Raw genomic sequence first — 57,671 nt, forward strand, 5'->3', positions numbered from 1 at the left:
CTTCCCGTGTAGATTTGGATTGCGCTTTTTTAAATACTCAACCTGTGCCTTCAAATAAGCATTTTCTTCTTCTAGACTATTAAAATTCTTTCGATTCCAGACACCACGTTGATCATCAAAGGACTCCCCTTGTTGCGCACGTTTTACCCACTCAATAATCTGGGCATCGCTCTTCACACCGAGTTGTTCACGAATTTCTCGCAATGATTTTCTCTCTTCTAATCGAAGACGAACTGCTTCTCGCTTTAGTTCTTCTGTATATTTTTGAAATGATTGTCCTTTTCTTGCCATAAAAAAATCCCCTCCAGATAAAACAGTATTGAGTCCATCATATCAGATGGACTCTTTTTTTACTGTCTACCTATAGGGGATAATACCACATCGGCTCTTTTTTTATTTTCCTTCATTCTTCTCTAACACGTATAAATCTTCTTCGATATTCGTTAATTTCTCACTTACAAGCTTTCTTGCATCTCCAATTGCTTGATTGTATGCAAATGGTCCAACTAATTTAATCATTTCTTCTATTAAACGCTCTGCTTGGAAACGTCCAATTTCATCTAAATCTTCTTCCATGAAAAATTGCTGAATTTGCGCTACAAGCTCTTCTTTTTTATCATTTGGTATTTTTATATTTATCATCCTTGTTACTCCTCTATATTAAAGATAATATCTTCCTTAACTCTACCATAGAAAAATGATTACCAGGACAGCTTTTTGTAACTCCTTCTAACTCCCTATGACCTAGTATATTTTCTTTCTTTATAGCAAATTGCTTCATAAACATTTTACATAAAGAATATAATGCATTCACTTGTGCAGGAGTTGGATCGTATTTATCAAAATTTCCCGTCATACATATTCCAATTGTATGACGGTTATGGTCTTTCGCGTGCGCTCCAATATGTAAACCTCGCCCTTCCACTACAGTTCCATCCTTTTCGATAAAATAGTTGTAACCAATTCCGCTCCATCCTCTTACAGTTTGATGAAATTCATGCGTTTTATACACGTCCCATCCATCTTCAGCTGTATGGTGAATAATCAGTTTGTTTACTTTTTCTAAAGGAACTAATTCATCTTGAAATGTTAGATTGACACGTTTAATTTCCATTTGAACTGCCTCCTCTTAAAAATCAATCATAATAATCGTTTTATCATCTGGCCTTATTCTCTTTTCCGCTTCTAGCTCTTTAATGATTGCTACATATTCGTTTATACTATTCTTTCTTATATATGCAACAGTTTGTTCTAATGACCAATCTGGGTGGAATAATCCGTCTGAACAAATAAAAATTCCACTCACTTCATCTATATGTAATTCACCATGTTGTAAATAATGTATCGCTTCTTTCATTCCATTTGCAACTGAATAACCATTTGGCATATTTGCAAGATAACGATTGTATTTTAACTGTTGTCGCACATCTTGAAAAACATGTTCTTCTGGTACAGATAACCCTTTTTTACGATCTTCTTCCCTCTTCTTTTTTGCTCGTTTACTAATTCCTTCAACTGTGTCTTTCGTTAATACTTGCATCGTTCCATTTTGAAAAGTTGCGACAATCATACAGTCCCCAAGCTGCGCATATTCAATTTTCTCACCAACTATTTGAACTGCCGCGATACATGTGCACCACAAATGCTCTTTTTTTCCCATGTCTACTTCATATTCTAACATTTTGCTTTGCAATGCTTCATTTGCTTTGGCAACTGCAAATTGTAAACTATGATTCTCTCGTAATGCAGTAAAATAACTTGCAAATAAATGCGAAGCGATGTATGCTCCATTATGTCCATTTTCATCACGAAACGGGACAAGTGGTGTTGCACCGTCACATACACCATAAATCTTTTTTTCTTTATTACAAAAATAAGAATCCTCACATTCTTGCTTCAACGGGCTTTTCTGTTGATATGTTTTTATCTTCACAACTGTATCCCCTTTCAAATAATAAAATACTCAAATTCTTTTGATTAATCTAATTTACCGAAATAAACTGTTTTTACCCAAAACTTTCAATATCATATATAATCTTGAAATAATATGAATTTTTCAGTGAAGGACGGGAAAGAAATGGTCAGATTCCTTGGTGTTATTATCGGTTCTATTATTATTGCGGTTGCCTTTAATCTTTTCCTTATCCCCCACAAAATTTTAAGTAGTGGAATTGGCGGAATTGCTATTATTTTAGGGATTGTAACCCCTGTAAACACAGGCATTATTAACTTTGTATTAAACTTACCTATCCTTATTTTAGGGTACATAGGTCTTGGAAAAAAAGTAATTTTTAACACAGTTGTCTCTGTAGTTGTATTATCTGTTGCATTATACTACGTTCCAGTAAAAGTCGTAGCAACAGATCCATTGTTATCTTCTATCTTCGGAGGTGTCATCGCCGGAGCTGGTATTGGTCTTGTTTTTAACTGTAATGGATCCACTGGTGGATTTGATATTATCGGTATGCTTTTATCCCGCAAGCGAGACATTAAACTTGGCGGATTCCTTATTATTTTAAATGCAGTCGTTGTAATAATCGCAGGATTCTTCTTCACCTGGGATGTTGCACTTACAAGCTTACTTTCAATTTATGTAACCGGTAAAGTAATTGATGCTGTTCATACAAAACATCGTAAAGTTACACTTATGATTGTAACAAATGAAGCAGAAAAAATGAAAAAACAACTTCTTTCAACTGTTGTACGTGGAATAACGTTACTTGATGGCGAAGGTGCTTATTCAAGCGAGAAAAAGCGTGTACTTATGACCGTCGTTTCTCGTGAAGAATTAGCAAGTATGAAACTAACAATTTCTGAAATCGACCCGAATGCATTCGTTAATATTACAGAAACTGTAGAAGTGTTAGGACTTTTCAGAAGAAGTTAAAGACTAGGTGGGAATCCACCTAGTCTTTATTTTGCATAAATTCAATTCGGTTTCCAAATGGATCTGACACGTAAAATCGAATTACATCTGGCCGTGCATAATCATCAATCACTTTAACACCTTGCTCTATAAGTGTTTGCTTAAATTCATTAATTTCATTCACATAAAAAGCTGGATGAGCCTTTTTAGCTGGTGTAAAGTTCCGCTCGACACCAATATGAATTTCTTGATTTCCGCATTTAAACCAACATCCGCCTCGTTTTTTCAACTCTTCTGGCTTTGGAATTTCTTCCATACCAATCATATTCCCATAAAAATCACGCGCCTCTTCTTCACACCCTACAGGTGCAGCTACTTGCACGTGATTAATCCCTTGAATATAATTTTTCATTTCCTCTCCCCTCCTCTACCCTAATGTTATATGGAAAACAGCCGTCTGTAACTTACAAAAGGTTTATAAAACAATATAAGCTCCCCTTATTACCACCCTGCATTCACCTTACAAAAAATAAAAAAAACAAAATTTATTCTATAACTTCCATTTTTTATAGAAATACACATTACATCTATATTATAGTTATGAATAGACAAATCTTTTTAGATGCTATTTGTACGGAGGAACTATTATGAGTCGTAAAAAATATTCACCAACTCAAAAAAAACGTCATCCGAACATTTCTAGACGTTTGCGAAACCATATACAAGATCGTTCATTAACAGAAATGTACGCATCTCTGTTCGAACACAATCCTGATAGTATTATTTCATTAAATTTAGAAGGAGTTATTCTACATATAAATCCTTCTGCCGAAAGAATATTAGGTTACACTTCTTTAGAATTAGAACAGAAAAATATTACCTCTATTTTAGAAGCCCATATTTCTGAGCAAGTATTACAAAATATAAAGAATACTGAAGCGGATAATCAACAAGAGTATATCTTATCTATTTATCATAAAAATGGATTCTTATTAGATGTTGTGACAAAACTAGTTCCTATTTTTGTTCAAAATCGTCTTACTGGCGTATATGCTATTATGAAGCCGCTTGAAAAATCAGAAAGAATTGAGAATATGCTAAAAGAAAGTGAGAAGAGATTACGTACATTAGTAAACTCCATGCCTGCCTTTGTTATATTTAAAGATCATGAAGGGCGCTGGCTTGAGGCAAATGACTACGCACTTTCTTGCTTCAATTTCCATCATGTACCTTACCATGGGAAAAAAGATAGCGAACTCATTCAATATAATGAAGCATACCGAGAAGCTTTTTTACATTGTGAAGAAATTGATGAACTAGCATGGCAACAAAGACAAATTCTTCATGGCGAGGAATTTATTATACATAGAGATGATTTCGATCTAATCTTAAGTATATCAAAAGTCCCGCTTTATCATCCTGACGGTTCTCGCAAAGGTCTTATCGTGATGGGGAGAGATGTTACTGAGCTAAAAGAAACTGAAAAGTTATTACGAAAATCTGAGAAGCTCGCAGTAGTCGGACAACTGACAGCTGGAATTGCCCATGAAATTCGAAATCCACTCACTTCTCTAAAAGGTTTTCTAACGTTGCTCCTCCCTGAAATAAATGAGGAGCAAAAATGGTATATCGATGTTATGTTAAGTGAGATTTCACAAATGGAATCCATCACGAGTCAATTTATGGCGATGTCTAAGCCACAAGTATTATCTATCCAAACTTGTAACATACAAACTTTAATTGAAGAGGTAGTTACATTTATTTTACCGACTGCAATTATGCATAGCGTTCATATCATCATGGATCATTTTGATTACGTATATGATATTCAATGTGACGGTAACCAATTAAAACAAGTTTTTATAAACATATTAAAAAATGCGATAGAAGCGATGCCCAATGGCGGAAATATTTTCATCCAAACAAAACCATTAGAGGATAATTTCATCTTAATACGAATTATCGATGAAGGTTGTGGCATTCCAGAAGATCGTATCTCCCGTCTAGGCGAACCTTTTTATAGTTTAAAAGAAAAAGGCACAGGACTAGGATTAATGATGTGTTACAAAATAATTGAAGAACATCATGGTAAATTACACATTTCAAGCGAATTAAATAAAGGTACAATTGTTGATATTAAGCTACCACTTTCTTCATCTCATCTTGCAATCCAGTCTTAAATAAAAAAGAAGCATCTGCTAATCATTAGCAGATGCTTCTTTTTTAAAATGCTTTGTCATACCACTCTTTTGCTTTTTCTACTTCACCCATCGTTAATTGATGCCCTCGATTTTCCCAATGCATTGTTACATTCGCGTTTGCATTTTCTAATAGTACCTTCAATTCCTCTGACTCTGCTGATGAACAAATTGGGTCATTTGTCCCAGCAGCAATAAATACAGATTTCCCTGCTAAATTTGCTAATTGCATTCCTCTTCTTGGTACCATTGGGTGATGAAGCACAGCACCTTTCAATGCATTTTCGTAATGAAATAATAAGCTTGCTGCGATATTTGCCCCATTCGAATAACCGATAGCTACAATGTTATTTCTATCGAATTTATATTCTTTAGCCGCTTCATCTAAAAATTCATTTAATTCCTTCGTACGGAAAATTAAATCCTCTTCATCAAAAATGCCTTCTGCTAATCGGCGGAAGAAACGCGGCATCCCATTCTCTAACACATTTCCCCTAACGCTTAATACCGACGCTTCCGGATCAACTATTTCTGCAAGTGGTAGTAAATCTAATTCATTACCACCTGTGCCATGAAGTAATAACAACACTGGTTTTGACGTATCTTTTCCTTTTTGAAAAACATGTTTCATCATAATCCTTTTCCCCCTTCAATCACTTTAATCTAAATTTCTCACTTCAAATGGTAAAAGCGTTTGTTCAATCTGTTTTCTATGTTGTTCATATTGTTCCGGTAACTTTAATTCCTCACCCATCGTCTCTAACGATTCATCATGAGCGAAACCAGGAGGATCTGTTGCAATTTCAAATAAGATTTCACCATGTTCTCTAAAATAAATCGCGTTAAAATAATTTCGATCTTGTACAGGAGTTACGTGATATCCAAAACGCGACACATGCTCTTTCCAGTCTAGCTGATCAGCATCGTCACTCGCTCTCCAGGCAATATGATGAACTGTGCCAACGCCCATTTGGCCACGACCGATTGTTGATAATTTCAAATCAATAATATTTCCAATGTCAGCAGAAGAACGGAATCGAACAAATTCACCCTCTTCTCCAATTTTCTCAAGACCCATAATATGTTCTAATAATTCAGCTGTTTTTTGAGGCTGTGTAGATAAAAGAACAGCACCTCCAAACCCTTTAATTGCTACTTCTGGTGTAACTTCTCCAAAACTCCAATTATTTAATTCGCCTTCTTCTCTTTCAACTAATTCTATATGCAAACCATGCGGATCATCGAATTCTAAATACCGCTCTCCAAAACGATTCATTTTTGTATACGAAACATCGAATTTTTCTAATCTATTTTCCCAAAACTCCATTGCACCTTTTGGTACAACGTAAGACGTAATTCCTACTTGACCATCTCCAATAATACCTTGACGAGCACCTGTCCATGGGAAAAACGTAATAATTGTTCCAGGCTTTCCTCCTTCATTTCCAAAATAAAGATGGTACGTACCTGGATCATCAAAATTCACTGTTTGTTTCACTAAACGTAACCCCAATACACCAGCATAAAAGTCTACATTTTCTTGTGGATGCCCTACAATCGCTGTAATATGATGGATTCCCATTGTTTTCTTTTCCATTTCTTCCACCCCTTTTTTATTTCATTATAAAAATTCTTTTACATTTAAATTCATTATTCATTTTGTCCATGCTACAAAGTAAAATCCGTCATTATAATTTTATCTCGAATTCGAGATATTAATTACAAGATTACGTATCGGTGTCTAACCTATTGAATTATCTCGAATTCAAGATAATTCACAAAAAATATTTGTTCGATTTATAACCATAATAAATTTTCATTATGAACATTTATTATCTCGAACTCAAGATTTATTATAAGTTACTTATTTTTTATTGTCAATAAGTCCTTACTTTCATTTTACATGTAAAAAGAGTAAACGCTATTCACCGTTTACTCTTTTTGCAAATCATTTCTTTTCTTCTTCCAATACTGCTTCCATCTCATTAAATTCACGATGTATCGCTTTAACTGGTTCTTTCGTTAATAAACTTACAATAATAACAGCTAATAAGCTACAGAAGAATCCAGGTACCATTTCATACATAGTCGCTTTTAAACTTGGAATTTGTACCCAAGTAATAACAACTAATGCCCCGACAATCATCCCAGCAAGAACGCCCCATTTGTTCGTTCTCTTCCAATATAAACTTAATAAAATTGCTGGTCCAAATGCTGATCCAAATCCTGCCCAAGCATATCCAACAAGCGTTAAAATTGTATCACTCGGATGATACGCTAAAACAACTGCAATCATCGCTACAACTAATACTGACAGCCTACCGATAAATACAAGTTCTTTATCACTTGCATTACGACGGAAAAATGTTTTATAGAAATCTTCCGTTACGGCACTTGAAATAACAAGTAATTGTGAGGAAATACTACTCATAATCGAAGCCAAAATAGCTGATAATAAAAATCCTGTAATGTACGGATGGAATAAAATATTTGAGAATGTTACAAAGACCATTTCTGGGTCTTGTAATGTCGCATTATTTTTAGCATAATAAGCGATACCAATTAGACCAGTAAGCATTGCACCTATAATTGAAATCGTCATCCAACCGATACCAATTCTACGAGAAGTTTTTAAATCTTTAATAGAGGTAATTGCCATAAAGCGGACAATAATATGTGGTTGACCAAAATACCCAAGACCCCATGCTAAAAATGAAATAATACCAAGCATTGTAGTCCCTTTAAACATATCTAAATGTGATGCATCAACTTGCTTAATCGTATTGAATGTTTCTGTTACACCACCGACATCCGTAAAAGCAACAATTGGCACTAGTACAAGTGCAATAAACATAATACAACCTTGCACAAAGTCCGTCCAACTTACAGCTAGAAAACCACCAAATAGTGTATACGCAACAACGACACCCACTGTTACAAATAAACCAATTTTATAATCAAGGTTAAAAGAATTTTCAAACAAACGTCCACCTGAAACTAAACCAGCCGACGCATAAAATGTGAAAAATACTAAAATGACGATAGCGGAGACAAAACGAAGTATTTTCGTACGATCTTTAAACCGATTTTCTAAAAAGTCTGGAATCGTAATTGAATCATTTGCCACTTCTGTATACGTTCGTAAACGCGGGGCAATGATTAAATAGTTTGCATAAGCACCTATTAATAAACCTATCGCAATCCATACACTTGATAATCCTGTTGCATACATCGCACCAGGTAATCCCATTAGCATCCAACCACTCATGTCAGAAGCACCAGCTGATAAAGCTGTAACTGCTGGACCGAGTCCCCTTCCGCCTAACATATAATCTGATAAATTGGATGTCTTCTTATAAGACCAATATCCGATATACAACATACCTGCCATATAAATAGCAAGCGAAACCATAATTTCAATCTTCACCAAATCTCTCCCTTAGTCCATAAGCCATTCAAAATTTCGAAAAATGACTTTTTCTATTTTCTTGTTTTCGCTTATGGTTCCCTACCTTAACAAACATTTTTTGTTCTTTCAAGTGAACGAGCACTTTTCATTACATGTGAAAACCTTTATAAACGCCTTTATCCCAGTGGATTACAATGATTTTTCAAGAAGTTAAAGTAAAAATATTCAGAAAATTAAACAGTGTTTTTTCACACCTTATTTTCATCTGTTTACCCGATAAATTTTAAAAGAAAAAGCCACACAAATGTATGACTTTTAGCTTATTGACGTCTCAATTTTCTCTTTCTCTACATATACTTTACGAAATTTCATATAGCATCCAATACACCAAGGTACTATATAACAAACCGCAAGAGTGTAGAAAAGAATACCGATTGACTTTGGATCTAACCCTTGTAAACGTCTTCTAAAATAAGCACGTAAAAGAACGATAACTAAAAATGTAGCAATAAAAGCGATACTTTTTTTTGCATAAATTTGACCATCTTCTCTGACTTCATACCCACTTAAAATAATAAGTGGAATTGACAATAACAATCCGATCCCAGCAGCTATACCAATTTTCCAATCAGCAAGTTGTATCGGTGCTGCATATAAAGAAAAACCTGGTAATAAGAAAAATAATGGCAATAGTAGTCGTCTTCCTTTATTATTAATTGGTCGATTCGTAGAGCGCATGCGTCTAAATATAACGAGCCCTATGACGAGTAAAAAAATTGTAATACTGTAAGAACCTTGCTGCAAGTGAATCTCTCCCTAAAAATAGTCATTTTAAAAAACACTTCCCTATTATACTCCTAATTTTCCCCAAAATATGAGTATTCCTCTAAAAAATCTTACATATCAAATATACTTTTAGGTTTGATTTACTATAGGAAACAACTCCGAAAGAGGAATTACTCTCCCCACCTCGTCTTTAAACACAATATGCTCTCTAGTTAAATAGCGCGGGCTCTTCACTCCCGCCGCTGCCGCTAATGAAAATAAACTATATCTCATACTAATAATATAATTCATGACTCGCCACTTCTTCTCATACGGATCTAATGCTTTTTGATAATGTGGATTCGTCGTGGCTACACCAGATGGACATTGGCCAGAATTACATTGAAGGGCCATAATACAGCCGCTTGCCATCATAAATCCGCGGGCTGAACTTACAGCATCCGCTCCAATCGCTAAAACAATCGCTACTTTATCTGGTGTTATTAATTTACCCGATGCAAATACTTTAAACTTGTTACGGACACCATAATGATTTGCTGTATCGATAAATGTAAGTAATGCTGGGATAAGCGGCAGTCCCATACAATCTGCCATCGATTTATACGTTGCCCCTGACCCACCTTCTGAACCGTCTATTGTAATAAAATCTGGGTAAATGTTTAGTTCTTTCATTGTTTTTATTAAATCTTCCAAAGGCTTCTGCTGACCAATTACAATTTTCATTCCAACTGGTTTACCACCGCTTTCTTGCAACTGTTGAATAAAACAAAGTGTATCCGCTGCATTCTTTAAAAATGAAAATCGATTCGGTGAATTAATCGTCTCTCCCTTTCGGACGTTGCGAACAAAAGCAATTTTCTCATTTACTTTTTGCCCCTCTAAATGACCACCACGTATTTTAGCACCTTGCCCAAATTTCAATTCGAATGCTCTAATATTACTTTCTTTCGCTTTCTCCATGAATTTTTCCATTGAAAAATTACCGTCCTCATCACGATATCCAAATAACCCTGGACCAATTTGTGCAACGATATTTGCTCCTGTATGTAAATGTTCTGGAATAACGCCGCCTTCACCCGTATTAATCCACGATCCGCCTGCCATTTTCGCTCCAAAACCACTCGCTAAAATATAATTTTCTCCAATCGCACCGTAAGAAGTTGCAGATGCACCAAACATGCCATGTAGCTTCCACGGATATTTACGGTTCTCACCAACTATAATTGCATCATCTTCTTCATACAGCCAAAGATTCGTTGTATCCGCTGTCAATTTTTCTCTTCTTGAAAATAACCCTTCTTTATGAATCACGTACTTTTTACCTTCCCGCTCTTGCGTGAGATTCACACTTAATTCCTCAGTTAATATCGGAAATAATGTATTAGCAATATAATAGCCAGAAGCTTCAAAATCTCGTTTTGATCCAAAACCAAGTATTTCAGAGCGATATTTCGCTAAAAACATAACACTTTGAAAATCATAACGTGAGAAAGGCTTTCCATCCGTATCATGATCAAACCAATATTGTCGAAATTCAGGCCCTATCTTTTCCAGTAAGTAGCGCATTCTTCCTAAGTACGGATGTAATTTTAAAATAGAATGATATGTTCGTTTTTTTATAAAAAATGTAATGATAAAAAAGACGATTAAAAGCAACATTAAAAATAGTAATATACTAATAATAACGAGTAGCGTTTCACTCATCCCGCTTCCCCCTATGAAATTCCATAATAAAAGGAGAACACTCGATGTGCTCTCCTTTTATCTTTATTCATACTAACGTAGCAAGATGCTCTTTCGCGTCATATTCAACTAAACTTTCAGCGTGTTTAATTCGATGAACAAAGTCTGGATTAGCAATTAACGGTCTTCCGAATGCCGCTACATCAATCGTTCCTTCTTCCAACGCTTCTTCGGCCTCTTTCGGATTCAAATTACCAACCCCGACAATCGTACCATCCCAATATTTTCTTACTAGTTGATGAAAATTCTTTCCGTCAGCAATCTCTTGCGTATAATTCATCGTTGAAGGATGGATCATCGTTAACCCTACCTCTTTAAATATATTTATGAACGTTTCAATTGCAAACTCAGGGTTTTCCCACATATAAGTAGGATTATCACCTTTGAAAGCAGAGAAGCGAAGAAGTGTTTTATTAGCTCCAACAGCTTCTATTACAGCCGCCGTTACTTCTTTCATAAACGTTAACCTTTGTTTTAAATTACCGCCATATTTATCTGTTCGCTTATTCGCAAACTCATACGTAAATTGATCGATTAAATATCCGTGTGCACCGTGAATTTCTACTCCATCAAATCCAGCTTCGATCGCATTTTTCGCAGCTTGTGCGTATTGACCGATCACTTCTTGTATTTCTTCTAACGTCATTGCTTCTGGCGTATCAAATGGTTTACGAAAACGTGGAACATTTCCCTCTGCAGCGATAGCCGACGGTGCTTGTGGCATTTGACCACCAATTATTTCATGATGACTCATACGCCCAACATGCCATATTTGAGCAATAATCGTCCCGCCTTCTTTATGTACCGCCTCTGTAACAGGTTTCCAAGAATCGATTTGTTCTTGTGTATAAATACCTGGCACTCCTGGGTTTCCTTTTGCTCTCTGACTAATGACAATTCCTTCTGTAATAATTAGTCCAATTCCATCCGCAGCACGTTTTCTGTAGTACTCCACTACATCAGCACCAACTACTCCAGTCTCATTATCTGCAAAGCATCTTGTCATCGGTGCCATCGCTATACGATTACGAAGAGACCAAGCTCCAACTTGAATTGGATCAAACAACTTTGTTTCTTCAACGTTTTCAAAAAATCCCCCAGCATTTACATTTGTTCCTTCATAAATACTCGCTGCTTTATTACTTGAACTTGTCATTTTTCTTCCCCCTAAAAAATCTTACTATAATCGCATCATACTTACTTTTAGATAGTAACGTCAATTTTTACGACTTTACAATAAAAAATTCGAATATCCCAAAAATAAAATGCTATAAATAATATTAAAAAGGTTTCCTTAGGAGGAAACCTTTTTTGTTAACCATATATGGCTGTCAATTCGTTTATCTCTTTAATAAAAAACACCTTATCAATAGAAGTGAAAATGGTTCAGTATTCTTCTAAAAATAATAACTTATATACCTAAAACAATGAAAGCCCTACCTCTCTTTCATCCTTACGGCTCCTCGTCCGTGCCAGTGTGAATCAGGATTGCAAAAATCAAGTAACTATTTTATCGAAGTATTCAATTAAACTTCGAACATTCATAAATGAAATTAAAAAATAAAAATGGATTTGATTGTAGTAATAACAATAGAGGTAATGCTCTAAAAGTGGTTTGAAAGAGTTGAATGTCTTTGAAATGATAAATTTTCTATAATTATGTTCCCAAAAAATTCAAGATCTTTTTTGGGATATAATACATTATTTGTAATGAACCTTAACAAAAGCTTTTTATCTGATTTTCTGTGATACCTTCAATTAATCCCAGTTCACTAATCAAAAATTCATATGCGTTATCTAACATCTTCTTTTCGCTTGCATTAAGTGCTTTTTCTTTCTGTATACGCATTAAATCACGCACAACTTCAGCACCTTCTTGCATTTTACCCGTCTTTATTTTATCAGTGTTCAATTTATACCTTTGTTTCCACGTAAGTAATCTATCTGATTCCCCATGTTGAAAAATATCCATTATGTGTGCTAATGCGGTTATATCCGTAACTGGTCGTATATTCGAATTCAATATTTTCCCTGCTGGAATCATTAGTTCCATATTACTAGCCGACATTTTTATAACATAATACTGTTGTTTTTCTCCTGAGATTTCCTTCTCTTCTATGGCTTTAATTATACCTGCTCCCTGCATTGGATAAACAATGTTATCGCCAATTTGAAACAAATAATCCACCTCCATATATGGTAACCTTCTCAAGTTTAACACAATTTTAGTTTTTTAGCAAAATTTTTATTTTATCACAAAATTATTTTACACGTCAACACTTCAGAAGCAAGAAATTAAATTTACACAATACACTATAAAAACCGCAATTCCATTAACAGTTCCACACACATTCATTCTCTTTTAACACAAAAACACATCACTACATTTAAGTAGTGATGTGTTTTTGATAAGACATAAATAAAGATCTACTTTTCCGTCTATATACTAACCTGCTTACTAACCGTTTCCCTCGCTAAAAGAAAACTCATAATCACTTGCGCTGCTACTCTACTCGTCATATCCCTAAAATCAAGAGTTGGATCAATCTCTACTATATCCATCCCTTGAACGAGCGGTTCTTTACCAAGGAATTCAATCGCATCTAGTAAAGTCGTACTATCCATTCCACCAGGCCCAATTGCTGGACAACCTGGTGCAAACGCTTGGTCTAGCACATCCATATCAAGAGAAATATAAATAGAAGTCACACCTTGATTTCTTAATACTTCAATACTTTCCGTGATAATATCTTTTATTTCTCGCTCTCGTACATCTTTCATTGTATACACTGTCACGCCATGTTCTATTGAATATTCATGGTACGCACGTGCATTAGAAAAATTACGAATTCCAATTTGAACAAGTTGTTTCCCTGTAATGACATCATTTTCTAGTAAACTACGGAATGGTGTACCATTTGACGGGCCTCCATCATCTAAATTACGTAAATCATGATGAGCATCAAATTGAATAATTCCGACCTTTCCTTTACTGTTTGCAAAACCTGTTATACTCGGAAAACTAATCGAGTGGTCACCGCCAAGAACGATTGGTATCATGTTCGGATTTACTTTCGTTACATGACCAACTGTTTTTGCAATTCGTTTATGACTTTCTTTTATATCCGTCACATGCATCGTAATATCGCCGCAATCATATAAGACACTTTCTTTCATATCGTGTTCTTCTGTAATTGCATATGTGCTATATGCATCTAACATCGCACGAATTGTCTTTGGAGCAAAACTTGCTCCTGAATGACTAATAGATGGTTTAGAAAGGGGTGCTCCAATTAAGGCAGCACCGAATATTTCTACGCCTTCCTCCCAATCTTTAATCATCTCACTCCATTTTGTCACTTCACGATCAATAAACTTTGCATTTTTCTTTAAATAGTGGCCGTGCTCCACGATTGTTCACCTCTTGTATATGCAATATTACCATTCTTCCATACTGTATTCACATGACTTACGCCGTAATGATACGGTACGTAAGCATAATTGTAAGCATCCCATAAAACTAAATCTGCCTTACGACCAACTCTAATTTTTCCAGCTACATCACCACGGTTAATGGCATATGATGAGTTAACCGTTACGGCATTCCAAACTTCTTCTGGTGTCATTTTCAGTTTTAGCATCGCAATGCTCATAATAAGCTGAATATTTTCAGTTGGACAGCTACCTGGGTTAAAGTCTGTAGCTAACGCAACTGCAACACCTTCATCAATCATTTTACGACCACGAGCAAAGCTTTCTTTATTTAAATAGAAAGTTGTTCCTGGTAATAATGTTGCTACTGTATTCGAGTTTGCAAGCATTTCAATCCCTTTATCAGAAGCTCCAACTAAATGGTCCGCTGATGCTGCACCGATTTCTGCCGCTGCTTCCGCACCACCAAGAGGGTCGATTTCATCTGCATGAATTTTCACGTCAAAGCCAAGCTCTTTCGCTTTTAATAAAAATTCTTTTGATTCTTCTACAGAGAACACACCTGTTTCACAGAAAATATCAACGAACTCCGCTAATTGCTTCTCTTTCATTTCTGGTAGTAGGTCTAACATCCATTGTAAAAATTCTTTCGATCTACCTTTATACTCTTTCGGAACTGCATGAGCACCTAAAAATGTTGAAACTAAATCGATCGGATGCTCTTTTTGTAATTGTGCTGTTGCCTCTAATTGTTTCCATTCCGTCTCATCATCTAATCCGTAACCACTCTTCGCTTCTACAGTTGTAACTCCGAAAGATAGCATACGGTCTAAATGGAATTTCGCTTTTTGAACAAGTTCTTCTTTCGACGCCTGTTTCGTTGCATTTACAGTTGAAAGAATACCGCCCCCTTTTTCCAAAATTTCTAAGTACGGAACTCCTTGTAATTTTAGTGCGATTTCATTTTCACGAGATCCACCAAATACAAGATGAGTATGCGGATCAACAAGACCAGGAGAAACCATTTTCCCACCGCAATCAATAACTTCTTTCGCCTGAAGTCCTTTCGCTTCTTCCACTGTTCCAACGAAAGTGATTACACCATTTTCAATTCCAACCGCACCGTTTTCGATAACAGGAAGCGTGTTCATCGCTTCCCGTCTTAACAAGCCATCTTCTTGATCCATTGTTAGTAATTGACCGATATTTATTAGTAAAGTGTCCAGCATGTTTTCTCCTCCTTATTTCATCATTGGAATGTTAACGCCTTTTTCTTTCGCAGTTTCCACTGCCAAGTCATATCCTGCATCCACGTGACGAACAACACCCATACCAGGGTCAGAAGTTAATACGCGCTCAATACGTTTTGCTGCTGCTTCTGTTCCATCTGCAACGATAACCATTCCAGCGTGAAGTGAATATCCCATACCAACGCCGCCACCGTGGTGAACAGATACCCAACTTGCACCGTTTACACTGTTAATTAATGCATTTAAAATTGGCCAGTCAGCTACTGCATCACTACCGTCTTTCATCGCTTCTGTTTCACGGTTTGGAGATGCTACCGATCCGCAATCTAAATGGTCACGGCCGATAACGATCGGTGCTGATAATTCGCCATTTGCCACCATTTCATTAATGATACGACCAAATTTCGCGCGCTCACCGTAACCAAGCCAACAAATACGTGACGGAAGACCTTGGAATTCAACTTGTTGACGTGCCATACGAATCCAGTTACATAAATGTTCATTATCAGCGAACTCACGTAAAATTACTTCGTCTGTTTTATAAATATCTTCTGGATCACCAGAAAGTGCTACCCAGCGGAATGGTCCTTTTCCTTCGCAGAATAATGGACGGATAAATGCTGGAACGAATCCTGGGAAATCGAATGCATTTTTCAACCCTTCATCGAAAGCAACTTGGCGAATGTTATTTCCGTAATCAAATGTAATTGCACCTTTTGCTTGCATAGCAAGCATTGCTTCCACATGTTTTGTCATGCTCTCTTTTGATAATTGTACATAGCGCTCTGGATCTTCTTCACGAAGTTTCGCTGCTTCTTCTAATGTGTAACCTACTGGAATATAACCGTTTAATGGATCATGTGCAGATGTTTGATCCGTAACTAAATCTGGCGTAATATTACGCTTCACTAGCTCTGGTAAAATTTCTGCCGCATTGCCTAATAATCCAATTGAAATTGGTTCTTTCTTCTCTTTATACTCGTTCGCAACCGTTAATGCTTCTTCTAACGATTCTGTATACATATCACAGTATCTCTTTTCAATACGGCGATCGATGCTGCGCTTATCAACATCAATAGCGATAACAACACCGCCATTCATCGTTACAGCAAGAGGTTGTGCACCACCCATACCACCTAAACCAGCAGTAAGTGTTAGTGTGCCTTTTAATGAACCATCGAAATGTTGACGTGCCGCTTCTCCAAATGTTTCATATGTTCCTTGTAAAATACCTTGTGTTCCAATATAAATCCAGCTACCTGCTGTCATTTGTCCGTACATCATAAGACCTTTTTTCTCTAGTTCACGGAAGTGATCCCAGTTTGCCCATTTTGGTACTAAGTTTGAGTTCGCTAACAGAACGCGCGGTGCAGCTTCATGTGATTTAAAGATTGCAACTGGTTTTCCTGATTGAACAAGTAACGTTTCATCGCTTTCTAACGTTTTTAATGAATCTACAATCGCCTGATAGCTTTCCCAGTTACGGGCTGCACGGCCAATTCCGCCATATACAACCAATTCTTCTGGTTTTTCAGCAACTTCCGGATCTAAATTGTTCATTAACATACGAAGTGCAGCTTCTTGAACCCACCCTTTCGTTTGTAACTCAGTACCTCTTGGCGCGCGAATTGTTTGTTGTACTTTTTCCATTTCAATCTCTCCTTTTTCTCATTTTATAGTGCTGCGTTTACATCTAATCTTTCTTTGATCGAATAATTCGTTTTTAACCAATACGCAATATTTTCAATATCCGTTGAGAATATGCGGTCATTTGTAATAGAAGGTACTTGCTGACGACCTTGATGGTAGAAGCTCTTCGTCACTGTACTCATGTTTTCAATACCGCGATATTCTGCAGCTTGCATCGCACAAATCATTTCAATTGAAAGAACACGTCTTACGTTTTGAATAATTTGATGTGCATGGCGTGAAGCGATTGTTCCCATACTTACGTGATCTTCTTGGTTAGCTGATGACGGGATTGAATCAACACTCGCCGGATGTGCTAACGTTTTATTTTCAGAAACTAGTGATGCTGCAGCATATTGCATAATCATCGCACCAGACTGAAGTCCTGGTTCTGGACTTAAAAATGGTGGTAAATCATTTAATTGCGGATTCACTAAACGTTCAATACGGCGCTCTGAAATATTTGCAAGTTCTGCCATTCCTACTTTTAAGAAGTCCATCGCAAACGCAATCGGTTGACCGTGGAAATTCCCGCCCGAAATTACTTTTTCCCCACCATCAAAGATAAGCGGATTATCTGTTGCGGCATTCATTTCAATTTCTAATTTTTCTTTCACATAATTTAAAACTTGCCAAGAAGCACCGTGTACTTGCGGGATACAGCGAAGTGAATATGCATCCTGTACACGTAGTTCTCCTTGTTTTGTTGTTAATTTACTGTCATGAAGAATGTCACGAATTCTGCTTGCTACTTCCACTTGCTCTTTATAACCGCGTGCTTTATGAACATTTTCATCAAATGCATCAATAATGCCTTGTAACCCTTCAATTGTCATCGAAGCAATTAGTTCAGCTTGATACGCCGTTGCTTCTGCTTCTATATAAGAAAGAACTCCTTGTGCTGTCATCGCCTGCGTACCATTAATTAACGCAAGACCTTCTTTCGCTTCAAGTTCAATCGGCTCAAGCCCTTCTTCTGTAAGAGCAACCATTGCATGAACGCGTTTCCCTTTATAGAACACTTCACCTTCGCCTAATAATACGAGCGCAAGATGAGATAAAGGTGCTAAATCTCCACTTGCACCAAGTGAACCTTGTTGTGGAACGACTGGATGAATTTTACGATTTACAAACTCAAGAAGCATATTTACAACGAGCGGTCTAACGCCAGATACCCCTTTAAGCATCGTGTTCGCTCGTAAAATTAACATACCGCGTGATACTTCTTCCGGGAACGGATCACCTATCCCACATGCATGTGACTGAATTAAATTATGTTGAAGTGCCTTTACATCATCTTTTTGAATAAGCACATCACTAAACTTTCCAAATCCAGTTGTAATACCGTAAACGACTTTTCCGTCCTCTACAATTTTCTCAACTACTTCGCGGCACTCCGCCACCTTTTGCATACTATTTGGACAAGCTGTTACACCTTCTCCTTCCAGTAATAACCTCTTCATTTCTTCAACTGTCAATGTATGTCCTGTTAACGTAATCATCATTTTTCCTCCTTAAAAAGGCAAAAGGGGACCTTATCTTTTTTAAGACAGACTTCTGTCCTAAAAAAGTAAGGCCCCCTTCTAACTAATAGACTATGGGCAAATCATATGTGATTAATTCCTAAACCAATCGCCTCATGCTCAGATCCCTTTACAGGTGCACCAATCGTTCCATATAATGCAACAGCAACCCATTCGCCTTCTTTTTTTCCGTCATATGGTGTACCGCGCACAATCGCAAAACGAAGTCCTACTGTACGAAGAACGTCTGCTAACTGAATTTGACCTCTCGTCACTCCGTACAAAGCTTCCATAATTGCATGATAAAGTGCATGTGTTTCTCTGTAAACGTCTGTTTCAATAACTTGGTTGCTTTTAGCCGCTGTTTCCATTGCTGCGACAACCTTTTGCGAATTCATCGAACCCACTTTCCCCGTACAATATTTCCAACCTTTCGGAATGGATAATACAGGGCTTTCATTCTCATCCGCAAGTGCCAACAGCATGGCCATACGACCAATTCGATGTGTTCCTTGAAGAAGCATGTGACTCTCTCATTTCTTTTAATTATTTGAATATTTCTTAATTTAAGAATATATGAAAACGGTTAAATCGTCAATAGTTTAAACTCACATTCAAACAATTTTTTTCATCTTCTCCATTTGTGTACACAAATGATTTACACAAATTTTTCAGGCATGCTATAGTCTCACTAACAGATGCAAAGGGGAGAGATTTCAATGAAAAAGCGAAAAGATATTCATTTTCGAATTGAAGAAAAATTACTTGAAAGGTTTGAATCCGCACTCCATTACGAAGGTTTAAAGAAAACCGATGTATTAACACATGCGATTCAACAATTTTGTATGAAAGTGGAATATGAAAAAATGAATGATGTAAAACGGCAATATAGCGTTAGTAACAATTTACAAACACGTATCGATACACATAAACATTACGAAGAAAAACAAGTGAATTTAGATGAAATCGTTATTGAACATTTACAACTTCAAGGGAGAGAAAGAATATTAGAGGTTGGGTGCGCTAACGGAAAATTCCTTTCCCTTTTGCAAGCGAATGGCCATAAAGGTCAATTAACCGGTTTTGATCAATCAGAAGCCATGCTTTCTGAAGCCACTAAAACGAATAATTTAATTGAATGGAGACTAGGTGACGCTGGAAAACTTCCTTTTGAAGCTAATTGCTACGACTGGATTGTCGCAAGACATATGCTATATCACATGAAAGATGTCGAAAAAACAATTCAAGGATTCGATAAAGTAATTCGTCCTGGTGGCTCACTTTTAGCTACAACAAATTCTAGCGTTACACTACCTCGTATAGTTGAAATGTGTAACCGCATGTTAGACGCATTTGATTTGCCGAAAACAACATCATCAGTCACTCCATTTTGTTTAGAAAACGGTAAAGAGATATTACAATCCGTTTTTCCAACTGTTGAAGAAACAGTTATTCATAATGCTCTCGTTTTTCATCATGCTACTCCGATTGTAAACTATATTTCTAGCATGTTTCCGTCGTTAAATATACCGGATAACACACTTCTTCACACCGAAATGAAGGAATGGCTAAAAGAAGAAGTAGAAAATGAATTGTTACTTCATAATGGTATATGGCGCGATCCGAAAACGTTAGCCATTTATCGATGTCAAAAAGAAAAAAGCTAGCATTAGCTAGCTTTTATACATTCTCAGGCAAAAGCTTCTCCATCATCACATTCCCTTTACCACCGTAAAAATTTATATTATGTTCGTTTGCTACTCCAAAATAAGAGGCAATCGCTATTCCGAATGGTACAAATGCATGCCCTTGTGCTGTAATGATATTTGAGTGTTGCACAACTTCTTTATACACAAAATTTTCTACTGGAAAACAATCAAGCTTTTGATAATCTAGGGTCACTGTATACGAGATTTCTTTGAATAAGCCTGCTTTTGCTAGCGCATACGGTCCAGCACAAATTGCCGCCACTAATTTTTCTTGTTCATGAAATTGACGAATGATTGAAAAAAGAGGTTTTGCATCTTTCAACTGTACTTCTTCTCCACCTGGAATAAGTATCCCCTCATACTCATCTACACGTACTTCACTTACTTCTATATGCGGCTGCACTTGCAACCCGGTTTCACTTATAACCAATTCTTTAGTTAAGCCCGCTGTGGTGATTTCATATTTATTTTTCAGCAATGCCGTTGCTACTGTTATTTCAAACTCTGCAAATGTTGGGTATACAAATAAAAGTATTTTTTTCATAGCCCTCTCTCCTTTAGCCAGTCCATAAAATATACCTCTAAATTGTTCACTGTTAATCTATTTGTGTCCACATAAGTTACAGGAAATTGTTTATACCAATCTTTTTCAGTTTCTACTAATTTAAATTGCTCCTCAAACGTACTTCTGTTTCTTGTTCTATCATCATTATTTTTTCTAGCATATACATTCTTTTTCGTAACATCTAAGTAAAAAATCGCATCCGAACGGCATTCTCTTAATTTATATAATTCATCTTTCAATTCAGTTTCTATATCCCACTCTTCTCCTATAATCGTTGGATAAAAGAGTGTAAAAAACTCAATGTCTTCTGGTCCGCGATCAAAAATTACGACTGAATTTTTCACATTTTGAAACTCCTTAATTTTTGCTTCCATAAACATTTTTTGATTCATAATAAACCCTACTTTTGAATTCATATCTAAATTCAATTTTTTTCGCTTCTCTACAATTGGATATGGATTTTCATATATAACTCGAAACCCTCTCTTTTCTAACCTTTTTGCTAATGTTGTTTTTCCGCTAGCCATCGGCCCTTGCAGTGAAATTACATATGCCACGCCTCTCATTCCCTTACACTTTAGTACACCTATAATATACAGAACCTTGAAAACTCTCAACATTATATATATCATCTTGTTTCTTATTCTTATCTAACTTATAATGAAAAATAGAGATTATGACGGACGCATCAATAATGTAAGCTTGGAAATCCAAGCTTACATTATTTTTTGCTTTCCCTTTTCTAATAAAAAGAGTATACTAGATTAGAACGTATGTTCTTAATAATTACATACAGTAAGGAGATAGAACAATGGTATACGACACAAAAGCAATTTCTTGGAATGAATCTTTAAAACAACTTCAACGCCGCTATACAAACAAACAAGTTGACCGAAAAGAATTTGAGGATATTGAACTGATGGAATTCTTCCGCGATAACAACTACATTTCTTTACCTACACATATAAGCGGCCTATCAAAAACACGTTTTACTTCTTACTCTATTTTCACAACTGAAGATAAAGATCGTAAAGTTGGCACACTTATTATTGAGTATGTTGAAGACGATAATAATAATTTATGTGTTGAACAACTATACTTCGTTTAAACTATAACGCTTGGTCAAAATGACCAAGCGTTCTTGCTTTCTATGAATCTCACTGTATATAATATGAATAAAAGAAAACCGCTATCATTAAGGGGGGATATGCTTGCTCGAGGGATGGTTCAGTTGGTTCATTGTATTATGGACGGTTATTTTATTAGGGCTTATGTCTATCGGTGGATACTTTATGTTCAGAAAATTTTTAAAACGTTTACCGAAAGAAGACGGCATGTCCATTTTAGATTGGGAAGAACACTACATAAATAAAACGAGACATTTATGGACTGACGAACAAAAACAATTGTTAGAAGAGCTTGTAAGTCCTGTTCCAGAACTATTTCGCGATGTTGCAAAATCAAAGATTGCTGGAAAAATTGGAGAACTTGCATTACAAGAAAATGCCTCTCAAATTACACAAGACTTAATTATTAAAGGATACATCATTGCCACACCAAAGCGTGATCATAAATTTTTAATTAAAAAACTACAAGAAAAAAAGATTGATTATTCTAACTATCAATCTTTACTTGCAAAGTAACTTCATATTATTTTCGATAAAAAAGACAGCGCCTTTGACGCTGTCTTTTTTATTTAATACATATACAGTTTTTAAGTTAGCTTCATATCTTTTTCATTATAAAAACCATCTTCTTTTTCCATTTCCTTCTGTAATTTCGTAAAGGAACGATACATTGCAATTCTCCATGACACAATCATCGCAAACGCAAGTAAGAAGAACATGCCACTAAGTTGTCCTAAATCAAGAGATTGACTTAAGTATGTTTTAAATACAATCCGCACTACAAGTAATCCAATTAATATAAAAACAAAGGCTTTTGAACGCTTCAAATAAATCTCTTGTCCTCTAATTTCAAATTTAGATGTTTTAATAAGAAAAATAGAGAAAATCAAACCGACACCAATTGCTTCTAACATTTCTGCTGGAGTTAATCGAAATTCAGGAAAAACATACATCAATGCGCCCGTACTCATAAAAAATGGCGGAAGTATAATTTTTTTCAATGTTGCAGGTTTCTTAGCTGCTTTTAAACGAATAAACATCGCACCGACAGCCATACAAACAGCAACGATACTTGATAAAAGAACTATGTTCATATTTTCTCATCCTTTTTTGTGGCTATATGCAAAATATACTTTCATTATATGCTTTTCCGTTAGTATTTCCAACATTTTCGCAGAATAATACTAAAAACCAGTAAAACCACCAAATAAACTTGAGAAATATACGATAATTTTCGTCATCCAGTTAAAGTATAGGAAGACACCCATAACAATCATAATATATCCTCCGACTTTCATGAAGGCCATACTATTTCTTTTAATCCAAGACATTTTCGTAATAAAGAATGACAATACGAAAAACGGGATTGCAAATCCAAGTATGTAAGCAATCATGTATATCATTGCTGATTCTGGATTTGTTGCTGCTAATCCAATTACGGACACTAGAATTGGTCCGGTACATGGCGTCCACCCTGCTGCAAAAGCTAATCCAATTAGTACTGATCCAAAATAGCCACTTGGACGATTTTTAAATGTAAATTTACGGTCTTGCATTAAAAATTTCGGCTTAAACACCCCGACAATAATTAAGCCGAACACGATGATAAATATACCACCTAACTGTCTGATTAAATCTTTATAGTCAGTAAAGATTCCTCCAATAAAACTTGTACCAAATCCAATTGCAATAAATATAATTGAAAATCCAAGTAAGAAAAACGCTGTATGTATCATACTTCTTTTGCGAAGCATTGCATTTTCTTCTTTCAATTCAGAAACCGACATACCTGTTATGTACGATAAAAATGCCGGATAAAGCGGTAAGCAACATGGGGAAATAAATGATAAGAACCCGGCGCCAAACGCTAAAAAAATACTAATATCTTGCATCATTCCACTCCTCTCCCTAAATATTGTAACAAAAACACATAAAAATACTATGAACAATTCGTGAAATCACTTTTACAACGTGGTAATAAGAAAAACCATACTTCCTCACAGTTTCTAATAAAACGTTTTCATTTCCTTCTATTATATAGAAAAACTCAAATGGATTTTACAACTCCTTTAATTGTTATTACCATAACAAAGGTAACATAGTTTCTCAAATAATTAGCACGTTACTAGTACGTCTATATACATATTGGTTTAAAAAAATATTTTTTTCAAATGCTGTCTCTATACAATACAAAGTTGATTTTATAATACTTCTACTATTAATAATTTCAAGATTATGCATAAATATCATACTTTTATTATTATTCTATAAAATGTCATACTTTTCTTTCATTTGACCCTTTATTTCTAATTTTGTATACTTCCCTCTAGTTATATATTTTCGATACGGAACAACTTCATATAGATGGGAGGAATTTTTCATGCTTCGTTATTCTCTTTTAGTTTTATTAGGAGCGTGTAGTTATGGAATTTTAGCTATTTTTGTTAAGCTTGCATATGCAGAAGGATTTTCACTTGGAGAGGTAATTGGCAGCCAATATTTGTTCGGTTGGATTATTTTGCTTGCTATTACACTTCTATTTTCTAGACATCGCGTTCCTTTAAAGCAAGCATTACTTTTATTCGTTGCAGGAACATCTGCAAGTTTTACCGGAATTTTTTATTATGCTTCATTAAAAACTGTACCAGCTTCTATTGCAATTATTCTTTTATTCCAATTCGTTTGGGTCGGAATTATCATTGAAGCAGTCGCAACAAAAACATTACCTTCAAGAGAAAAAGTTATTTCTGTTATTTTCTTACTTGTAGGGACATTTTTATCAAGTGGTTTATTTGAACAATCAGTAGGTGCTTTCGATACGACTGGGATCATTTTAGGTTTATTATCTGCTGTTACATTCGCAACATACATTTTCGTGAGCGGAAAAGTTGCTGTTGAAGTACCTTCATTACCGCGCGGTGTTCTCTTAATGACTGGTGCTTTAACTTTAGTCATGATTGTATTCCCACCAACATTTATTTTTAATGGTGCCATTTCTCAAGGTCTATGGAAATATGGTTTAGGATTAGGAACATTTAGTATCGTAATTCCATCTATTGCCTTTACAATCGGTATTCCAAAAATCGGTTCTGGCTTAGCAACTATTCTTGGTGCAGCGGAACTACCAGTTACAACAATTATGTCAGTATTCGTTTTAAAAGAAGCTGTACTATCTTCACAATGGTTCGGTGTATCACTTATATTAATTGGGATTGCAATCCCGCAAATTGCATACGCAATGCGTGGACGTTATCGTAAACATCATACGCATAAAAAAGTCGCAGCATAAAGTAAAACTTTAATTAGTTGAACCAATCGGGCTGCCCATTAATACGGGATAAACGAGAGAGGATTTTCATTTGAGAATCCTCTCTTTTATTGTTGTATACTTATGATAAATATTTTGCTGAAGAAAGAAGGCATACTACATGGTATCTATTTCAAATCAACTAAAAGAAAAACTTATTTCCATGCGTCGACATTTACATGAGTATCCAGAACTATCATATGAAGAGTTCGAAACAACAAAAGCAATAAAAAATTGGTTAGAAGAAAAAAATATTACTATCATTGATTCCAATTTAGAAACAGGAATTATCGCTGAAGTGTCTGGTAATAAAAACGGACCAATTGTAGCAGTTCGTGCTGATATTGATGCTCTTCCTATTCAAGAAGAAACACATTTGTCCTATGCATCTAAAGTACGAGGGAAAATGCATGCTTGTGGACACGATTTTCATACAGCTGCTATTTTAGGTACTGCTTTCTTATTAAAAGAAAGAGAATCTTCCCTAAATGGAACGGTTCGCTTCATATTCCAACCAGCTGAAGAAAGTAGTAATGGCGCTTGCAAAGTTATTGATGCTGGACATTTACGTAATGTGCAAGCGATTTTCGGCATGCATAATAAACCTGATTTACCAGTAGGTACTATTGGCATTAAAGATGGTCCACTGATGGCCGGAGTTGATCGATTTGAAATTGAAATTCACGGAGTTGGTACACACGCGGCTGTACCAGATGCTGGCGTAGATCCTATTGTCGCATCCTCTCAAATTGTGATGGCACTGCAAACAATTGTAAGCCGAAATATAAGTTCATCTCATAATGCGGTTGTTAGTGTCACAAATATTCATGCAGGAAATACGTGGAACGTGATTCCTGAAAAAGCTACATTAGAAGGTACTATTCGCACGTTCCAAGCTGAAACACGTGAAAAGATTCCAGCACTCATGGAGCGTATTATTAAAGGTGTATCTGATGCATTAGGTGTAAAAACGGAATTCCGTTTTTTTTCAGGTCCTCCTGCTGTTCACAACGATAAAGCTCTTACAGACTTATCTACTCAAGTTGCCACAAAGATGAATCTTAATATCATCTCACCTAGTCCGTCAATGGCTGGAGAAGATTTTTCATTTTACCAACAGGAAATACCAGGTTCATTCGTCTTTATGGGAACGAGCGGTACACATGAATGGCATCATCCTGCTTTTACAATTAATGAAGAGGCACTGCCTATAAGTGCAGAATACTTTGCTTTACTAGCCGAAAGAGCACTTAAACAATTCTCATAAAAAAAGCCGTTCAAAGTGCATCTCAGCACCCTGAACGGCTTTTCTTATTAAGTTAAATCACGTTTTAAAAACACAGTATATGAAATACATAAAAATACGAACAAATAAAGTAGTAACATACATGATGCAAACGGGAATGTTACTCCATCAATAAAACTTCCATTCTTTGAAATACTATATAAATCTGTGTTTGCTGGCAATAAATATTTCGCCCAGTTATATCTAGTGGCTGCTAATAACGCAATATTGCCTGATAAAGCAAGGAATAGTGAAATACCAATTGCACCTCCACTAGATCTCGTTAACACAGAAATCATAAATGCAAACGATGCATACACAACCGTTGGTAACCATGATAAAACATAATATTTACTTGCTTCCACAAAAATATTTTGTTTTATTATATTTCCATCTTGGAAAATAAACTCACTCCATGCAGGCTGTTGGAATTTATAAATAACAAGTCCACATAAAGCGGAGAAAATCATATTAAATATAAACAATAAAGCTGCAAATATAACGATTGCTAAAAACTTTGCTGTTAAAATTTTAAATCGACTCGCCGGACGGATTGTTAAAAATTTATATGTTCCCCAGCTATATTCATTCGCAAAAATTGTACTTGCATACACGAGGATAAAGGGGAGCAAAATTGGAAATACGATAAAACCTGTATCTCTCATGAAAGAAAGTGGAGAACTGCTTGCCGGTGCTGTATCCGTATCTAAATGCTTCATCTTAAGCTGGTATTCTTTTACAAGCTCATCCCCTGATTTTTCTGCTAAAATAGCTTCTTTTTTCATGCCAAGCTTTTTCTCAATTTCTACAGTACGTTCTGTATAATCTACTTTCCATCCTTTTGTTTCCGGTTCAAAATACTTTACCGTAACCCATCCTAATCCGATTATTAATACTGCAATAACTGCAAATGGAATAATCGTTCGCTTCCGCTTAAATATTTTATACAGTTCATTATATACTAAATTAAACAATATCTTTTCCCCCTGTTAATTCTAAAAATTGCTCTTCTAACGTTTTTCTTTCTTCATATACACGATACACTTGAATATTTTTCTCAAGCAATGTACGAATAACATTTGGGATTTCTTCATCTTTTACATTAATAAGTAATTCATTATCTTTTACTAAAACATCATGCCCTAATATTTCCGCTGCTTTATTCGCATCATCTACACGTATACGGATCGTCTCCATCTCTTCGCTTTGGCTATGCTGAATATTTTGCGTAGCCACATATTCCCCGTGCTGAATAATGATAACTCTGTCACACATTAATTCAACTTCTGAAAGTAAGTGACTTGATACAAGTACAGCTTTTCCTTGTTCATGTGCAATTTTTTTTATGTACATTCTCATTTCATGTATTCCACTAGGGTCTAATCCATTTGTCGGTTCATCTAGTATCAACACGTCTGGATTGTGAATAAGCGCCTGAGCGATTCCTAAACGTTGTCTCATGCCGAGTGAATACGCTTTTACTTTGCGATCAATTACTTGTCCCATCCCTAACAATTTCACTACTTCATCGATACGTTCTTCAGTCACATTACCATTCATTCGTCCGAAATATGTTAAATTTTCATAGCCACTCAAAAAAGGATAAAATTCAGGTGTCTCAATTACCGCTCCAATTTTCGCAGCGGTTTTTTCGAATTGCTGTTTCACAGATTGACCATCAATCCATACTTCACCTTCTGTCATACGGATCATACCAACCATCATTCTCATTAAAGTCGTTTTTCCAGCACCGTTTGGTCCGAGTAAACCGACAACCTCGCCTTTTTTCACTTCAAAACTAATATTTTGTACAAGTGTCTTTGATCCGATTCGCTTCGTTAACCGATCGACTTTTACAATTGATTGTTCATTTGTCATTCTATACAACCTTTCCTTCCCATTCTTTGTCAGGTCTTTTCACTGTAACATGATTATTTTTATGTGTAAAATAGAAAAAAGCATGATTTCTCATGCCCTTTCTTTAAACCGCAACGAATTTTCACCCTTTAAACTTCGAACAAATCGATAACATTGCATCATCGATATTAAAACGACAGTCATAATAATTATACTAATAATTACAACTGCATATATTGTAATTGGCGCACTATTTATTCCTTGTATCCCTGCGATTTTCATAAAGATAACCGTGAATAATTTCAAAAATAGCATCCCATTAATTAATCCGAAAACAAATGCTGCTCCATAAATGAATAATTGCTCCTGACATAATACACATAGTACCTCTTTTCTTTTCATATTTTCTGCTACATAAGATGTAAACTCCTCCCTCCTCACATGCAAAAGAGAGTACATCATTTTATATGTAGTAAAAATACATATGAAAATCAATACAATAAAAAGTGTGTAAAAATACATTTGAAATACAAATGCATCCCCTACTTTCAAAATAGCTCCTTCATTAAATTGTAACGATATCATAAAAAACAAAATCATAGTACTCATAGCAATCCACATAAATTGCTTCATCCTTTTGGTAGCAAATGTTCTAATATTTTTTCTCGCTAACCGACATAAAGACATAACATTCTTCCCCTACCTTATTACATACACATTCTATACTACTAGTGTATAAAAATATGACATTTTAAACATCGCACTACAATCGGAATTTCTTCTAAGTCTTTAGTCCTAGAAAACGAAATGATAAAAAAATCACATTTAGAATATAATTGTAAAAAGGAGGAGATTGCATGCGTATAAAATTACTATCAATCTTGTCTTTATTATTACTCACAAGTTGTAGCCAACTAAAAAACAATGAAATTGCCATTGTTGAGCCATACAAATTAACAAAAGAGCAAGCTTCTATTTTACAAATGACTCCTTTTCAAGAAAGAAATAGCATGTTTTATAACGTTACGCTTAAAAATGATAAAGATGAAATAAATGCTACAATTGATTATTATAACAATGGTAAAAAAACAAAAGAAATTGCTAATATAGCTACCTCACATTTTTCAAAAAAGAAAGTAAAGCTTTCTTTTTTACCACCACATTTCCAATTCGATAAAGATATACAAGAAAAAAGGCAGTGGTATATGAATATTGAAGGTGGTTCAACGCTTGTTCATGAAGAAGAACCACGAAGCGTAAATAGCTCTGCAACTACTACAATTCAATCTATAAAAAATTTAAAATACAATCAAAAAACAACTTTAGCTGCTGTAATTCAAACCAGTAAAGAAACTGTAAGCGTTCCTACCATTGATGAAGAAACAGGTATTGATCTACTCTTAAAAGAAAATGAACACGTTTATCTATTTAGTATCGAGCTAAAAAAAGAACAATAAAGCGGAAATGCAACTTAAGTTGCATTTCCGCTTTATTGTTTAATAAGGTGTACTTTTATGGATTTGAATTAAATCCATTTTCTGTTACTACTATTATTCATCTTCTACTTCTATTCTTTTCTTCTCTCTTGCAATTTTTAAAAACTCTAGCAGCTCTGGATTACTATTCATTTTTTTGTAAGCCACTGACATTTCTGCCACAAAATTAGAATCATATAACTCTTTATATACAACTTCTGTTTTATATAACTTATTTGCCGATACGGGTATTACTGTAATTCCAATCCCTGCTGCTACAAGCCCCATAACTGTTTGATACTCTGTTGCTTCTTGTACAATGCGTGGACTAAATCCAACTTCTCTGCAAAGAGATAAAATTGTATCATACAAAGCTGGCCATACTGGTCTCGTAATAAATACAAACGGCTCATCTCGTAAATCTTCTATATGTATTTCATCTTTCTCTGCAAGTGGATGTGCCTTTGGTAAACATAAGGTGCAAGATAACCTTTGAATTGGCTCTAATTCTAATAATTGTGTTGGAATTGGTGGACGTAAAAAGCCAATATCGATACGGTTATCATGAAGTGCATGAACTTGATCTGGTGTTGACAATTCATGTAATGCAACAGACACTCTCGGAAATTTCTTTCTATATTCCCTAACAATTGATGGTAAAATATCATATATCGCCGCACCTACAAAACCAATTGAAAGTGATCCTACTTCTCCCCTTTGTGCACTTTGTGCAACTTCTACTGCTTTTTCAATTTGTTCAAACGCTTTTTTTACTTCTTTTAAAAACATTTCTCCTGCTTCTGTTAGTTCAACCTTTCTTTTCGTTCTTGAAAATAATGTAACTCCCATTTCTTTTTCTAATTGCTGTATTTGTTGACTAAGTGGTGGTTGTGTCATTTGTAAACGAGCAGCTGCCCGTCCAAAGTGTAACTCTTCTGCCACAACAACAAAATATTGCAAATGCCGTAATTCCATTTTTGGACACCCTTTTCACTTTCGATTAATACGTCTAATATATTAATACCATATAATTTATATATTAGACAAATATTTCGAATGAACGTATAGTAGAAATTGTTAATTCTTTTTTACAATTTTTATGTAAAAAAAGAAAGAGGTGGTTACTGTATGAAATGGTGGAAGTTAAGCGGACAAATTTTATTACTATTTTCTTTCGCTTGGACAGGTGAATGGATTGCAAAACAGGCACACCTCCCAGTTCCAGGAAGTATAATCGGTATTTTTTTATTATTAATTTCATTAAAATTTAACCTAGTTAAAAAAGAATGGATACAGGACGGAGCAGATTTTTTATTAAAAGAACTTATTTTATTTTTCATCCCTTCTGCAGTCGCTGTCATACGTTACAGAGATACACTAACACAATATGGAATCGATCTCATTTTAATTATTATGATTAGCACTCTTTGCGTTACCTTAGTTACAGGACTTTTAACAGAATTGCTACTAAAGCGGAAAGGATCAACGCAATGATCGGATTTCTTTGTTTACTATTAACACTATTCACATATTGGATATCAAAAAAAATGTATCAACGTTGGAATTGGAGTCTACTTTCTCCTCTTCTCGTCTGTCCCATTATTTTAATTGCTTTATTGCTCGGATTAAATACACCTTATGAAACATATGAATCTGGTGGTCACTGGTTAACTGAATTATTAAAACCCGCAACAGTTGCTTTTGCATGGCCAATCTATAAATACTTTGATTTATTAAAGAAACATGGAATGGCTATCTTACTTAATGTCATTGTCGGTTCGTTTTTATCAGTCATTACTTCAGCACTACTAGCAAATTATTTTCAAATTGATTCATCACTAGAACATAGTTTAGCGCCACATATCGTAACAACACCAATCGCAATGGCTATTTCAGAAATGATTGGTGGCATGTCACAATTAACTGCTGTATTTGTCGTTTTAACTGCCTTAACAGGAGCATTGCTCGGTCCTTCTCTCATACGTATTTGCCGTATTAAAACAGCAATCGCAAAAGGTATTATGTTAGGAACAAGCGCAAATGGAACCGGTACATCAAAAGCATTCGAAATCGGTCCTGTGGAAGGAACAATTGCAAGTTTATCTATGCTTTTAACAGCAGGCGCTAGTTTAGTTATCGTTCCGCTTTTCTTGTCTTGGATACATTAAAGAAGCAAGTATTTACATACTTGCTTCTTTATCTATATATTGGCACAGCAATTCATAATCCTCTGGAAAAGCTAAACACAATTGTTCAACTTCATGTATCCCTTTCCAAGCAATTTCATGTATTAACTCATCAGGATCTTGGATTTTCATATTACCGCCTATTTGTTTAACAAAATAATAATGGACATACACTGGAACACCGTATGTAATACCCTCTTTTTCATATATTTTATTTACAACTTCCACATTGTAACCTGTTTCTTCCCAAACTTCCCTAATACAACATTCTTCTAGTGTCTCTCCCTTTTCAAGTCCTCCACTTGGGACAGACCACCTTTTTTCTTCTCCCTCTTTTCCCTGCAGTACCATTAAAACTTCATTTCTTTCATTTACACATACCGCTGCACTACCTATCCATCTCTCCATAAACATCCCTCCCCTACTAAAATTCGCCCTCTTTTTTATTTTCCCCTTGAAAAAAAGAGGAAAATAATAAAACAATGACGAAAAATCACATCAACTTCATAGACAATCCCTTTTTAGAAATTAAAACTGGAAGGATGAAAATATGATTTCTAATTATGTTGTGGAATGTGTCTTTTGTGAAAAAAATCGAAAGCCTCGCCAAGCTATTGTCACCGTTCCCGCCACTACTCAGCTACTAGCCATTGAAAAAGTGCGTGCAGAATGTAAACGTCGTTTCGGAAAAGCTTTATTATTACAAACAGAAATTAAAGAAGAAATAGTTTTTGAACAAAAAGAAAGCTGACCATCAATTGGTCAGCTTTCTTATCCGATCATATTTTCACATGAAGATTAGGGGCATCCTCTTTAAGGATCGGGATTTTCCCATTATGTACGTTCCATAATGGTCATCGAACAATATATTTCTATACAATTAACTATTGAATAGAATAGGGCAAAACTTGTTCGCATTTTTAGAAAAGGGATAGGGATATAATTCAAGTAGTACTTCGAATACTCGAACTTTACACTCATAATATTAAAACAAATCCTTTTATATGGGAAATATGAATTACCTACATAATTCATTCGTAAAATATATTAATAGTTTGCTATATTAATTTTATCCCGCTATTTGTAAGCAGTCCCCCCTACTTATTATAATTTCACTTTATTCCATCAATAGCATACATCCAGCTAAAACCGGTGTCATAATCATCGAAAACCTCAAAAGCATTCGCGGTGCATAATTTGTAAACTTCGCGCCAATATATGCCCCTAACATGGTCCCAATTAATACTTGCAATAACAATATATAATCTAAATATCCTTCCGAACTATATCCTAGCCCGCCTCCAATTGCAATCGGTAATATAACAAGCATCGTTGTCCCTACAGATTGCTGAATCGTTAGTCCCAATAGAACCATTAATCCAAGTTGAATAAACGGTGCAGAACCAATCCCAAATGAACCAGCCATCATTCCAGTAACTAATCCAAGGCATATACATTTCAACAAGTAGTTAACGGGAAACTCTTTATGTTTATATAAAGACGACTGTTCTTTGTTTTGGAACATAATTAATTTAATAAACATAAAAATTGCCGATAAAAATAACATCCCAGCTGTAAACCAATGAAGAAGATGAGCTGGTATAAGTGAACCAAATTTAGAACCAATATAAGAGCCAATTGCGCCAAATCCCCCAACAATCCCGCCTATAATAAGTGCTACATTGCCTTCACGGTAATGACTGACAACACCTGATAATGTCGTAAACGCCATTGCGGTTAAAGATGTTGCAAGAGCAACATGAATAGGAATATGGAATACTAAAGTGAGTATCGCGATAATAAACCCAGCTCCTCCAGCTCCAACAAATCCTAATAAAATACCCATTACTAACATTGTTATAATAATTGCCACAGACTTTCCCTCCAGTAACACAATTATCCATCATATTTATCCTTACATACAAATAAAAAGCATCCTAAACGGATGCTTTTTATTTCAATGATATGTACTTAATCTTGATTAATCAAAATAACCGCTGGACCAGCGACTACTACTCCAGCTACTTCTATCTTTTCAAATTCCTTTACTGTAATAGATATAACTCCTTCTCTTTCCATCAATTCTTTACTCAGGACATCAGTCGGGATTGCTTTCACCGTCTTACCTCCTTTTCATTTATACAATATGATAAAGTGAAACTTTCATCAGTGGGTTTTTTGTCCGTACTTATTGATTATTAACCCTCAGCAATCGGGCGAATAATCACCCAATGCATCTATATATATGCATCACCTCCGCTTTCATTCCTTATTCCACTCAAAAACCTTCTCCCCCTTCCGTGACATATTGAAAAATAAAAAAGAAGCTATAACATATAGCTTCCCTCCACGTTTCTTTAATCTTTATACACCGTATATTCCATAACTTTACCATCTCTATTAAATTGTAAAACAAGCTGTTCGCTATCTATTGGAATAAAGCCACGTTCAGTCCCAAGATAATACAAAGTGATAACTCCTTCTTCCCCACTTCTCGTTTCCGTTGGGGCTCCTAACAATTGTGTAATTTCTTCATTTGATTTCCCTATTAATTTATATTTTTGTAATAGATCATCTACCATATGTACCCGCTTATCTGCATGATTTAACCATCTATTCTGATTAAACTTTGATGTATATTCATTTACACTTAATTGTACAGTGCACACTATTAATGGTATGAGTGCTACTATTAAAACCCCCAACATTTGCTTCTTTTCTTCATTACGATTTTTAGAAACATATAAAATAACCCTTTGAATCATGACTAATAAAACAAATGGTATGAATACTACAAAAATGCTCCTTACCCTTAAGGGTATATGGACCATATCAATGAAGAATATAAATACAATGTACATTACTATATACAAACAAAAATAGCCATACAAAATGCTACGCAGCATATCGTTCAGAAAGATCTCCCCTTTTAACTCACTATATAGTTCATCCGGCTAATCATTTCTCGAATCTGTTCTAATTCTTGCTCTGTATATACTACTGTCCCTGTTAAGATTTCATTTCTGAAGAACGTTACAATTTGCTCCCGATCTTTTAATCTAGGTGTTTCCTCACTAGAAAGGTCTACTATTGCTTTTCCATTTTTATTATAAAAATATACAACTGGTTTTACCTTTTCTTTTATACTATTAGCCTGCATTTCATTCAAACAATTGTATAAAATTTTAGATAGTTTCTTCGCCTTATATACTGGATTCCCTTCATTTTTCACTTGTATAGTTGACGAATCTTTACCTACTATATATTCAAATGTCTCTTCTTTATCAACTTCTTGTTGATACTTACCCATTTCATCAATCATAAATGAATATATACCAGCATTTTCTTTCGTTAAACCATGAATTAATTTCTCGTTCCATTCTTTCGTCTCCAGTAGATAAATACCAGTTTTGCACAAGATGAGATGATGGATTCTATTATCGTTTATTTCACTATTATTTTTAATAAAAACATTCGGCATGACTTGAATTTCAGCATCTAATATGATACCTTGCTCTATGAATCCTCGCTTCATATAATGTAATGTTTCGTACGTATTCATTTCAGCACCGTTTTTAGTATATTCTCGTAAATTTGCAATTAATTTTTGAAACATATGTATTTCGTTATTATGTTTATTTTGCATTTCACTACGTTCTTTACTATGCTGCATAGCTAATTGATTTTTCATCATACGCATATTTTCAATTTCTCTATTTGCACTTACTTGTAAATCATTGTATTTTTTCTGTTCCATATTTTTTAAATTATTTTGTTGTTCTTTATGCTCTATCACTGTAGCTGCAATTTCATTTTTATACGTTTCAATCGCTTGTTTCTTTTCAAATTCTACTTGCTGACTCTCTGATTCTAACTGTTTATTTTTATAAAACAGCACAAATGCTACAGCTAATAATATTAAAATCGCACCTATTAGCACATAATTCATATTTTTACTCCTTTATTTCATTTTCGATTATTTTTTATAAATATATCTACTATAGTATACTATGGTTTCGATATAGACTTTGTAAAAGTTGTATATTTTTAATAAAAGGCACCTCTGACGGGGCACCTTTTATTTTCACTCTATTGTACACCATACTGAATATAACTCGGATCGTAGTATATCCATTGATTTGTCCCTAAGCAAAGCCATCCATCTTGCTTACTCCATACTCGATACGATTCACCCTGATGTAACTGTCTTATAACATTTCCATTTAATGATGGAGCATCACGCAAATTTACATTATCACCAGTAATAGTCGCCACATAATGTTTATACTGAATATAACTCGGATCATTATATACCCACTGATTTGTCCCTAAACAAAGCCATCCATCTTGTTCTCCCCAAACTTCATATGTTTCGCCACGATTCAATTGGCGAATTACACTAGACTGTAAAGATGGTCCACTTCTCAAATTCACATTATCTCCATTAATTATAGCAACCCCGTACACTGGAGTTGCATTATTAGGCGGGGAAACATTACCTCCACCACTTGCTCCATTCCCTTTTAAAGCTTCTAATGAAACTGCAGCTGATACATCACAATTTCCTACGCCTGAAATTTGTCCAGAATCTGTGTACTGCCACGCTGTCCACGCTGTCCATCCACCAGCATCAGCAGGCGGTGTACTCGAGTATTTAGCAATCCAAAGCGGTATATCACTTAATCCGCTAATTCTGAACTCATTAATATACCAAACTCCTGTATATAACATTACATCTTTTCCAGTAGCCTGTTTCACATAATTTATGAAGCTTCTTGCCCAATTCGATATAGCGTTACCAGTTAAATTACTGTTGCTCGGATCTGTTGGTGATTCTAAATCCAGAACTGGCATTAAGTCTGTCTGGTTACTTTGTAATATACTCACAAAATATTTCGCCTCTGAAATTGCATCATTTTGTTCTGGACGTGCAAAATGGTATGCACCAATTAATACATTCGCACTTCGGGCTGCTTGTACATTTTTAGTAAAAGTAGGATCAATGTAGTTTACACCTTCTGTCGCTTTTGCATACGCTGCTGGAATTCCAGATGCCTTCACTGCATTCCAATCAATATTCCCTTCCCAATGAGACACATCAATAAACGTAACATTTGAACTTGATCTGTTTTACATATAAAATCTCCTATCAATTTTTTTACTTCGTATACATACAATATGTACAAGTTTCATAAGAGGACACGACATTTATGCTATAGAAACAAAGAGTAAACATATTTTGTATACAAAATAAAAAAGACCTTGTGTTACAAGGCCTTTTGCAAACTCACTTTATTTTGTAGCAAGTACATATTATAATACAAACCTTGCTCACTTAGTAATTCTTGATGTGTTCCTCTTTCTACTATCTCCCCATCATGCATCACAAAAATTTGATCTGCATCTTGAATTGTAGATAACCTATGCGCAATGGCTATCGTCGTTCTACCTTTTCGCATTTGTTGCAACGCTGTTTGAATAGCCTCTTCTGTTTCTGTATCGATATTAGCTGTTGCTTCATCTAATACTAATACTTTCGGATTCGTTGCTATCGTTCTAGCAAAAGCAATTAATTGTCGTTGACCGCTTGAAAATGCTGCACCTCTTTCTACTACTTCTGTTTCATACTGTTTTGGTAACTTTTCAATAAACGTATTCGCTTGCACAAATCGAGCAGCTTCTTTTACTTCTTCATCCGTAATTTCTTCATTATACATACGAATATTTTGCTTTACATTACCAGCAAATAAAAATGCATCTTGCAATACGAGTCCTATTTTCTTTCTAATTTCTCGTTCTTCAAATTTTTCTAAATCTACACCGTCTATTACAATATTTCCTGACTTAATATTATAAAATCGCATTAACAAATTCATAATCGTACTTTTTCCGCTACCAGTATGCCCAACAAAAGCAACCGTTTGCCCTTGTTTCACGTGAAATGATACATTTTTTAAAACGTCACGCTTTCCATCATATGAAAAAGTAACATTTTTAAATTCAATATCTCCATCCACGACTTGAGGATTCTCATTGCCTTTTTGAACCGGTGCTAAATCTTTCTCGTCCATTAAATGAAATACACGTGATGACGAAACAAGTGCCTGTTGGAAAAAGGACAATTTCATCATCATCTCATTTACAGGTTGGAAGAAACGATGTATATAGTTAACAAAAGCATATAAAACTCCTACTTCAACAGGGCTCTTTAAAGCATCAATCCCAAATAAACCTAGTACTAACGCAATAGCTACAATATGCACTAAATCCGTAGCTGGTCGTAAAAGTAATGCGTCTAACTTCAAAGTACGTCGCCCTGCACTATAATGTTTATTATTCACTTCTTCAAACTCTTTTCTCATACGTTTTTCTTGTCTGAAAACTTGAACAATATTCATTCCTTGTATGGACTCGTTCAACTTTGCATTTAACACGCTTAGTTGATTACGTACTTCTAAATAAAAAGCTGCACTTTTCCGGCGATATAATACCATAATCGCAAACATTATCGGAATTAATACGAGAGAAAATAGCGCTAATTTTACATCTAATAAAAACATCGCTACTAAAATGCCTACTAAAAAGACTACATTTTTCACAAATGTTGATAATACACTGACATAAAAATCTTTAATCGCTTCCGTATCATTCGTTATACGAGATACGAGCGTACCAATTGGCGTACGATCAAAGAAACTTAATGACAGCTTTTGAACATGTTCATATACTTCAACTCGCATATCTTGAACAATCTTAAAAGCAATGTTCTGAAAGTACAATAGATTTAAATACGTAAATAATACTTTTAATAAATGAGCAACTATGTAAATTACAAATAAAGTAACGAGCGCTGATCGTTCAAAATCCCGCGGTACTAGGTGTTCATCGAGGAATTGTTTAATTAAAAAAGGACCCATCATTTCCGTTACTGTCGCACCAACTAAAAAGATAAATGCTAAAGATAGCAACCCTTTATATGGCTTCATATAGGAAAGCAATCTACTTAAATCACTTCGCTTCTTCTCTACCATCATACGCCTCCTTTCTCGACTAAAGCTTCTAATTGCTGGCTTTCATACATTTCCTTATACCAGCCGTTTTCCTTCATTAATTCCTCATGTGTACCTCTTTGTACAATTCTACCTTCATCAACAACAAGAATAAGATTGGCATGCTGAATTGCACTTAATCGGTGTGCAGTAATAATCGTCGTTTTCCCTGCTCTTTCCCTCTTTAAGGCACTTAAAATCGTCTCTTCTGTTTTTGCATCTACTGCTGATAAACAATCATCCAAAATTAAAATTTCAGCATTTGTTAATAAAGCACGAGCAATAGAGATTCGCTGTTTTTGACCACCAGATAACGAAACACCTCTTTCCCCTACTACTGTTTCATATCCTTCTGAAAATTGGAGGATGTCATTATGAATACAAGCAATCTCTGCAGCTTCGGTAATTTCATTATATGTAGCATCCGCCTTTCCAAAGGCAATATTCTCACCAATACTTGCTGAAAATAAAAAATGATCTTGCGGCACGTATGAAATGGCAGAACGGACACCATGAAGTGTTATATCTCGAATATCTCGCTTCCCAATTTTTAATTCACCATTAAAATGATCATACTCACGGATTAAACATTTTAATAAAGTCGTTTTCCCTGCGCCTGTACGTCCTACAACTCCTAGTGTTTCACCCTTCTTCAAATCAAAGTGAATATCGGTTAAATGTAACAATTCATTTTTCTTATACGAAAATGAATCAACGGCAAACGAAACATTACCGCTCGCTATTGTATGTACAGCATTTTCGCTATTTACTACATCTGATTTTTGTGAAAGAATTTTTTCTACACGGTCATATGATGCACGCCCACGCTCCATAATATTGAACAACCACCCAAACGCTAACATTGGCCAAACGAGGGTACCTAAATATGTCGTAAATGTAACGAGATCACCTACTGTTAATTCACCTCTTACAACTAATACCGATCCATAACATACTGCGATTAAAAAAGAAAATCCAACGATAAGAGAGATTGTCGGATCAAATAACGAATCAATACGTGCAACTAACACATTTTTATGTACAACATCTTCTGATTTTTTTCGAAACGCCTGCAAATCTTCTTTCTCTTGTCCAAGAGACCGGATTACCTTCATCCCACTCATACTCTCTTGCACTTTATCATTGATTTCCGAAAACGATTGCTGTGCTTTATGAAACCTTTTATGTAATAACGTTCCATAATAATTTGTCGAAATGGCTACAATCGGCATTGGAATTAAACTTAATAATGTTAACTTCCAACTAATTGTAAAACCCATCGCTACGAGTACACATCCTCCGACAGCTAATGAGTCAACAAGCGTCAAAACACCCGCTCCAGCAGTTTGCTGGATCGCTTGAATATCATTGGTCGCATGTGCCATTAAATCACCTGTTCGATTTGACTGATAGAAAGATGGACTCATCTTTGTAAAATGTTCATATAAATTTTTTCGTAATTGGCGAGCTAATTTTAATGAAGACCCGAAAATCATAATACGCCATATGTAACGTAATATGTACATCGTAATACCTACAATTACTAATAATACAACCCATTTTAGTAACTTATCGGTCGTCAATGTTCCATCATTAATTTCATCTACAACGATTCCAATTACTTTTGGTGCTACAAGTTCTAGAAGTGCAACGCCAAACAATAAAATAATTCCAGTTATGTACGCTCGTTTTTCTTGTTTAAAAAACCACGCTAAATTCATAAATACTTTCATTTTTTTCCTCCTCCCTTAAAATGAGCGATGTTTTCAGTTTACCAAAAATACAGAATTTTTAAAAGTTTTAAAAACTATAACTAACAAAAAGAAAGACACTCTTAGCGAGTGTCTTTTAGCGCTTATTTCATTTGTTGCTTGTTCATCGCGCTCATCATTTGATTGATTTTCTTTTGGGAAGGTTTTTGTCCCATTTGCATCATCATCATTTTTAACATTTGTTCGTTAATTGGTGGATTTTTTTGTAAGTAATTCATCATGTATTTGCGGGCAATGAAAAATCCTAACGCCACGCCTGCTACTAGTGCTACTACGCCCACTAGAATACCTAACCAAATTGGCATATATTTTCCTCCTTCATGTTGTCTACCTTACAGTGTACTAAAACCTTTTCAATAAGACAAGATACAATTCGACATTTTTTACACATATGTTCGTACTTGTTTTAGAGGATTCAGCCATCCGTACTTTGTATTTTCATAATCCATTGCTAAAAATGTTAATTCACACTTTCTTAACACCTCAAAGAATGTCGTTTCCATAGAGACATTTCCAGAGGTATTCATACGAATATAGTGCGGTTTCACCATTATTTCGCCGTACTCCGCTCCCGTATAAAGTGTATGTGTATGATGTGTTCTATCATATTTACCAAGAACGCGCAAAGCTTGTTCTAATTTATGATGAATTTTCATTACTTGCAATGGCATCGTTATATACATCATTTGCTTATATAACACTTTTTTCTCCGAAAGGGACCCAGATTCTGAAAATCGAGCAAATAAATCAAAAAACAAATATTCACGACCAAAATAAGCTTTCGCAATATCCTCTTGAATTAAATACAATTCATACGTTTTCATTTTTCCACTCCCAATCTGGACAACCTTTTCTCTTCATTATATATAAGAAAGTTTGCAATGATTGTCTGACTGCGGAGAGATAAAAAACTTTTTCTGTCGAAAAAACTCATTTACATAGAAAAACCTCTCCATGCCGGAGAGATTTTTCTGAAATCATTAAAGCATTTCTTTTACTTTACGAACAACGTTCTCTACAGTAAATCCATACTCTTCCATAATCTTCTCACCAGGAGCAGAAGCACCGAATGTATCGATACCTAACACATCTCCTTCAAGACCTACGTAACGGTGCCATCCGAATGTAGCACCCATTTCAATTGCGAAACGTTTTGTTACTGCTTTTGGTAATACAGATTCTTTGTACTCTGCAGTTTGAGCTTCGAAGCGATCCATAGATGGCATGCTGACAACAGCTGCGTCAACGCCGTCTACTGCTAATGCTTTTTGAGCTTCAACAGCTAGGCTTACTTCAGATCCAGTTGCAAGTAAGATTACATCAGCCGTTTCTTTCTTGCTTGCCGAAACTACATATGCACCTTTTGCTACTTTTTCATACGTATCTTCTTTTGCACCTTCTAATGTTGGAAGGTCTTGACGAGTTAATACTAAAGCAGTTGGTTTGTTTGTAGATTCTAAAGCTAGTCTCCAAGCTGCAACAGATTCGTTACCATCAGCAGGACGGATAACAGAAACATTTGGCATTGCACGAAGCGCTGCTAATTGCTCGATTGGTTCATGCGTTGGACCATCTTCACCAACAGCGATACTGTCATGTGTGAATACATACGTTACTGGCAATTGCATTAATGCTGCAAGGCGAATTGCTGGGCGTAAGTAATCAGAGAATACGAAGAACGTACCACCGTAAGTTTTTAAACCGCCATGTAGTGCAATACCGTTCATTGCTGCACCCATTGCGAACTCACGTACACCGTACCAAATGTTTTTACCGCTGTAATCATCTCTTGTAAAGTCTTTTTCGTTATTCATGTATGTCTTGTTAGAACCAGCAAGGTCAGCAGATCCACCGAAGAATGATGGTACAGACTCTGCAATTGCATTAATTACAGCACCAGAAGAATTACGAGTTGCTGCTTTTGATCCTAATTCATAAGTTGGTAAGTTTTGCTCCCAACCTTCTGGAAGTTGACCGTTCATTGTTGCTTGGAATTCGTTTGCTAATTCTGGGTATGCTTGCGCATATTCACCTAGCATCGTGTTCCACTCAGCTTGCGCAGTTTCACCAACATCTTGTACTGTTTTACGGAAGTTGTCATATACTTCTTCTGCTACATGGAAGTCTTGCTCAGCAGTCCAAGCATATGCTTCTTTCGTTAATTTTGTTTCTTCTACACCAAGTGGAGAACCATGTGAAGCTGATTTTCCTGATTTGTTTGGAGAACCGAAACCAATTGTCGTTCTTACTTCAATTAGCGTTGGGCGTTTTTCGTCAGCTTTCGCTTCTTCAATTGCTTTCGCGATTGCTTCAATATCGTTTCCATCCTCAACACGGATTACTTGCCATCCGTATGCTTTGTAACGATCTTCTACACTTTCAGAGAATGAACGATTTAAATCGCCATCTAATGAAATATCGTTTGAATCGTAAAGCACAACAAGACGACCTAATTGTAAATGAGCAGCTAATGAAGATGCTTCAGCAGAAACGCCTTCCATTAAATCTCCATCACCACAAATAGCGTATGTATAATGATCTACTACATTATACGCATCACGGTTATATTTAGCAGCTAAATGTCTTTCTGCCATTGCCATACCTACAGCAGTTGCAATACCTTGTCCAAGTGGACCAGTCGTTGCATCTACACCAGCTGTATGACCATACTCAGGATGTCCTGGAGTTTTGCTTCCCCATTGACGGAAGTTCTTTAAGTCATCCATTGTTACATCATAACCAGATAGGTGAAGTAGGCTGTATAATAACATTGAACCATGACCTGCAGATAATACGAAACGATCACGGTTAAACCACGTTGGGTTATTTGGATTGTGTTTCATAAATTGAGTCCATAATGTATAAGCCATTGGTGCTGCACCCATTGGCATTCCTGGGTGACCAGAGTTTGCTTTTTCAATCGCATCGATGGATAATGTGCGAATCGTGTTGATAGAAAGTTGTTCGATTGAATGTGACATGCTATTCTTCCCTTCGCTTATATTAGTAAACGTTTTATACATTTATATGATAGCTTCCCACGCAAGATTATACAACATGTATCGACAAATATGTTGATGTTTTTTTGATTTTTTATAAAAAAATCAATGATTCCGGGAATGTATGGGTATTCAATATGACATACTTTTTCATTATTTTTATTTTAAAAAGAAAGGGAATTATCTGTATATTTATACAAATTTCTTCTATACTTACGTTTTTAAAAACATAAAAAAGCATCTAACTTCGATGCTTTTCAAATAAGTTAAACAATCCTTTTCCGAATCGAACTTGAAATCCAATCAATTATAATTACCATTAAAATGATACCTAATAAAATAATCCCAACACGAGACCAATTGCGTGAACTCAGCGCAAAAATTAGAGGCGTACCAATACCACCTGCTCCAATAACACCTAAAATGGCAGCAGATCGTACATTAATTTCGAACCTGTATAACGTATACGATAAAAAATCTGGTAATACTTGTGGCAATACTGCATACCAAAGTATTTGAAAACGGTTTGCTCCTGTTGCTAGTAACGCTTCCGTCGGTCCATTATCTATGTTTTCAATTCCTTCTGAATATAGTTTTCCTAACATTCCAATAGAATGTAATCCTAAGGCCAATACTCCTGCAAAAGAGCCTGGACCAACAGCTTTTATAAATAAAAGAGCCATAACTAATTCAGGAAACGTACGAACAAAACTAAGTACAAATTTCCCAGATCCTGAAGTTAATTTTCCACTACTCATATTCGTTGCCGCCCAAAAGGCAAACGGAACAGATAAAAATGCAGAAATAAATGTACCTAATATCGCAATTGCCAACGTATCAATTAATCCATGTAATAAATCTTCACCATCTGGCAAAGATACATACGACCAGTCTGGATTCAATATCCCTGTCATAATTGCTTTCGTGATTTCACCTGCTGTGTCCTTTATCCCCTCTAATGGCACTCCTGAAAAGGCCCATACATATACAACTGTAAGTGCTATTAAAATAATCCAGCGATATATACTCGGTTTCTTCGGTTTTGGCACAATCATCGTCGTTCTATTCATTATAGTTTCTCCCGCAACAATGTACTAATGTAGTCAATTAACAAAACAACAATAAGGGTATAAATAATTATAGATGCAGTTTGTTGATATTGTAAAAATCCAAGTGTACGATCATAATATAATCCAATACCACCCGCTCCTACTAAACCTAAGACAGCTGCTGCACGTACGTTCACCTCAAATGTATACAGAACATAGGAGACAAAATGTGCTTTCACTTGCGGAATTACCCCATAAACAATCCATTGCACTTTATTTGCTCCTACTGCTGTCATCGCCTCTAACGGGCCTGGATCAATTGATTCAGTTGACTCATACAACAATTTCGCCACGAGCCCAATTGAGAAAAAAGTAAGAGCTAAAATACCTGGAAGTGGTCCTATTCCAAAAATAGCTACGAAAATTGCCGCTAATAATAAATCTGGTATCGTTCGAATAAAATTTAAAATCAATCGAGCTGGACTGTATAAAAATGTACTAGTAAACACATTACTTGCCGCAAACAGTGCCAGTGGAATAGCTAAAATCGACCCTAAAGTCGTCCCAATAATCGCCATACGTATTGTATCTAACATCACTGTTGTAATAACTTGAAAATAACTCCAATCAGGTGGCACCATTTCTTTCAATAGATCTACCATATTTGGAAAACCATCTACCAGTTTTGAAAATGATGCATCTACCTGTACACTACTACTCCACAGCATTAAAATAACTAAAATAAACGTTAACATATGTTTCAATTTACTCGGCGGCTTCGGTATTTCATTTGAATATATCGTCACGTCATTCATTTTACTGCCACCTCTAATAATTCGCTTTTCTGAGCTACGTCCCCATAAATTTCAGCAAACTTTTCATCAGTTGCCTCTTCTACTAAACCATCAAAAACAATTTCGCCTGCATGTAATCCAATAATACGCGTCGCATATTGCCTAGCTAAATCAATAGAATGTAAGTTTACAATTGTTGTAATTCCAAAATCTTCATTAATTTTCTTTAAGTCATCTAATACTTGCTTTGTCGTAAGTGGATCTAACGACGCAACAGGTTCATCTGCCAATATGATTTTCGCTTCTTGCGCCAATGCTCTAGCAATCGATACACGTTGTTGTTGTCCTCCTGATAATTCATCAGCACGTGCATATGCTTTTTCTAAAATATTCACTCTTTTTAACGCTTGAAATGCGAGCTCCACATCCTCTTTCGGAAACAAACCTAACGTTGTACGCAATGTGGAATGATATCCAACACGACCAGCTAATACATTTTTTAATACTGTTGATCGCTTTACAAGATTAAAACTTTGAAAGATCATACCAATATCCCGACGCATACGTCGTAAATCTGTTCCTTTTGCAGCAGTAATAGACTCACCTTCAATCATGATTTCGCCTTCGGTAATCTCATGAAGACGATTTATGGACCTGAGAAGTGTAGATTTTCCAGCTCCAGATAATCCGACCATTACAATAAACTCACCTTTTTGAATCTTTAAATTTATATTATTCAATCCCTTTGTGCCATTCGGATACATTTTGGAAACATTTCGAAACTCTATCACACATCTTACCTACTTTCTATGTATTCAAAACGGCAAACTAACTGAAAACATCCCCTTTCAGCTAGCTGCCATTTCCATATGTATTATTGCGTTTTTACTTTCTTCCCATATTCACGAACGATATCAAATTTACTATCATCAGATTTAACATATCCTTCATGTGAATATACTTCTTTAATGATTTTGTGACCTTCCTCATTCTTTCCAATTTCAATGAAAGCATCTTGTAATTTCTTGCTCCACTCTGCATCTAAATCAGATCGTACAGAAATTGTATCGTTCGGAATTTTCTCAGTAAATTTCACTATTTTCGTTTGATCAAATATATTCGGATAATCTTTTTTTACAATATTACGAGCATCTTGGAATACAACAGCCGCATCTACGTCACCATTTAAAAGAGCAATAAGCGACTGATCGTGACCTTTTAATGTAACAGGTTTCACATCTTTTAACGGATCAATTCCCTCTTTTAATAGAACAGCTGCAGGCCATACATACCCTGCTGATGATGTTACATCTTGATAACCAATCTTTTTACCTTTTAAATCTTTTACACTATTTATATTAGAGTCTTTTTTAACAACAAACTCAGATTTATAAAAGTCTACTAAATCCTTTGTAGGGGCTCCCGTTTCATCATCTACTCCAAAACGTTGTGCTTGTAAAATTACATTTGCAGCCTTCTTTTCATGTGCTAATACGTACGCTGTTGGCGGTAAAAATCCTACATCTACTTGTTTAGATCCCATCGCTTCTATAATTGTATTGTAGTTCGTTGAAATACTAACTTTTACTGGAATATTCAACTTATCACTTAATAGCTTCTCAAGCGGTTTTGCCTTCGCCTCTAACGTATCCGCATTTTGAGAAGGAACAAATTGAACATTTAAAGTCTTCGGTACATACCCTTTTTTCGTATCTTCATTTTTACTTGCACTTGACTCTTCCGTCCCGCAGCCACTTAATAATCCCGCTGCTAGTACAACTGTTGTGCCCATTGCAAAAACTTTTTTCAACATGTTAATGCCTCCATTTTTCATTGTTATAAAATAACCTTTCATAAACATGAAGAAATATATCACATATTTTTACAAATAATTGATTATTTACAGAATCTTTACACATTCTATACACTCACATTAAAATTCTCTTCACATATTTGATATGATGAATTGGAAGATAACAATAGAAAAGGTGAGTCATATTGGAACAAAATCAAACTGTAACTTTAAACATCTTATTAACAAGCGATATACATGGCACTGTTTATCCTATTCACTACCAAGATAACTCCCCAGCAGAACTTGGTTTAGCTAAAATTTCTACTCTTATAAAAAAAGAACGTTCCCAAAATACAAACGTTCTTTTAATTGATAATGGCGACTTTATTCAAGGCACACCATTTACTTATCATTATGTTACATACGAAAAAAACAAAAAAAACCCAATGTCCTTATTAGCGAATTACTTACAGTATGACGCTGCAATTATCGGCAATCATGAATTTAATTACGGGATGGATATATTAAATAATGCTGTGACTACTGCGAACTTCCCGTACCTATCAGCAAACATTTTAGATAAAAACAGTAAAAAACCTTATTTCGGGAAACCATATGTAATAAAACATATTGAATCAAATATAAAAATTGCTATTTTAGGGGTGACAACGCATTACATTCCCAATTGGGAACAACCCCATCACATTAAAGATTTACTATTTGAAGATGCATTAAAGACTACAAAAGAATGGGTTTCTTACATTCGCAAACATGAGAAACCAGATTTACTAGTCGTAGCGTATCACGGGGGAGTTGAACGAGATTTACAAACCGGGGTACCGACTGAAGTGTTAACAGGAGAAAACCAAGGATATGCAATGTGCCATGAAATTGAAGGTATAGATCTTTTACTAACAGGTCATCAACACCGAGAAATTTCTCATACGATGGCTAACGGTGTAACAATTTTACAGACTGGATGCAATGGACACTCAGTTGGAAAAGTAAAAATAACATTCGAAAAAACAAAACATAAATGGGTGAAAAAAGAGAGTTCTTCTGAATTATTATCTGTACAAGGAGTTGAGGCGGACCAAGATGTACTTTCATTGGTAGCCGATTACGAAGAGAAAACACAAAAGTGGCTTGATCAACCTATTGGAATCATTCAGGGGGACATGCAAATTTCAGATGCTATGCAAACTCGTTTGCATGATCATCCTTTTATCGAATTCATAAATAAAATACAGATGAATATAGCTAATGTATCAATTTCTTGTACAAGTTTGTTCCATAATACATCTCCAGGTTTCCCTGAACATGTAACAATGCGTGATATCGTTTCTAATTATATTTATCCAAACACATTAAAAGTAATTAGAATAACTGGAGCAGATATAAAAGATGCTCTTGAACTCTCTGCTTCTTATTTCACATTAAAAACAGATGGATCAATCACCGTAAGTCCTATCTACATAGAACCAAAGCCACAACATTATAATTATGATATGTGGGAAGGGATTTCATACGTATTAAACATTTCAAAACCAATTGGTGAAAGAGTAGAATCTTTACAGCATAACAGTGCTCCTCTTAATATGAATGAAGAATATGACGTTGTAATGAATAATTATCGTGCAAGTGGCGGGGGAAATTTTTTTATGTTTCAAAACAAACCGGTAGTAAAAGATATACCCACAGATATGTCTGAACTTATCGCTAATTATATATTGGAACATAAAACGATAGAAGCAACTGTTAATAACAACTGGAAAGTTATTAAATAACGATTTTTACAAATAAAAAAGATGGGCTTCGCCCATCTTTTAATTTAATTTTGCATTATCTTGCTTTTTTAAAGCTTTTAATTTCGTCGGTGTAACATCTGTACCTTCTTCGTTAACAACTTTAATACCTTTAAGTTCGTTTAACATATTTTGACGAAATCCTTTTAAATATTGTTCACGTAGCGATTGACGCTCACGTTGCTCTTCTTCAGTTAAACCTTCAGCTTTTGCTTTTTTCGCTAAGAAGTTAATGCGTTCAACGAGTTCGTGATTAATCATCTCGAATCCCCCTTCTAATCAAAACTGATTATTATCATACAATAGTTACTCTTCTTTATCAAGCAATTGCTTCGTATACTCTACATATCTACGATGTACAGTCGCCTTTGAAACATTATGACCAAATCCACGTAATGTTGCTGCGATTTCTTCAAACGTGAGTTCACTTTTTCGCAAACGTACAATTTCCTCAATTGGCACTTCTTTTTTCTCTCTTCCTACACTTAAATGACGATTTTTTAAATTATTTTCTGGACGATAACCTTTTTCTACTGCACGTTGCATGCCTCGTTTAATTTTCAAGTTATGAATCTTTCTTTGATATTCTTCAACAATACCAATAATATCTAATACCATCGAATCAGAATCCGATAATTGTAATTCACCATTATGTGTATGCGTATATACTTTTATGCCTTCTTTATGTAAGCAATGCATTAATGCGATCTTCGCATTTCCTCTACCAAGGCGCGTTTCATCTTGTATAAGTAACACATCAATTTGTTCGTCTCGAATTGTATCCAACACCTCTAATATACCGTCACGTTCAATTGTATATCCACTAGCCTGCTCTTCAATCACCTTAGTAACATTCATTTGATAGCGCTCAGCTAAATGCAATAATTCATCTTTTTGACGTAACAATGATGTTTCTTGCGCTTCTTTCGTTGTACTCACACGTGCATAAATAATTGCATTCATTTTGAACCCCTCTTTCTCCCTATTATTTCCCTATAGTGTAACATAAATCCGCCATTTGTTCGAACTTATGTTTGTAGAATGTTTTTTCACATGTTATACTTATTAATAAGAAAAATGAAAGAAAACGAGGTGTTAGAAAACATGGAAAAGTTAACGAAACGCCAGCAAGACATTCTCGACTTTATTAAGCTAAAAGTACAAGAAAAAGGATATCCACCTTCCGTACGTGAAATTGGTCAAGCAGTCGGCCTCGCTTCTAGTTCTACAGTGCACGGACATTTATCACGATTAGAAGAAAAAGGATACATTCGACGCGATCCAACAAAACCACGTGCCATTGAAATTTTAGGCGAAGACCGAATGGATACGGAAACACAATCTGTTATTCAAGTTCCAATTGTCGGAAAAGTTACTGCTGGTTTACCAATTACGGCGGTCGAAAGCGTAGAGGAACATTTCCCACTTCCAGCTAGTATTGTTGCTGGAGCAGACCAAGTGTTCATGTTACGTATTTCTGGAGATAGTATGATTGAAGCTGGTATTTTCGATGGAGATTTAGTTGTTGTTCGCCAACAACAGTCTGCATATAATGGTGAAATTGTAGTCGCTTTAACAGAAGATAACGAAGCAACTGTTAAACGTTTCTATAAAGAAAAAGACCATTTCCGTCTACAACCAGAAAATTCTTCGTTAGAACCTATCATTTTAAAACAAGTGTCAGTTATCGGGAAAGTAATTGGCGTATATCGTGATTTACATTAAAAATAATAAAAAGAAGATAATTACCTTATTTACATACGGTAATTATCTTCTTTTTGTATTTTGATAGATTTCCATGCATTCTATTTCTTATTAACGAGTTTCAATTGTCACATCTCCAGCAGCCGTTTTACCGCTAATCTTTTTACTACCATTTCCAATTGTTACATTTTTATTTTCTTCATTAAAAATTGTTACATCTCCCGCAGCACTTTGCCCAGTAATTACCGCATCTTGTGGTTTTTCCGATAAAGTAATATCTATATCTCCCGCAGTTGAACTTGCTTCTAGATTATACTTAGAATCATGATCTTGAATATTTATTTCCCCACTTGTTGTTTTTGCGGTCACTTTCCCTAATACCTTCTTAAAGTTCACCTCACCAGCTTTTGTCGATCCCTCCACATTCTTAGCCGTTACTTGTTTCAACTCTACTTCTCCAGCAAGTGTTCTAACACTTACGCTATCACTTTTCACATCACTCATTTCGATTTGTCCAGCAGATGAATTTACTTTTACATCTTGGTAAGAGCGTTCGGGCACAAGGAGAGTCAATTTAGACGTTTGAAACCTAAAATCGTAAAAAGAAAAATCAAATGAAGCACCTTTTTCTCTTTCCCCAATAACTTTTAATGTGTCACCATCTTCTGCGATACGAATCTCTTGTTTACGTACATCTCCCGATTGCTTTACATAAAAAGAAGAGTCAGGAGATTTTTGGACAATAATATCCCCGGCATCTAACTTAACTTCTATATTTTTTAATGTTTCGTTTTTAATTACATTTTCTTTATCGCCTTTTTCAGCAGTCTGTACTGCTTTTTCATATGTTTGGGAAATTCCTATTACTCCAATAATGATACAAGCGATAGCGATTAAAAATAGTTTTTTCATCATTTACTCTCCTTTTATCATTTTGAAGTTCCATATTACATATCGTACACACAATCTCTTAAACCACTTTGTACTATAAAAAGCGATAATACATAACAATAAACCTACTCCAACAAACGTTATACTAACGAAAAGATCCAACCATATAAAAGTACCCATAAATACTTTTCCAATAACGAAAAATGGTGTTACTACACTAGCAATACCACCGATCCAAAAAGAAAATATAAAAGCAATAATTGCGACTAACGGGCCTAACACAATAATAAAATTAAACAAACTAAGTCCAATCGCTGCCATAACAGCTCTTGTCACATTTGAAGTCGATGGATTTTTTTTCATTTCATCAAAGCGATACATCGCAAGTAATTCTTTCGCGATTACTTTCGGAGAACCAAGGCCCTGTATTATTTCCGATTCAGTTTTCCCTTCTTCTAGTCCAAACTGAAAGTGCTCTTCATAATCCAATAAAATATCTTGCCTCTCTTCCTCTGGTAACTTTCTAAGATAACTTGATAATTCTTTAAGAAACCCTTCTTTACTCATCCCATTCCACCCCTTCAATAATTTCTTGTACCCCTTTCGCAAAATCACGCCATTCTGTTACTAACAAATGAAATTGCGTCTCCCCTTGCTCTGTTAATTGATAATATTTACGAGGTGGCCCTTCCGTAGATTCCTTTAAATACGTTTGAAAATACCCTTCTTTCGTCAAACGACGTAATAAAGGGTATACTGACCCTTCCGATATTAAAAATTTATTAGAAATTTGCTGAACAAGTTCATAACCGTAACTATCTTTACGTTTTACAAGTGCTAATACACAAAGTTCAAGCACACCTTTTTTAAACTGAACGTTCAAGCGCCATCCTCCTTCCCTATCTCAGTACTGTTCAATACACGGTACCTAATTTATCCATAATATACCACTTAGTATTATTTATTGCAAGGTACTAAGCTATATTTATTCCCTAAATTTAGAAAATGAACTAACGAAATTCTGAATAAGACTGCGTTATAACTGAGCAGCATTCAAGGTTTCATTTCATTTACATTAATATTAAACTTCATTCACTCTTTCCTCTTGAAGAATCCACCACACCTTATTCACTATAGCTAATGAGAAAAAGCCCCAATACTTATCGGTATTAGGGCTTTTTCTCATTATTACATATTAATCGAATTCCTATTTGAGAACCTGCATACGTGACAAATACTTTAATACCATATTTTATTTCTCATCATCGTTCCCCAAGATTTTTCGCTTAACATCTGATAAATCCTTCGACAACGAACTAAATGCTTTTGCTTGTTCTTCAATGACCTGTTGATTTTTTTCAATAACTTTTTGATATTGTTCTTCGCGCTGTTCATTCTTTTTTTGCGTAGTAAACAGCATCCATACAAATAAAGCTGCGAATGCTCCTTGTTGAATCATTGAATTGAAGATTTGTTCTTCCATCGTTCTCATCTCCTTTTCAAAAATTAAAGAGAATCATACGAGTGATCCTACTCTCATATCCTTATCTCACATTAAAATGTTCTTCTTTTACCCATGTGTTTTGCCCAATATCGATATAACCATCTTTTCTTGCAAAAATTCCATATGGATAAGATCCATCTACATTTCCTTTATAATTTCCATTTGGACCGTCATATGTGTTAATGCCATAACCTGCTGGATATTTTGAATAAGCATGAAACCACTCTACTTCAAAGTGCTCTTCTTTCGCCCATGCTTCCCAACCTAGGCACAACATTTTTTCATTTCCACCATACCAAGCAGCATCTATAATTAAATATGGCATTTTTGTATTAATGACATTACCTGTGAACTAAGCATCTTTTCCAGGGCCACTATATAAATTGATACCCGATCCTTCTGGGTATTTAGACGTTGCAATTCCTAGTCCTTTTGGTTGTAGTGGTTTATTATTATCTTTGTTAAATGCTTTGTTTATCTTCTCAATGAATTGATCCACTCTTCCTTCATCGAGCATTCGGTGTGGGCAATGCTTTCCACTCCACGATTTATGTGTACGTACGTTACTAATCGGTATATTGAATTGTTTCATTAGCTGAGCAATAACAATTGCTGCATTATCTTCTGCTTTATAATATCTATCTCCACCGCTTAAAGAGTAACAAATTTCAACCCCGATAGATTTACGATTACCATTCCCGTTACCATCACCGGCATGCCAAGCATTACGATCAAACGGAATACCTTGCACTGCTTCTTTGTCGTCTACTGCAACATGAAACGACACTGAATTATTATTTCCAATCATATACGATATCTCATTTTCTGCTGATGCATCATTGTACGTATTATGTACTGTAATGAATTCTGGTGTCATTGTATTGGGACACTTTATACTATATTTACTTGGATCCACTAATTTTCTTCTAATTTCCATTACTGAACATCTCCTTTTTCTTTTATTTTTTATCATGTAAAATTCCATTGAATTATTAAGTCCATCTAGAAATTAAATGCTCATACATGCCGCATTTTATATAATGGGTTATAATCCTCATATTCAAAAAGGAAAAAGAGCAACTTTTACATCAGTTGCTCTTTCAAAACTTCCACTCTATATTCCGCCCAGCATTTTACAGATATTACTCTCATCTCAAGAGGTATGATAACAAGTTTTTTCATCCTACTTAATACGTGCAGATTTAAAGATATTATCTTACATTAAAATGCTCTTCTTGTACCCATGTATTTTGTCCAATATCGATATAACCATCTTTTCTTGCAAAAATTCCATATGGATAAGATCCATCTACATTTCCTTTATAATTTCCATTTGGACCGTCATATGTGTTAATGCCATAACCTGCTGGATATTTTGAATAAGCATGAAACCACTCTACTTCAAAGTGCTCTTCTTTCGCCCATGCTTCCCAACCTAGGCACAACATTTTTTCATTTCCACCATACCAAGCAGCATCTATAATTAAATATGGCATTTTTGTATTAATGACATTACCTGTGAACCAAGCATCTTTTCCAGGGCCACTATATAAATTGATACCCGATCCTTCTGGGTATTTAGACGTTGCAATGCCTAATCTTTTTGGTTGTAGTGGTTTATTAGAAGGATCAGTTGTACCACCACCTTCTCCTTTTCCTAAGTAATCTAATGGATTCACAGCATTACTCTTATTAACGTTCCAAGACCCTTTATGCAATTCAAAATGCAAGTGTTGACCACTAGAATCCCCTGTGTTCCCCATAATCCCAATAGTTTGTCCTTGTGTAACAGAATCACCTTCTTTTACTGTTCGAGAACCACTACGCATATGGGCATATACCGTTTCCCATGTAATCCCATCAATAGTGTGCACAATCATAATACATTCACCATAACTGGATGAAACATAAGAACGACTAACTCGTCCACTAGCCGCTGCATAAATTGGATGATAGCCCGATTCAGCAAGGTCTATCCCATGATGATCTGGTCTGCTCCCCCTAAAACCACTTGTTACTCTCGTTGTATCTGTTGGATAAATAAATTTTGCCATAATAATCTTCCTTTCTATTTATAAGTAATATAAAAAGGCACTTAAAAAAGCACCTTTTATAAGATTTTTTCTTAATGTTCAAATTTAATATTTATAATCAAAGAAAAAGAGATCCTTTGTTATTACCTTACATTAAAATGTTCTTCTTTTACCCATGTATTTTGTCCAATATCGATATAACCATCTTTTCTCGCAAAAACGCCATATGGATAAGATCCATCTACATTTCCTTTATAATTTCCATTTGGACCATCATATGTGTTAATACCATAACCTGCTGGATATTTTGAATAAGCATGGAACCACTGCACTTCAAAGTGTTCTTCTTTTGCCCATGCTTCCCAACCTAGGCACAACATTTTTTCATTTCCACCATACCAAGCAGCATCTATAATTAAATATGGCATTTTTGTATTAATGACATTACCTGTGAACCAAGCATCTTTTCCAGGACCACTATATAAATTGATACCCGATCCTTCTGGGTATTTAGACGTTGCAATTCCTAGTCCTTTTGGTTGTAATGGCTTATTATCACCGCCACCATTTCCTCCATCAAAATCCACATATTGCTTAACAATTTCAGAGTAGAAGAAATTCCCTCCATTTTTATATCGATAGCCACCATTGTAAGCAACAGCGATAGGGTTACTATATTTCACCATAGCACCAGTCGTATTTCCAAGTGATGGCGCAACAACCGTTTTAGAATACTGATCTGCCACCGGTAATGAATGTTGTTTATTGTTAGAAGCTAACCAGCGAAGGTAAGCTCGTCCAAAATTATATGATTGAACAATGGCACTTAAATCTGTAATGCCATTTTTCTTTGCATCATCAAAAGCTCCTTTTAGATGCTTTACTCCATAATAAATTGAATCTTTAGGATTTTTAATTGTATTCATCGCCCAACCTTGTGATTCACTGGACTGCATAATATCAGGTGTTGTTTCAGAGTTTCCTCCACTCTCCACCATAATAATCCCAAGTACATAGGGAACTAATTCAGACACACCTTGTGCTGAACATTCACTTTCTACCATTGATTGCCAACGTAACACTTGTTGTGGCAGATTCTTTGTTTTAACTGAAGCAGCTAATAAACTCATCATTAAACATCTCCTTATTTTTCTATTATTTTCGCCTGTAAAACTACTACTTTACTAAATATAACTAGAAGCTAAAGACCCATTAATCCATCAAATCACTTCATGTTACTCACCTTCTTTCACAACAAAAAGAGCAACCATAAAAATAGTTGCCCTTTCGTCGAAATCTTATATTACTACTATAAATCACTTTTTCAATACTTTCTGTACACTGCATGTATCCTACAAAAAGGTAACACTAAAATCCATCTAAAAACTTGACAATCTTCCTTATTTCAGCGTGTTTTCGGCGTATATAGCCTGTACTATAATGTAATTCAAACGCAATTTGTTCTAAAGTCATCCCATCAACATATTTCATTTTAAGTATTTGATGATCCAGTCCTGTAAACTTATTAATCAAAAGCCTTAAATCATACTCTTCATTCATCTTATAAGCTAATTCATATTCAATTGCCTCAATCCGTCCTTCTACCTTAGCCCCTTCCGATTCAGCGGTTAATCGTACATTTTGCAAATCACCGCTAATCCAACGCTTCAATTCGGCTTTTGATTTGTCTAAGTTGTATTCTAAATAAGCAATTTCTTCTTCTAACTTCTTATAATCTTTGAGCCACTCGAACACTTACTGATTCACCCACTTCCATTCCTTTTACAAAGTCTCTTAATACTAATTTAATAGAATGAATATGCTTATTAGCTTTTTCAATCTTTATTACTTGTAAATCATCTTTCATTT

General features: G+C 35.2%; 64 protein-coding genes and 1 pseudogene (1 of these 65 only partly in view). 13 read left to right on the forward strand and 52 right to left on the reverse strand.

The features are described from left to right. From BAQ53_RS16980 to BAQ53_RS16995, 4 genes are all read right to left on the reverse strand, one after another. Window positions 1-291: transposase (locus BAQ53_RS16980; RefSeq protein WP_481747207.1), on the reverse strand; the 291-nt coding region annotated here is incomplete at its 3' end. Window positions 292-393: 102 nt separating this feature from the next. Beyond that, complete coding sequence (locus BAQ53_RS16985) at window positions 394-642, reverse strand: DUF2164 domain-containing protein (RefSeq protein ID WP_208906053.1); 249 nt, start codon at window positions 640-642, stop codon at window positions 394-396. Window positions 643-655: 13 nt separating this feature from the next. Next, a complete protein-coding gene (locus BAQ53_RS16990; RefSeq protein WP_208906055.1) occupies window positions 656-1,114 on the reverse strand; it encodes a peptidoglycan recognition protein family protein in 459 nt (152 codons plus the stop codon). A gap of 15 nt (window positions 1,115-1,129) precedes the next feature. Continuing rightward, window positions 1,130-1,951: a PP2C family serine/threonine-protein phosphatase gene (locus tag BAQ53_RS16995; protein WP_208906063.1), complete on the reverse strand. Its 822-nt coding sequence runs from the start codon at window positions 1,949-1,951 to the stop codon at window positions 1,130-1,132. Between the two features lie 126 nt (window positions 1,952-2,077). On the opposite strand from BAQ53_RS16995, the gene BAQ53_RS17000 reads away from it, so the two are divergent. After that, window positions 2,078-2,887 (forward strand): YitT family protein, encoded by an 810-nt coding sequence (locus BAQ53_RS17000; protein ID WP_000251344.1) that lies wholly within the window; start codon window positions 2,078-2,080, stop codon window positions 2,885-2,887. A 19-nt stretch (window positions 2,888-2,906) separates the two neighbouring features. Here the strand turns inward: BAQ53_RS17000 and BAQ53_RS17005 are convergent, their stop codons facing one another. Beyond that, window positions 2,907-3,278, reverse strand: coding sequence for a VOC family protein (locus BAQ53_RS17005; RefSeq protein ID WP_000800778.1), 372 nt, complete (start codon window positions 3,276-3,278; stop codon window positions 2,907-2,909). A gap of 235 nt (window positions 3,279-3,513) precedes the next feature. Between BAQ53_RS17005 and BAQ53_RS17010 the strand changes: the two genes are divergently transcribed. After that, window positions 3,514-5,046: a BA3702 family sensor histidine kinase gene (locus tag BAQ53_RS17010; RefSeq protein ID WP_000087651.1), complete on the forward strand. Its 1,533-nt coding sequence runs from the start codon at window positions 3,514-3,516 to the stop codon at window positions 5,044-5,046. A gap of 43 nt (window positions 5,047-5,089) precedes the next feature. Here the strand turns inward: BAQ53_RS17010 and BAQ53_RS17015 are convergent, their stop codons facing one another. From BAQ53_RS17015 to hutP, 12 genes are all read right to left on the reverse strand, one after another. Then, the gene (locus tag BAQ53_RS17015; protein ID WP_000975488.1) at window positions 5,090-5,698 is read right to left on the reverse strand and encodes an alpha/beta hydrolase; all 609 of its coding nucleotides are present in this window, start codon (window positions 5,696-5,698) and stop codon (window positions 5,090-5,092) included. Window positions 5,699-5,722: 24 nt separating this feature from the next. Continuing rightward, window positions 5,723-6,661, reverse strand: coding sequence for a ring-cleaving dioxygenase (locus BAQ53_RS17020; RefSeq protein ID WP_000412750.1), 939 nt, complete (start codon window positions 6,659-6,661; stop codon window positions 5,723-5,725). A 351-nt stretch (window positions 6,662-7,012) separates the two neighbouring features. After that, window positions 7,013-8,491: a sodium/proline symporter PutP gene (gene putP, locus BAQ53_RS17025; protein WP_208906065.1), complete on the reverse strand. Its 1,479-nt coding sequence runs from the start codon at window positions 8,489-8,491 to the stop codon at window positions 7,013-7,015. 297 nt (window positions 8,492-8,788) lie between these two features. Next, entirely contained in the window at window positions 8,789-9,277 is a 489-nt protein-coding gene (locus tag BAQ53_RS17030; RefSeq protein WP_208906067.1) for a CcdC protein domain-containing protein, read from the reverse strand. A 111-nt stretch (window positions 9,278-9,388) separates the two neighbouring features. After that, window positions 9,389-10,963, reverse strand: a complete 1,575-nt coding sequence (locus BAQ53_RS17035; RefSeq protein WP_000005176.1) for an FMN-binding glutamate synthase family protein — start codon at window positions 10,961-10,963, stop codon at window positions 9,389-9,391. 67 nt (window positions 10,964-11,030) lie between these two features. Next, on the reverse strand, window positions 11,031-12,158 hold the full coding sequence (locus tag BAQ53_RS17040; RefSeq protein WP_061884490.1) for an alkene reductase: 1,128 nt from the start codon (window positions 12,156-12,158) through the stop codon (window positions 11,031-11,033). Between the two features lie 561 nt (window positions 12,159-12,719). Beyond that, on the reverse strand, window positions 12,720-13,181 hold the full coding sequence (locus BAQ53_RS17045; protein WP_175423368.1) for a CarD family transcriptional regulator: 462 nt from the start codon (window positions 13,179-13,181) through the stop codon (window positions 12,720-12,722). A 260-nt stretch (window positions 13,182-13,441) separates the two neighbouring features. Further along, a complete protein-coding gene (hutG, locus tag BAQ53_RS17050; RefSeq protein WP_061884491.1) occupies window positions 13,442-14,413 on the reverse strand; it encodes a formimidoylglutamase in 972 nt (323 codons plus the stop codon). Further along, complete coding sequence (gene hutI, locus BAQ53_RS17055) at window positions 14,392-15,663, reverse strand: imidazolonepropionase (protein ID WP_000887544.1); 1,272 nt, start codon at window positions 15,661-15,663, stop codon at window positions 14,392-14,394. Before hutI ends, hutG begins: the two co-directional genes overlap by 22 nt. A gap of 12 nt (window positions 15,664-15,675) precedes the next feature. Continuing rightward, a complete protein-coding gene (hutU, locus tag BAQ53_RS17060) occupies window positions 15,676-17,334 on the reverse strand; it encodes a urocanate hydratase (protein WP_000416942.1) in 1,659 nt (552 codons plus the stop codon). 23 nt (window positions 17,335-17,357) lie between these two features. Continuing rightward, the gene (gene hutH, locus BAQ53_RS17065) at window positions 17,358-18,875 is read right to left on the reverse strand and encodes a histidine ammonia-lyase (RefSeq protein ID WP_089148855.1); all 1,518 of its coding nucleotides are present in this window, start codon (window positions 18,873-18,875) and stop codon (window positions 17,358-17,360) included. A gap of 104 nt (window positions 18,876-18,979) precedes the next feature. Next, window positions 18,980-19,420, reverse strand: a complete 441-nt coding sequence (gene hutP, locus BAQ53_RS17070; protein WP_000926516.1) for a histidine utilization transcription antiterminator HutP — start codon at window positions 19,418-19,420, stop codon at window positions 18,980-18,982. A gap of 195 nt (window positions 19,421-19,615) precedes the next feature. Between hutP and BAQ53_RS17075 the strand changes: the two genes are divergently transcribed. Then, complete coding sequence (locus tag BAQ53_RS17075; RefSeq protein ID WP_000746255.1) at window positions 19,616-20,563, forward strand: class I SAM-dependent methyltransferase; 948 nt, start codon at window positions 19,616-19,618, stop codon at window positions 20,561-20,563. A 13-nt stretch (window positions 20,564-20,576) separates the two neighbouring features. Here BAQ53_RS17075 and BAQ53_RS17080 read toward each other — a convergent pair whose 3' ends face one another. Together BAQ53_RS17080 and BAQ53_RS17085 are read right to left on the reverse strand one after the other, a co-directional pair. Next, window positions 20,577-21,149: a DJ-1/PfpI family protein gene (locus BAQ53_RS17080; RefSeq protein WP_208906069.1), complete on the reverse strand. Its 573-nt coding sequence runs from the start codon at window positions 21,147-21,149 to the stop codon at window positions 20,577-20,579. After that, window positions 21,146-21,736 carry an AAA family ATPase gene (locus tag BAQ53_RS17085; protein WP_208906071.1) on the reverse strand — a complete coding sequence of 197 codons (591 nt, stop codon included), beginning with the start codon at window positions 21,734-21,736 and terminating at the stop codon, window positions 21,146-21,148. The genes BAQ53_RS17080 and BAQ53_RS17085 overlap by 4 nt, the downstream gene beginning before the upstream one ends. Window positions 21,737-21,981: 245 nt before the next feature. Here BAQ53_RS17085 and BAQ53_RS17090 point away from each other — a divergent pair, with 245 nt between their 5' ends. Beyond that, window positions 21,982-22,278: a hypothetical protein gene (locus tag BAQ53_RS17090; RefSeq protein WP_000262406.1), complete on the forward strand. Its 297-nt coding sequence runs from the start codon at window positions 21,982-21,984 to the stop codon at window positions 22,276-22,278. A gap of 103 nt (window positions 22,279-22,381) precedes the next feature. Then, window positions 22,382-22,813 (forward strand): DUF2621 domain-containing protein, encoded by a 432-nt coding sequence (locus BAQ53_RS17095; RefSeq protein ID WP_000889393.1) that lies wholly within the window; start codon window positions 22,382-22,384, stop codon window positions 22,811-22,813. A 71-nt stretch (window positions 22,814-22,884) separates the two neighbouring features. On the opposite strand, the gene BAQ53_RS17100 is transcribed toward BAQ53_RS17095, so the two are convergent. The 3 genes from BAQ53_RS17100 to BAQ53_RS26505 all read right to left on the reverse strand — a co-directional run bounded on the left by BAQ53_RS17100 (window position 22,885) and on the right by BAQ53_RS26505 (window position 24,334). Further along, the gene (locus BAQ53_RS17100; RefSeq protein ID WP_001028440.1) at window positions 22,885-23,391 is read right to left on the reverse strand and encodes a CcdC family protein; all 507 of its coding nucleotides are present in this window, start codon (window positions 23,389-23,391) and stop codon (window positions 22,885-22,887) included. Between the two features lie 90 nt (window positions 23,392-23,481). Further along, a complete protein-coding gene (ccdA, locus tag BAQ53_RS17105) occupies window positions 23,482-24,189 on the reverse strand; it encodes a cytochrome c-type biogenesis protein CcdA (protein WP_001152676.1) in 708 nt (235 codons plus the stop codon). Window positions 24,190-24,205: 16 nt separating this feature from the next. Beyond that, the gene (locus BAQ53_RS26505) at window positions 24,206-24,334 is read right to left on the reverse strand and encodes a peptidase T (RefSeq protein WP_074593505.1); all 129 of its coding nucleotides are present in this window, start codon (window positions 24,332-24,334) and stop codon (window positions 24,206-24,208) included. 343 nt (window positions 24,335-24,677) lie between these two features. On the opposite strand from BAQ53_RS26505, the gene BAQ53_RS17110 reads away from it, so the two are divergent. Both BAQ53_RS17110 and BAQ53_RS17115 read left to right on the forward strand, forming a co-directional pair. Beyond that, entirely contained in the window at window positions 24,678-25,586 is a 909-nt protein-coding gene (locus BAQ53_RS17110; protein ID WP_000947038.1) for an EamA family transporter, read from the forward strand. Between the two features lie 139 nt (window positions 25,587-25,725). Further along, window positions 25,726-26,871: a M20 peptidase aminoacylase family protein gene (locus BAQ53_RS17115; RefSeq protein ID WP_000253681.1), complete on the forward strand. Its 1,146-nt coding sequence runs from the start codon at window positions 25,726-25,728 to the stop codon at window positions 26,869-26,871. Between the two features lie 47 nt (window positions 26,872-26,918). Here the strand turns inward: BAQ53_RS17115 and BAQ53_RS17120 are convergent, their stop codons facing one another. From BAQ53_RS17120 to BAQ53_RS17130, 3 genes are all read right to left on the reverse strand, one after another. Next, window positions 26,919-27,863, reverse strand: a complete 945-nt coding sequence (locus BAQ53_RS17120) for an ABC transporter permease (RefSeq protein ID WP_000482759.1) — start codon at window positions 27,861-27,863, stop codon at window positions 26,919-26,921. Continuing rightward, window positions 27,856-28,767 (reverse strand): ABC transporter ATP-binding protein, encoded by a 912-nt coding sequence (locus BAQ53_RS17125; RefSeq protein WP_000180624.1) that lies wholly within the window; start codon window positions 28,765-28,767, stop codon window positions 27,856-27,858. The genes BAQ53_RS17120 and BAQ53_RS17125 overlap by 8 nt, the downstream gene beginning before the upstream one ends. Window positions 28,768-28,857: 90 nt before the next feature. After that, entirely contained in the window at window positions 28,858-29,433 is a 576-nt protein-coding gene (locus BAQ53_RS17130) for an FtsX-like permease family protein (protein WP_000050625.1), read from the reverse strand. A gap of 170 nt (window positions 29,434-29,603) precedes the next feature. Here BAQ53_RS17130 and BAQ53_RS17135 point away from each other — a divergent pair, with 170 nt between their 5' ends. Continuing rightward, entirely contained in the window at window positions 29,604-30,203 is a 600-nt protein-coding gene (locus BAQ53_RS17135) for a hypothetical protein (RefSeq protein WP_001220627.1), read from the forward strand. Window positions 30,204-30,296: 93 nt separating this feature from the next. Here BAQ53_RS17135 and alsR read toward each other — a convergent pair whose 3' ends face one another. Then, a complete protein-coding gene (gene alsR, locus BAQ53_RS17140; RefSeq protein ID WP_000423234.1) occupies window positions 30,297-31,196 on the reverse strand; it encodes an acetoin biosynthesis transcriptional regulator AlsR in 900 nt (299 codons plus the stop codon). A 153-nt stretch (window positions 31,197-31,349) separates the two neighbouring features. On the opposite strand from alsR, the gene BAQ53_RS17145 reads away from it, so the two are divergent. Together BAQ53_RS17145 and BAQ53_RS17150 are read left to right on the forward strand one after the other, a co-directional pair. Then, entirely contained in the window at window positions 31,350-31,715 is a 366-nt protein-coding gene (locus BAQ53_RS17145) for a CidA/LrgA family holin-like protein (protein WP_000872376.1), read from the forward strand. Beyond that, window positions 31,712-32,389: an LrgB family protein gene (locus BAQ53_RS17150; RefSeq protein ID WP_000578962.1), complete on the forward strand. Its 678-nt coding sequence runs from the start codon at window positions 31,712-31,714 to the stop codon at window positions 32,387-32,389. Before BAQ53_RS17145 ends, BAQ53_RS17150 begins: the two co-directional genes overlap by 4 nt. A 12-nt stretch (window positions 32,390-32,401) precedes the next feature. On the opposite strand, the gene BAQ53_RS17155 is transcribed toward BAQ53_RS17150, so the two are convergent. Then, on the reverse strand, window positions 32,402-32,815 hold the full coding sequence (locus BAQ53_RS17155; protein ID WP_000442982.1) for an NUDIX hydrolase: 414 nt from the start codon (window positions 32,813-32,815) through the stop codon (window positions 32,402-32,404). 142 nt (window positions 32,816-32,957) lie between these two features. On the opposite strand from BAQ53_RS17155, the gene BAQ53_RS17160 reads away from it, so the two are divergent. After that, the gene (locus tag BAQ53_RS17160; protein WP_000625227.1) at window positions 32,958-33,158 is read left to right on the forward strand and encodes a DUF3903 domain-containing protein; all 201 of its coding nucleotides are present in this window, start codon (window positions 32,958-32,960) and stop codon (window positions 33,156-33,158) included. A gap of 366 nt (window positions 33,159-33,524) precedes the next feature. Here BAQ53_RS17160 and BAQ53_RS17165 read toward each other — a convergent pair whose 3' ends face one another. The 14 genes from BAQ53_RS17165 to BAQ53_RS17230 form a co-directional block, all read right to left on the reverse strand. Further along, window positions 33,525-34,280 (reverse strand): sulfite exporter TauE/SafE family protein, encoded by a 756-nt coding sequence (locus BAQ53_RS17165; protein ID WP_000974657.1) that lies wholly within the window; start codon window positions 34,278-34,280, stop codon window positions 33,525-33,527. Between the two features lie 98 nt (window positions 34,281-34,378). Further along, entirely contained in the window at window positions 34,379-34,525 is a 147-nt protein-coding gene (locus BAQ53_RS17170) for a BC1881 family protein (RefSeq protein WP_000644411.1), read from the reverse strand. A gap of 239 nt (window positions 34,526-34,764) precedes the next feature. Next, window positions 34,765-35,313, reverse strand: coding sequence for a hypothetical protein (locus tag BAQ53_RS17175; RefSeq protein ID WP_000946312.1), 549 nt, complete (start codon window positions 35,311-35,313; stop codon window positions 34,765-34,767). Between the two features lie 23 nt (window positions 35,314-35,336). Further along, window positions 35,337-36,356 (reverse strand): NERD domain-containing protein, encoded by a 1,020-nt coding sequence (locus BAQ53_RS17180; protein ID WP_001110270.1) that lies wholly within the window; start codon window positions 36,354-36,356, stop codon window positions 35,337-35,339. Between the two features lie 140 nt (window positions 36,357-36,496). After that, the gene (locus tag BAQ53_RS17185) at window positions 36,497-37,504 is read right to left on the reverse strand and encodes a GH25 family lysozyme (protein ID WP_046946492.1); all 1,008 of its coding nucleotides are present in this window, start codon (window positions 37,502-37,504) and stop codon (window positions 36,497-36,499) included. 170 nt (window positions 37,505-37,674) lie between these two features. Next, window positions 37,675-39,438 carry an ABC transporter ATP-binding protein gene (locus BAQ53_RS17190; protein WP_000229522.1) on the reverse strand — a complete coding sequence of 588 codons (1,764 nt, stop codon included), beginning with the start codon at window positions 39,436-39,438 and terminating at the stop codon, window positions 37,675-37,677. Further along, a complete protein-coding gene (locus BAQ53_RS17195) occupies window positions 39,438-41,189 on the reverse strand; it encodes an ABC transporter ATP-binding protein (protein ID WP_000862451.1) in 1,752 nt (583 codons plus the stop codon). Before BAQ53_RS17195 ends, BAQ53_RS17190 begins: the two co-directional genes overlap by 1 nt. A gap of 122 nt (window positions 41,190-41,311) precedes the next feature. After that, complete coding sequence (locus tag BAQ53_RS17200; protein WP_001123317.1) at window positions 41,312-41,533, reverse strand: YneF family protein; 222 nt, start codon at window positions 41,531-41,533, stop codon at window positions 41,312-41,314. Between the two features lie 78 nt (window positions 41,534-41,611). Next, a complete protein-coding gene (gene sirA, locus BAQ53_RS17205) occupies window positions 41,612-42,052 on the reverse strand; it encodes a sporulation inhibitor of replication protein SirA (RefSeq protein WP_000860645.1) in 441 nt (146 codons plus the stop codon). Between the two features lie 156 nt (window positions 42,053-42,208). Beyond that, window positions 42,209-44,209, reverse strand: coding sequence for a transketolase (tkt, locus tag BAQ53_RS17210; protein WP_208906073.1), 2,001 nt, complete (start codon window positions 44,207-44,209; stop codon window positions 42,209-42,211). A 284-nt stretch (window positions 44,210-44,493) separates the two neighbouring features. Next, entirely contained in the window at window positions 44,494-45,297 is an 804-nt protein-coding gene (gene phnE / locus BAQ53_RS17215) for a phosphonate ABC transporter, permease protein PhnE (RefSeq protein WP_046946491.1), read from the reverse strand. Next, window positions 45,297-46,091, reverse strand: coding sequence for a phosphonate ABC transporter, permease protein PhnE (phnE, locus tag BAQ53_RS17220; protein WP_001000777.1), 795 nt, complete (start codon window positions 46,089-46,091; stop codon window positions 45,297-45,299). The genes phnE (BAQ53_RS17215) and phnE (BAQ53_RS17220) overlap by 1 nt, the downstream gene beginning before the upstream one ends. Beyond that, a complete protein-coding gene (phnC, locus tag BAQ53_RS17225) occupies window positions 46,088-46,861 on the reverse strand; it encodes a phosphonate ABC transporter ATP-binding protein (protein WP_061884494.1) in 774 nt (257 codons plus the stop codon). Before phnC ends, phnE (BAQ53_RS17220) begins: the two co-directional genes overlap by 4 nt. Window positions 46,862-46,944: 83 nt before the next feature. Then, complete coding sequence (locus tag BAQ53_RS17230) at window positions 46,945-47,883, reverse strand: phosphate/phosphite/phosphonate ABC transporter substrate-binding protein (protein WP_208906074.1); 939 nt, start codon at window positions 47,881-47,883, stop codon at window positions 46,945-46,947. 185 nt (window positions 47,884-48,068) lie between these two features. Between BAQ53_RS17230 and BAQ53_RS17235 the strand changes: the two genes are divergently transcribed. Further along, window positions 48,069-49,652, forward strand: a complete 1,584-nt coding sequence (locus BAQ53_RS17235; protein WP_061884495.1) for a bifunctional metallophosphatase/5'-nucleotidase — start codon at window positions 48,069-48,071, stop codon at window positions 49,650-49,652. A gap of 39 nt (window positions 49,653-49,691) precedes the next feature. Here BAQ53_RS17235 and BAQ53_RS17240 read toward each other — a convergent pair whose 3' ends face one another. Both BAQ53_RS17240 and BAQ53_RS17245 read right to left on the reverse strand, forming a co-directional pair. Then, entirely contained in the window at window positions 49,692-49,931 is a 240-nt protein-coding gene (locus tag BAQ53_RS17240) for a DUF896 domain-containing protein (RefSeq protein WP_000607015.1), read from the reverse strand. A gap of 45 nt (window positions 49,932-49,976) precedes the next feature. Then, on the reverse strand, window positions 49,977-50,633 hold the full coding sequence (locus BAQ53_RS17245) for a YneB family resolvase-like protein (RefSeq protein WP_000991471.1): 657 nt from the start codon (window positions 50,631-50,633) through the stop codon (window positions 49,977-49,979). Between the two features lie 141 nt (window positions 50,634-50,774). Between BAQ53_RS17245 and lexA the strand changes: the two genes are divergently transcribed. Continuing rightward, the gene (gene lexA, locus BAQ53_RS17250; protein WP_000413738.1) at window positions 50,775-51,395 is read left to right on the forward strand and encodes a transcriptional repressor LexA; all 621 of its coding nucleotides are present in this window, start codon (window positions 50,775-50,777) and stop codon (window positions 51,393-51,395) included. A 90-nt stretch (window positions 51,396-51,485) separates the two neighbouring features. On the opposite strand, the gene BAQ53_RS17255 is transcribed toward lexA, so the two are convergent. From BAQ53_RS17255 to BAQ53_RS17295, 9 genes and pseudogenes are all read right to left on the reverse strand, one after another. After that, window positions 51,486-52,289 (reverse strand): DUF4097 family beta strand repeat-containing protein, encoded by an 804-nt coding sequence (locus BAQ53_RS17255; RefSeq protein WP_000976239.1) that lies wholly within the window; start codon window positions 52,287-52,289, stop codon window positions 51,486-51,488. Beyond that, the gene (locus tag BAQ53_RS17260; RefSeq protein WP_000031383.1) at window positions 52,290-52,832 is read right to left on the reverse strand and encodes a DUF1700 domain-containing protein; all 543 of its coding nucleotides are present in this window, start codon (window positions 52,830-52,832) and stop codon (window positions 52,290-52,292) included. Then, the gene (locus BAQ53_RS17265; RefSeq protein ID WP_001102628.1) at window positions 52,825-53,148 is read right to left on the reverse strand and encodes a PadR family transcriptional regulator; all 324 of its coding nucleotides are present in this window, start codon (window positions 53,146-53,148) and stop codon (window positions 52,825-52,827) included. Before BAQ53_RS17265 ends, BAQ53_RS17260 begins: the two co-directional genes overlap by 8 nt. A 369-nt stretch (window positions 53,149-53,517) precedes the next feature. Continuing rightward, window positions 53,518-53,748 carry a BhlA/UviB family holin-like peptide gene (locus tag BAQ53_RS17270; protein WP_000392444.1) on the reverse strand — a complete coding sequence of 77 codons (231 nt, stop codon included), beginning with the start codon at window positions 53,746-53,748 and terminating at the stop codon, window positions 53,518-53,520. Window positions 53,749-53,809: 61 nt separating this feature from the next. After that, window positions 53,810-54,706, reverse strand: a pseudogene (locus BAQ53_RS17275) (peptidoglycan recognition protein family protein). Window positions 54,707-54,980: 274 nt separating this feature from the next. After that, entirely contained in the window at window positions 54,981-55,823 is an 843-nt protein-coding gene (locus BAQ53_RS17280; protein ID WP_208906076.1) for a M23 family metallopeptidase, read from the reverse strand. A gap of 122 nt (window positions 55,824-55,945) precedes the next feature. Then, window positions 55,946-56,932, reverse strand: a complete 987-nt coding sequence (locus tag BAQ53_RS17285; protein ID WP_033690184.1) for a lysozyme family protein — start codon at window positions 56,930-56,932, stop codon at window positions 55,946-55,948. 238 nt (window positions 56,933-57,170) lie between these two features. Beyond that, complete coding sequence (locus tag BAQ53_RS17290; protein ID WP_000464427.1) at window positions 57,171-57,557, reverse strand: DUF1492 domain-containing protein; 387 nt, start codon at window positions 57,555-57,557, stop codon at window positions 57,171-57,173. Continuing rightward, window positions 57,532-57,671, reverse strand: the 3' portion of a protein-coding gene (locus tag BAQ53_RS17295; protein WP_000900734.1) for a hypothetical protein. Its footprint extends 25 nt past the window's final position; 140 of the gene's 165 nt are visible here — the last part of the coding sequence; its start codon lies off the right edge, out of view; it ends in the stop codon at window positions 57,532-57,534. Before BAQ53_RS17295 ends, BAQ53_RS17290 begins: the two co-directional genes overlap by 26 nt.

Source organism: Bacillus sp. B25(2016b) (genome assembly GCF_001679765.1).
GTDB lineage: Bacteria > Bacillota > Bacilli > Bacillales > Bacillaceae_G > Bacillus_A > Bacillus_A thuringiensis_K.

What these genes read in the sequence shown, in the direction of transcription:
- BAQ53_RS17260 (WP_000031383.1), bottom strand. Translation starts at nt 52,832, where the DNA reads ATGAGTAAAGAAGGGTTTCTTAAAGAATTATCAAGTTATCTTAGAAAG.
- BAQ53_RS17135 (WP_001220627.1), top strand. Translation starts at nt 29,604, where the DNA reads ATGCGTATAAAATTACTATCAATCTTGTCTTTATTATTACTCACAAGT.
- BAQ53_RS17200 (WP_001123317.1), bottom strand. Translation starts at nt 41,533, where the DNA reads ATGCCAATTTGGTTAGGTATTCTAGTGGGCGTAGTAGCACTAGTAGCA.
- hutH (WP_089148855.1), bottom strand. Translation starts at nt 18,875, where the DNA reads ATGATTACGTTAACAGGACATACATTGACAGTTGAAGAAATGAAGAGG.
- hutI (WP_000887544.1), bottom strand. Translation starts at nt 15,663, where the DNA reads ATGCTGGACACTTTACTAATAAATATCGGTCAATTACTAACAATGGAT.
- lexA (WP_000413738.1), top strand. Translation starts at nt 50,775, where the DNA reads ATGGAAAAGTTAACGAAACGCCAGCAAGACATTCTCGACTTTATTAAG.
- BAQ53_RS17255 (WP_000976239.1), bottom strand. Translation starts at nt 52,289, where the DNA reads ATGATGAAAAAACTATTTTTAATCGCTATCGCTTGTATCATTATTGGA.
- BAQ53_RS17190 (WP_000229522.1), bottom strand. Translation starts at nt 39,438, where the DNA reads ATGGTAGAGAAGAAGCGAAGTGATTTAAGTAGATTGCTTTCCTATATG.
- alsR (WP_000423234.1), bottom strand. Translation starts at nt 31,196, where the DNA reads ATGGAATTACGGCATTTGCAATATTTTGTTGTTGTGGCAGAAGAGTTA.
- sirA (WP_000860645.1), bottom strand. Translation starts at nt 42,052, where the DNA reads ATGAAAACGTATGAATTGTATTTAATTCAAGAGGATATTGCGAAAGCT.
- BAQ53_RS17280 (WP_208906076.1), bottom strand. Translation starts at nt 55,823, where the DNA reads ATGGCAAAATTTATTTATCCAACAGATACAACGAGAGTAACAAGTGGT.
- BAQ53_RS17090 (WP_000262406.1), top strand. Translation starts at nt 21,982, where the DNA reads ATGGTATACGACACAAAAGCAATTTCTTGGAATGAATCTTTAAAACAA.
- BAQ53_RS17230 (WP_208906074.1), bottom strand. Translation starts at nt 47,883, where the DNA reads ATGTTGAAAAAAGTTTTTGCAATGGGCACAACAGTTGTACTAGCAGCG.
- tkt (WP_208906073.1), bottom strand. Translation starts at nt 44,209, where the DNA reads ATGTCACATTCAATCGAACAACTTTCTATCAACACGATTCGCACATTA.
- BAQ53_RS17085 (WP_208906071.1), bottom strand. Translation starts at nt 21,736, where the DNA reads ATGAGAGGCGTGGCATATGTAATTTCACTGCAAGGGCCGATGGCTAGC.
- BAQ53_RS17100 (WP_001028440.1), bottom strand. Translation starts at nt 23,391, where the DNA reads ATGAACATAGTTCTTTTATCAAGTATCGTTGCTGTTTGTATGGCTGTC.
- BAQ53_RS17040 (WP_061884490.1), bottom strand. Translation starts at nt 12,158, where the DNA reads ATGACAAGTTCAAGTAATAAAGCAGCGAGTATTTATGAAGGAACAAAT.
- BAQ53_RS17010 (WP_000087651.1), top strand. Translation starts at nt 3,514, where the DNA reads ATGAGTCGTAAAAAATATTCACCAACTCAAAAAAAACGTCATCCGAAC.
- BAQ53_RS17130 (WP_000050625.1), bottom strand. Translation starts at nt 29,433, where the DNA reads ATGTCTTTATGTCGGTTAGCGAGAAAAAATATTAGAACATTTGCTACC.
- phnE (WP_001000777.1), bottom strand. Translation starts at nt 46,091, where the DNA reads ATGAATGACGTGACGATATATTCAAATGAAATACCGAAGCCGCCGAGT.
- BAQ53_RS17155 (WP_000442982.1), bottom strand. Translation starts at nt 32,815, where the DNA reads ATGGAGAGATGGATAGGTAGTGCAGCGGTATGTGTAAATGAAAGAAAT.
- hutP (WP_000926516.1), bottom strand. Translation starts at nt 19,420, where the DNA reads ATGCTTCTTCAAGGAACACATCGAATTGGTCGTATGGCCATGCTGTTG.
- phnE (WP_046946491.1), bottom strand. Translation starts at nt 45,297, where the DNA reads ATGAATAGAACGACGATGATTGTGCCAAAACCGAAGAAACCGAGTATA.
- BAQ53_RS17080 (WP_208906069.1), bottom strand. Translation starts at nt 21,149, where the DNA reads ATGAAAAAAATACTTTTATTTGTATACCCAACATTTGCAGAGTTTGAA.
- ccdA (WP_001152676.1), bottom strand. Translation starts at nt 24,189, where the DNA reads ATGCAAGATATTAGTATTTTTTTAGCGTTTGGCGCCGGGTTCTTATCA.
- BAQ53_RS17115 (WP_000253681.1), top strand. Translation starts at nt 25,726, where the DNA reads ATGGTATCTATTTCAAATCAACTAAAAGAAAAACTTATTTCCATGCGT.
- BAQ53_RS17110 (WP_000947038.1), top strand. Translation starts at nt 24,678, where the DNA reads ATGCTTCGTTATTCTCTTTTAGTTTTATTAGGAGCGTGTAGTTATGGA.
- BAQ53_RS17195 (WP_000862451.1), bottom strand. Translation starts at nt 41,189, where the DNA reads ATGAAAGTATTTATGAATTTAGCGTGGTTTTTTAAACAAGAAAAACGA.
- hutU (WP_000416942.1), bottom strand. Translation starts at nt 17,334, where the DNA reads ATGGAAAAAGTACAACAAACAATTCGCGCGCCAAGAGGTACTGAGTTA.
- BAQ53_RS17005 (WP_000800778.1), bottom strand. Translation starts at nt 3,278, where the DNA reads ATGAAAAATTATATTCAAGGGATTAATCACGTGCAAGTAGCTGCACCT.
- BAQ53_RS17180 (WP_001110270.1), bottom strand. Translation starts at nt 36,356, where the DNA reads ATGAATTATGTGCTAATAGGTGCGATTTTAATATTATTAGCTGTAGCA.
- BAQ53_RS17145 (WP_000872376.1), top strand. Translation starts at nt 31,350, where the DNA reads ATGAAATGGTGGAAGTTAAGCGGACAAATTTTATTACTATTTTCTTTC.
- BAQ53_RS16990 (WP_208906055.1), bottom strand. Translation starts at nt 1,114, where the DNA reads ATGGAAATTAAACGTGTCAATCTAACATTTCAAGATGAATTAGTTCCT.
- BAQ53_RS17270 (WP_000392444.1), bottom strand. Translation starts at nt 53,748, where the DNA reads ATGGAAGAACAAATCTTCAATTCAATGATTCAACAAGGAGCATTCGCA.
- BAQ53_RS17240 (WP_000607015.1), bottom strand. Translation starts at nt 49,931, where the DNA reads ATGATTAATCACGAACTCGTTGAACGCATTAACTTCTTAGCGAAAAAA.
- BAQ53_RS17245 (WP_000991471.1), bottom strand. Translation starts at nt 50,633, where the DNA reads ATGAATGCAATTATTTATGCACGTGTGAGTACAACGAAAGAAGCGCAA.
- BAQ53_RS17015 (WP_000975488.1), bottom strand. Translation starts at nt 5,698, where the DNA reads ATGATGAAACATGTTTTTCAAAAAGGAAAAGATACGTCAAAACCAGTG.
- BAQ53_RS17075 (WP_000746255.1), top strand. Translation starts at nt 19,616, where the DNA reads ATGAAAAAGCGAAAAGATATTCATTTTCGAATTGAAGAAAAATTACTT.
- BAQ53_RS17020 (WP_000412750.1), bottom strand. Translation starts at nt 6,661, where the DNA reads ATGGAAAAGAAAACAATGGGAATCCATCATATTACAGCGATTGTAGGG.
- BAQ53_RS17285 (WP_033690184.1), bottom strand. Translation starts at nt 56,932, where the DNA reads ATGAGTTTATTAGCTGCTTCAGTTAAAACAAAGAATCTGCCACAACAA.
- BAQ53_RS17000 (WP_000251344.1), top strand. Translation starts at nt 2,078, where the DNA reads ATGGTCAGATTCCTTGGTGTTATTATCGGTTCTATTATTATTGCGGTT.
- BAQ53_RS17150 (WP_000578962.1), top strand. Translation starts at nt 31,712, where the DNA reads ATGATCGGATTTCTTTGTTTACTATTAACACTATTCACATATTGGATA.
- BAQ53_RS17175 (WP_000946312.1), bottom strand. Translation starts at nt 35,313, where the DNA reads ATGCTGCGTAGCATTTTGTATGGCTATTTTTGTTTGTATATAGTAATG.
- BAQ53_RS17035 (WP_000005176.1), bottom strand. Translation starts at nt 10,963, where the DNA reads ATGAGTGAAACGCTACTCGTTATTATTAGTATATTACTATTTTTAATG.
- BAQ53_RS17160 (WP_000625227.1), top strand. Translation starts at nt 32,958, where the DNA reads ATGATTTCTAATTATGTTGTGGAATGTGTCTTTTGTGAAAAAAATCGA.
- BAQ53_RS16985 (WP_208906053.1), bottom strand. Translation starts at nt 642, where the DNA reads ATGATAAATATAAAAATACCAAATGATAAAAAAGAAGAGCTTGTAGCG.
- BAQ53_RS17125 (WP_000180624.1), bottom strand. Translation starts at nt 28,767, where the DNA reads ATGACAAATGAACAATCAATTGTAAAAGTCGATCGGTTAACGAAGCGA.